Raw genomic sequence first — 57,671 nt, forward strand, 5'->3', positions numbered from 1 at the left:
GAGCGTCGCGCGCAGACACTGTCAAGGATGCCATCGGCACCGGCGCAGCCGGCGCGAAGCGTCCTCGACAGCGGCGAGCACGGCGCTACTCTCGACCATCAAGGACAAACACCCCTTGACCACGGGTAGGAGGTCCTACGACTTGCTAGCTCGCCTCCGCGAGCCTCACCGTCTCGGTGCTGCGGTAGATCGCAAGGTCCCGCGAGCCGACGAAGATCGCGCGCGGCTTCAACCCGTAGAAGCGACGGATCGAATGGCTGAAATGGGTGCTGTCGGGATAGCCGATGTCCTGCGCGAGATGGGCGAGGTTGAGGTCCTGGTTGGCGAAATGCAGCAGATGCCGCGCGCGCTTCCAGGCACGGAAGGAGCGGAACGAGATGCCGGTCTCCTCCTTGAACAGGTGCAGGAAGCGCGAGGCGGAGAGGCCCGCCTCCGTTGCGCAGGTGTCGGCCGTTACGGGCTCGCCCGAGAAGCGCTCGATGCGAGCGACGGCGCGGGTCACGCGCGGGTCGAGCACGCGGCGCGGCAGTGCCTCGCCAAAACACATCTCGTCGAACTCGGCCGTGGTGATGTCGCCATAGCGGCGCTGGCGCAACAGCGCGTAGGCGGCGAGGATCTTGCGGGCATAAAGAGCGCGGTCCGGTCCCATCAGTCGCTGGGCCAGGGCTTCCAGCACGCCATCCGGCATGCTCTCCGGCTCGAGCGTCACGCTGATGGCGGTACGGTAGTCGCTGGCAATGGAATGCCGCTGGTTCGGCAGCGTGACGAACAGCTCGGCCGTGGCGAGGACGTCGTCGATGGTCAGGTGCAGGCTGCCCTTCACCGCCACATAGACATGGCAACAACCCGGGGTCCGCTTGCGGGGCCGTCCGAGCAGGCCGGCATAGAACACCCGCTCCGGCGTGATCAGCATCAGATGGTCGGATTCGCGACCGTTATCTTCCATTGGGATCCTCCTCGCGCGGCTCTCTGGCCGCTGCGGACGGAGGTCACCTTAGCGGAAATTTGGGCGCTGTCACGACGGGATAGCGCTGTCATGACGCGCAAAGCGTTGGCATTCCAGGACGGCGATGTGCCAGTCTGGAACCGTCATGAGACTGCAGTCCCAATCCTCGCAGGTTACGCCCTCACACGCGGCGCAACATTCTGCTCGGCACCGGCCTTCTGCTCCGCAGCAACCGCGCGCTTGAAGCCCTCGCGCTGCTGCAGCCGCGCCCAATAGGCTGCGACATTTGGCCCGAAATCCTTGGCAAGCCCGATGTTGCTGGCGAGCCGGAGCGCGTAGCCGATGACAATGTCAGCGGCGGTGAAGCGACCCGCGCACAATGTTTCGGCATTCGCGGTCGCTGCCTCGACAGCGCGCAGCCGCCCCAGGAACCATTTTGCATAGTCGGTGGCGACCTGCGGATTGCGGCGCTCCTCAGGTTCGAGCTGGGTGTAGCGGAGCACCAGCGTCTGCGGGAAGGTTAACGTGGCATCGCTGAAATACATCCAGTTCAGGAAGGCGCCATAGGCGGGATCGGTGACGTCCACCATCAGCGGCGTCGGGGCGTATTTGGTGCCGAGGTAATGACAGATGCCGGATGATTCCGTCATCTTGGTCTCGCCGTCGACCATGAAGGGAATGGTGCCCAGCGGATTGAGCGCGAGATATTCCTTGGCGAACACCCGCGGCGGGAACGGCAGCATCTTCAGCTCATACGGCAGCCCCATCTCCTCCAGCATCCAGAGCGGGCGGAACGAGCGCGCGGCGTCGCAGTGATAGAGCGTGATCATGATGTCTTCCCTTTGCTGCCGGGCAGCGTGCCCATCATCTTGCACAGGACCATCAGCATGACCTCGTCGGCGCCGCCGCCGATCGAGGTCAGGCGGCTGTCGCGATAGGCGCGGCTGACCGGCGTTTCGTTGGTAAAGCCCATACCGCCCCAATATTGCAAGCAGGCGTCGGTGAGCTCGCGGCCGAGCCGGCCGGCCTTCAGCTTGGCCATGGTCGCAAGTTTTGTGACGTCCTCGCCGGCGACGAGCTGTTCGGCGGCGCGATAGATCAACGCACGCAGCAGCTCGACCTCTGTCTGCATTTCCGCAAGCTTGAAGTGCACGACCTGGTTGTCGAGGATGCTCTGGCCGAAGGCCTTGCGGTTGCGGGTGTATTCGATGGTCTGATCGATGATGTACTCGTGCGCCTTCAGGCAGGCGGCCGCACCCCAGAGCCGTTCCTCCTGGAACTGGATCATCTGGTAGGTAAAACCCTTGCCTTCCTCGCCGATCCGGTTGCGCTTGGGGACGCGGACATTGTCGAAGAAGATCTGCGCAGTATCCGACGAGCGCATGCCCATCTTGTCGAGCTTGCGGGCGACCGTCACGCCCTTGCTCTTCATGGGCACGCAGATCAGCGACTTGTTGCGGTGAACGGGACCATCGCCGGTGTTGGCGAGCAGGCAGATCCAGTCGGCCTGGGTGCCGTTGGTGATCCACATCTTGCCGCCGGTGATGACGTAGTCGTCGCCATCCGAGCGCGCGCTGGTCTTGATCGAGGCGACGTCGGAGCCTGCGCCGGGCTCGGAGACGCCAATGCAGGCGACATAATCGCCCGCAATCGACGGCGCCAGAAATTCGCGCCGCACCTCGTCCGAGCCGAACCGCGCCAGCGCCGGCGTCGCCATATCGGTCTGCACCCCGATCGCCATCGGCACGCCGCCACAGGTGATGGCGCCGAGTTCCTCCGCCATCATCAGCGCGTAGGAATAATCGAGGCCCGAGCCGCCGAACTCGACGGGCTTGTTTAGCCCCAGGAAGCCGAGGCTGCCCATCTTCTTGAACAGTTCGCGCGCCGGGAAGATGTCGGCCTTCTCCCATTCATCGACATGAGGATTGATCTCGTTGGCGATGAACTTTTGCAGGGAGCGGCGGATGTCGTCGTGGTCGGCGGTGAATAGCATTTTGTCCTCTTCGTCATTCCGGGGCGCGCGTAGCGCGAACCCGGAATCCAGAGATGAGTCCTAAGATATCGAGATTCCGGGTTCGACGCTTCGCGTCGCCCCGGAATGACGGTAAGGTCACAGCCCCATCTGCCGGCTGGCCAGATCCTTCATGATCTCCTCGGTGCCGCCGCCGATGGCGTTGACCTTGACCTCGCGGTAGATGCGTTCGGCCTTGATGCCGCGCATGAAGCCGGCGCCGCCAAAGATCTGCACGGCTTCTGAAGCGCAGAACGCCATGGTCTGCGTTGCCTGGTTCTTCATCATGCAGATCTCGGCGACCGGGCTCTCGCCCTGCTCCAGCCGCCAGGCCAGCAGCTCCAGCATCGCTTGCGAGGCCGCGACCTTCTGCGCCATGTCCACGATCTTGTGCCGGATCACCTGATGCTGAGCGAGGGGTTTGCCAAAGGTCTTGCGCTCCTTGGCGTAGGCGATGGCCTCGTCGAGGCAGACGCGGGCAAAGGCCGTGCAGCTCGCCGCCATGCCCATGCGCTCGCTGTTGAAGTTCTGCATGATGATCTTGAAACCCTGGCCTTCCTCGCCGATCAGGTTCTCGGCCGGCACGCGGCATTCGTCGAAATGCAGCGTTGCGGTGTCGGAGGCCCACCAGCCCATCTTCTTCAGTTTTGTGCGCGACAGGCCGGGCGTATCACCCTCGATCAGGAGCAGGCTGACGCCGCCGGCGCCCTCGCCGCCAGTACGCACCGCAACGGTCAGATAGTCGGCGCGCACGCCCGAGGTGATGAAGGTTTTTTCGCCGCTCACGACGTAGTGATTGCCGTCGCGCCGCGCCCGGGTACGGAGCCCCGCGACGTCCGAGCCACCGCCCGGCTCGGTGATCGCGAGCGCGGAAATCTTCCCGCCCGACAGCACCTGCGGCAGCACGCGCGCCTTGACCTCGGGCCGCGCGGCGCGTGCGATCGGCGGCGAGCCGATGGTGTGGCTCATCAGGCTGGCGCTGACGCCGCCGGCCCCGGCGCGCGCCAGTTCCTGGCTCGCGACGATCTTCATGAACTGGTCGGCGGCGATCCCGCCATATTCCTCGGGAAATCCGAGCCCCAGCAGGCCGATCTCGGCCGCCTTGCGATAGAGCGCGCGAGGGAATTCGCCGGCCTCGTCCCATTCATGGGCGAACGGCGCGATCTCCTTGTCCACGAAGCGGCGCATCACGTCGCGGAAGGCGTCATGCTCGGCGGTATAGAACGGGCTCTTCATCTCGGTCTCGCCCTGTTGGCGGATTCGTCGCAGTCACCATGGCTGGAACCCCGGCGGCTCACTTGCGCGGAGTGGCTGACCGCAGACAGCACCCAGCGGCGGTCCGGACCTAGCAACTCAACGCAAGACGATTTTCGCCCCTCGCAGGCCAACTCCCGGTCAAAAAAAGACGTGGTGCACAAACTCCGGCTGGCCCCAGGGCCATGCCGGGCATAGTGCACGGCAAATGGGACGAGAGGCGGCACAAGACCGCCGAGGGAGGGATTTTTGGCCGTTCGTTACTACGACTGGATCGCCCATCATGGCCGCCGCACGCCCGGCAAGGTCGCCGTCATCGACCTCGCGAGCGAGCGCCGCTTCACCTATGCGCAACTCGACGCCCGCGTCGCGCGGCTGGCCGGCTTCCTCCGTGACACGCTGAAAGTCTCGCGCGGCGACCGCGTCGCGGTGCTGGCGCTGAACACGACCGATACGCTGGAGGTGCAGTTCGCCTGCGGCCGGCTAGGTGCGATCTTCGTGCCGCTCAACACCCGCCTCACCATTCCCGAGCTTCAGTTCATCACCGGCGATTGCGCCCCAAAGGTGATGATCCACGACGCCGACCTCGCCGAAACGGCGCTCAGCGTCGCAAAGCTCTGCGGCATCGCAACCAGCCTGCTGCTTGGTCCCGGCGGCGCCTATGAGGCGGGCATCGCCGCGGCAAAACCGCTCGACCGTGCCGAAGAGGTCACGCTCGATGACGTCTCGACCATCATGTACACGTCGGGCACCACGGGTCACCCGAAGGGTGCGACCATCACCCATGGCATGACCTTCTGGAACTGCGTCAATCTCGGCGGCCCCGCCTGCATCGGGCCGGCCTCGGTGCTGCTCACCGTGCTGCCGCTGTTCCACACCGGCGGGCTGAATTGCTACACCAATCCGGTGCTGCACGCCGGCGGCACCGTGATGATCATGCGCGCGTTCGATCCCGGCACGGCGCTCGGCCTGATCAACGATCCCGCCCAGGGCATCAACGTGTTCTTCGGCGTGCCCGCGATCTATCAGTTCATGGCACAGCATCCGGCGTTCGCGACCACCGACCTCACTCGCCTGATCGTCGGCGGTGTCGGCGGTGCGCCGATGCCGGTGCCGCTGCTGAAAGTGTGGGAGGCGCGCGGCGTCGCGCTGCAGCAGGGCTACGGCATGACCGAGACCTCGCCCGCCGTGCTGGTGCTCGACCGCGAGGACGCGGCGCGGAAAGCAGGCTCCGCCGGCAAGCCGGTGCTGCACACGGAGGTGCGCATCGTGCGGCCCGACGGCAGCGATGCCGATACCGGCGAGCTCGGTGAGCTCTGGGTCAAGGGACCGAACATCACGCCCGGCTACTGGAACAGGCCGGAGGCGAACAAGACCTCGTTCACCGACGGCTGGCTGCACACCGGCGATGCCACGCGCATGGACGAAGAGGGCTTCTACTACATCGTCGACCGCTGGAAAGACATGTACATCTCCGGCGGCGAGAACGTCTATCCGGCCGAGGTCGAGAACGTCCTGCACCAGCTCGGCGCGATCGCGGAAGCCGCGGTGATCGGCATTCCCGATCCGCAATGGGGCGAGGTGGGCCTTGCCATCGTCGCGGCCAAGCCAGGCCAGCGGCTGACCGAGGCGGATGTTTTCGCGCACTGTGCGGCCAACCTCGCGCGCTTCAAATGTCCGCGGCAGGTCCGCTTTGTCGATGCGCTGCCACGCAATGCTACCGGCAAGATCCACAAGCCGACCTTGCGGAAAGAATTCTCGGTCGCGTCCGAAGTCGACAAGAAAGCCGCCAACGCCTGATCAAAGCGCCCCTCGCGGGCGCTTTTTGTTTTCGACGTGCCTGCTCCACCCCAGAAGAAACCCAAAAGAAAACCCCAAGGAATTTTCATGAACAGGAAGCTCTCCCTGCTTGCCGCAGCAACAGCAATGGCGCTGCTTGCAACCCAATCCGCTTATGCGCAGAAGGCGTACGACACCGGCGTCACCGACACCGAGATCAAGATCGGCAATGTCGAGGCCTATTCCGGTCCCGCCTCCGCCTACGGCATCATCGGCAAGACCGAGGAAGCCTATTTCAAGATGATCAACGACCAGGGCGGCATCAACGGCCGCAAGATCACCTGGATCTCCTATGACGACGGCTATTCGCCGCCGAAGACGGTGGAGCAGATCCGCAAGCTGATCGAGAGCGACGAGGTCTTCCTGGTCTTCAACGCGCTGGGCACGCCGACCCAGACCGCCGTGCAGAAATATCACAACGCCAAGAAGGTGCCGCAGCTCTTCCTCGCCACCGGCGCCAGCAAGTGGAACGACCCGAAGAACTTCCCGTGGACCATGGGCTTCCAGCCCAGCTACCGGGTCGAGGCCCAGATCTTCGCCAAGTACATCCTGAAGGAGAAGCCGGACGCCAAGGTCGCGATCTTCTATGCCAACGACGATTTCGGCAAAGACTACGTCGCCGGCATCAAGGACATCTTCGGCGACAAGGCCTCGAAGCTGATCGTAGCCGAAGAGAGCTACGAGACCTCGGAGCCGTCGATTGATGCCCATATCGTCAAGCTCAAGGGCACCGGCGCCGATGTCTTCGTCAACATCTCGACTCCTAAATTCGCGGCTCAGGCCATCAAGAAGATCGCGGAACTGGAGTGGAAGCCGATGCACCTGATGACCGACGTCTCGGTGTCGATCGGCGCGGTGATGAAGCCGGCCGGCCTCGAGGCCTCCGAAGGCGTGCTGTCGGCCGGTTACCTGAAGGATGCGTCGGACCCGCAATGGAAGGACGACGAGGGCATGAAGAAGTTCATGACCTTCATCGACAAATACATGCCGGGCGCGAACATCTCGGATGCCAATCTGGTTTACGCCTATGCCGCGGCCCAGACGATGGTGCAGGTGCTGAAGCAGTCGGGCGACAACCTGACCCGTGAGAACGTGATGAAGCAGGCCGCCAGCCTGAAGGACTTCGTCCCCGACACGCTGATCCCGGGGATCAAGATCAACACCTCCGCCACCGACTTCGCACCGATCGAGCAGCTCAAGATGTGGCGGTTCAAGAAGGGCCAATGGGAGCTGTTCGGCGACATCATCAGCGCCGAAACCGGCGGCTAGCCACGCATCGCGGCAACGGGCGGAGACGTGCAGCTGACGTCTTCGCCCGCACTGACGTCGACCAGTGCGCTAACTATCCGGGCAGGAACAGCGCGAAAGGTTCCTCCACCGTGCGGCGCAGGTGACTGCGATACAACGCGTGGTTGGCATCATCCGGACCGACCCGTCCGAGCGACGGCTTCGGAACATTCCTGAGCGGCACATAGGCGATCGGCGCTGCGATCGGCGTCAGTTGCGAGCCGGGGCCCGCGCGGAGCGTCGAGATGATGCCGTACATCTCGCCGCTCACCGTCGGCCGCGACACCGTGATCACGCGATGCTGGCCGTGCTTGATGATGACGAGGTAGATGAAGCCCGACTGGTGCGGCACGGCGACCTCGCCGGTGTGCTCATAGGCCGCATCGGTCCGCTCGCCCTCGCGGAACACCAGTGACGAGACTTTCGGCTCCCAGACGATCTCGGTGCGATAGGCGAAGATCGCGTCCTTGGCGCCGAACGACGGCCGCAGCGTGATGTAGACGTCCTCGAGCCAGGTCACGGCGCGATGCGCATAGGAGCCAAGGCTGTCGGGCGCGACGTCGTTTGCGGCCGGAGGCGCCGCCACGACGACGCTTTTGCGCAAGGAGACGCCCAGCGCCTGCTCCAGCCGGACCGTCGTCGCCAGCGTGAACGGCCGGCGCCCGCCGAGCACCTTCTCCAGCGTCGACAGGCTGAGCTTGGCCTGCTCGGCCAGCGCCTGCCGGGAGATCCGGCGCCTGGCGAGCTCCTCGCGAATGGTCTCCGCGATCTCGCGGCTCTGCTCGTCCGAAAGCTGCTTGTCGCCCTGCGTCTGCATCATCAACCCTGCCTTGGCAGCGCCACTCTAGCAGGGCGGACAAACCAGCACAAAACCGCACATGGCCGCCAAGGAGGCCGCCCGCCCCGGCCGGCTGCGGCGGAACATTGCCGATCATTCTGCTCGCGACATCAGGCCCTCCCGACGGATGCTGAGGGCCAGCAAACATGCTTCGGGAGCAGGCCAAATGGATACCTACGACACAGCCGACAGCGACGAGCACCCCATGCTGGGCCGGCTGATCAAGCTGGGATTGTTTCTTCTGGTGCAGGGCATCGCAGTGATTGTGGTCGCCTTCGTCGCCCTGCTGGTGAGTTTCGAGCCGGGATGGTCGGCCACGACCGAGCAGGCCAGCCTGCTCCAGCCCCGCGATGCCAAATCCGGCAGCCTCCTCCTGAAGGAGGACGGCGCCTATACCGAAGCGATCCGCCTCGCGACCGATGTCGACGTCACGGTCTCGGGCCCGACGCTGCGCGCCCGCGTCACCCAGATTTTCCGCAACCCGACCAACGATTGGGTCGAGGCCACCTATGTCTATCCGCTCGCAACCGATGGCGCCGTCGACACGCTGAAGATGCTGGTCGGCGACCGCGTCATCGTCGGCGACATCAAGGAGCGGCAGCAGGCCCGCGTGATCTACGAGCAGGCGCGCGCCGCCGGCCAGAAGGCCGCGCTCACCGAGCAGGAGCGGCCGAACATCTTCACCAACTCGGTCGCCAATATCGGCCCCGGCGAAACCGTGCTGGTGCAGATCGAATATCAGGAGCCGGTGCACCAGGCCGGCAACGAATATTCGTTGCGCCTGCCGCTGGTGGTCGCTCCGCGCTACAATCCGGCGCCGATCGTGCAGAGCGTCGACTTCCGCAACGACGGCTCCGGCTGGGGCGCGACGACATCGGATCCGGTGCCGGACCGCGACCGCATCTCGCCGCAGGTGCTGGACCCGGCCAAGAACGCGCCGGTCAATCCGGTCAGCATCACAGTGCGTCTGAAGGCCGGCTTTGCACTCGGCGAGGTCAAGAGCCACCATCATAACGTCAAGACGGAAAGCCCTGACAGCACGACGCGCGTCGTCACGCTCGCCGACGGTGCCGTTGCCGCCGACCGCGACTTCGAGCTGACCTGGAAGCCGGTTGCCGAGAAGGCGCCGTCGGTCGGGCTGTTTCGCGAGCGCGTCGGCGATGCCGATTACCTGCTCGCCTTCGTCACTCCGCCCAGCGCCGAGCAGGCGACGCAGAAGCCGCTGGCGCGCGAAGTGGTGTTCGTGATCGACAATTCCGGCTCGATGGGCGGCACCTCCATCGTTCAAGCCAAGGCGAGCCTGCTCTATGCCCTCGGCCGCCTCCAGCCCAATGACCGCTTCAACGTCATCCGTTTCGACGACACCATGGACGTGCTGTTTCCGACCTCCGTGCAGGCCGATGCCGCGCATGTCAGGGACGCAACCGCGTTCGTCGACGCGTTGCAGGCGCGTGGCGGCACCGAGATGGTGCCGGCGATGCGCGCCGCGCTGACCGACAAGCTCGGCGACACCGGCATGGTTCGCCAGGTCGTGTTCCTGACCGACGGTGCGATCGGCAACGAGCAGCAATTGTTCGAAACCATCACGGCGATGCGCGGCCGCTCGCGCGTCTTCATGGTCGGCATCGGTTCCGCGCCCAACACCTATCTGATGACGCGCGCCTCCGAGCTCGGCCGCGGCGCCTTCACTCATATCGGCTCGGTCGAGCAGGTCGAGGAGCGCATGCGCGGCCTGTTCGCCAAGCTGGAGAACCCGGCGGTGACCGGCCTCACCGCAAAATTCTCCGACGCGAAAGCCGACGTGACGCCGGCGATCATCCCCGACGTCTATCGCGATGAACCGCTGGTGCTGGCCGCAAAGCTCGACAAGCTCGCGGGCTCGCTCGAGATCAAGGGCCGCGTCGGCGACCGTCCGTGGTCGGTGACGCTGCCGCTGCAAAACGCAGCCGAAGGCAAGGGCCTGTCCAAGCTCTGGGCCAAGCGCAAGATCGGCGATGCCGAGGTCGCGCGCACCATGCGCGAGATGACGCCGGACGACTCCGACAAGGCGATCCTGGCACTGGCGCTCGACCATCAGATCGTCACGCGGCTGACCAGCCTCGTCGCGGTCGACAAGACGCCGAGCCGTCCCGAGGGCACGCCGCTCAAGCTCAGCGAATTGCCGATCAATCTTCCGGCCGGCTGGGATTTCGAGAAGGTCTTCGGCGACCGGCCGCAGCAGATCCCGACGCAGCTCCGCGAACGTCATGCCGACGCGCGCAACCAGCCGTCCGCAAGGCGGCCGACCCCCGCCGCGCCCGATGCGATCCGCCTGCCCAAGACTGCGACCTCGGCCGAGCTGAAGATGATCGCAGGCCTGATCCTGATCGTGCTCGCCCTGGTCCTGTTCGTGTTCAACCGGCGTCGACCCTTGCTCACCGACGCCGCTTGAGAGAGGAGCCCCCCGAACTCCTCTGTTAGCGCGCGCGGCTGCCCGTCCCACACCAACGGCCGCGCGCGCCTTTTTCTTGCTGTCATTGCGAGGAGCGAAGCGACGAAGCAATCCAGACTGCCCCCGCGGAGACACTCTGGATTGCTTCGCTTCGCTCGCAATGACGATGGTGGAACCAATGCCCCGCCTCATCTCTCCCCTGGTCCTCGCGCTGATCGGCACCATCCTGTTCGGCGACGGTGCCTACATCCACGCCAAGGCCTGGCTGGCGCAACTGCTGCTGGAGCGCGCATTCGACAAGAGCATCGCGACCGGCCAGCCGGTCAAGCCGTGGTCGTGGGCCGACACCTGGCCGGTCGCGCGGATCGAGGTGAAGCGGATCGGCGCCAGCGCAATCGTTCTGGAGGGCACGAGCGGCCAGGCGCTCGCTTTCGGACCCGGCCACATCCACCAAACGGTTGATGCCGGCGAGCGTGGTGTTGCCGTATATGCAGCGCATCGAGACACACATTTCCGCTTCCTGCGGAATGTTGCCATGGGTGACGTAATCGATGTCACACGCAGTGACGGCAAACACTTTCGCTATCGGGCGGATTCCTCCGCTGTCGTTCGTTTCGACGAGTCCGGCATCGATCGCGCAACGCAGGATGCCGAACTCGTGCTCGCGACCTGCTGGCCGTTCGACGCTGTCACGTCCGGCCCCGATCGCTACGTCCTGCATGCCACCTTGACTGAAGCCCATGAATAGCGGCTCGCAATCGCTCCGTTGCGGTCGAGCGATACCGCGCCTGAGGGAACCGCTGAACTGGCGCCCTCGTCCGTAGACCTATAAGAATGACCGATTGATCTTTTGACGCTGCAATTTTCAAGGTAACCGGTGATGGACGATGAGCACACGCAGGCCGTGACCACCGGCGTTTGATCACCCGCTCATTCCATCGCACGGCATACTTCGCAAGGTTGCCACTCCGAAGAACTCGCCATACAACTGCGTGACGCGCCACCAAGAACAACAACAGCTGAGGTCACGCCATGGAAGCCCAGGTACGTGCTGCGTCGGATTCTCCACGCCCCTGGTCTCCAGCGCCTGACGCGAGTAACATCGTCAAAGGCATCCACGCCATGCTGCACCCGCACAACATCGTGCTGGTGGGCGCGACCGACAAGCCCGGCAATTATGCCGAGCGCATCTGGAACAATCTGGTCAAATACGGCTACGAAGGCGGGCTCTATCCGGTCAACGCCAAGCGCGAGACCATCTGGGGCGTTCCCTGCTTCAAGGATTTTGCCAGCCTGCCGGAAAAGCCCGACCACGTGCTGGTGCTGGTGCCGGCCCGCTTCGCGGTGCAGGTGATCCGAGATGCCGCCGCAGCCGGCGCGCGGTCGGCCACCATCGTCACCTCGGGCTTCAGCGAGTTGCAGGACACGGAAAGCCAGCGGCTCGCCGCCGAATTGCAGGCCGCGATCCGCGAGACAGGGCTCGCCGTCACGGGACCGAACTGCCTCGGCAATTTGAGTGCCGGCGAAAAGCTCTTCACCAATATCGACGACCGCATCGTCACCATGGAGCAGGGTCCGGTGGCGATCGCCGGGCAATCCGGCGCCATCGTGATGGCGATCCGCCAGGCGCTGGAGGATCGCGGCGTCGGCGTCGGCTACATGGTGACGATAGGCAACGAGGCCGGACTCGAGACGCCGGACCTGATGCGCTATTTCGCCGAGGATCCGAGCATCAAGGTAATCGTCGTCTACCTCGAAGGCGTCCGTAATACCAAGGCGTTCCGCGATGCCTGCAAGGCCGCGCGCGCGGCGAGCAAGCCGGTGATCGCGCTCAAGCTCGGCGCATCCGAAGGCGGGCGTGCGGCGGCGATGGCGCACACCGGCGCGCTGGCGGGCTCGATCGAGACCTTCGACGCCATTGCGACGCGCGAAGGCGTGATCCGCGTGGCCGGCCTCGACGAACTGATCGAGACCACCGAATGCTTCGTCCACTCGGCCGTCCCCAACGGCGACCGGCTCGCCGCGGTCACGCTGTCCGGCGGCAAGCGCGGCATGCTGATCGACGCCTTTTATGCCGAAGGCCTGAATTTCGCGCCGCTCAGCCCGCATGTGAGCGCGGAGCTGGCAAAGATGCTGGGACCAGGCTCGATCGTCGGCAATCCGCTCGATGCCGGCTTTGCCGCGGTGGTCGATCCCTCCGTCTACATGAAGTCGATCAAGCTGATGATCGACGACCCCGATATCGACATCGTCATCGTCGATGCCGAGTTTCCAAAAGCGCCGCACGAGATGCGCGAGCGCAATCTGCGGATCGTCAACGAGATGGCGAGCCAGGCCGCAAAGCCGGTGATCTACATCAGCGCGATGTCGATCGGCTTCACCGAATTCACCAAGGGCTTGCGCAAGTCGCTGCCGCATCTGGCGGTGATGCAGGGCATGGACCGCGCGGTGACCGCGATCAAGTCGCTGCTCGCCTATGCCAGGCTGCGCAAGGAGGTGCCCGACATCGTCTCCAGTTCGAAACCGGCCGCACGCGCGGTGCTGGAGAAGGCGCTCAAAGCGGCGAACGGCACCGCGCTCGACGAAGTCGCCTCGAAGAAGCTGCTGAAGGCCTATGGCATCCCGATCTCGAAGGAGGCGATCGCGCAGACCGCGGCGGAGGCCGCGAAGATCGCCAAGCAGATCGGCTTTCCGGTCGTGGCAAAAGTCGTCAGCGCCGAGATCCTGCATAAATCCGACATCGGCGGCGTGGTGTTGAACCTCAACAGCGCCACCGAGGTGAAGAAGGCATTTGCCGACATCACCGCGCGGGTGGCAAAGCTGAAAGGCAAGCCGAAGCTCGACGGCATTTTGATCGCGCAGCAAGTCAAGGCCGATCTCGAGCTCGTGGTCGGCGCCTCGCTCGACGCCGAGATGGGGCCGGTCGTGCTGTTCGGCACCGGCGGCATCGACATCGAGCTGATGAAGGACGTCGCGCTCGCGGGCGCACCGCTCGACGAGGCCGAGGCGCAGGCCCTGATCGGCCGCACCAAGGCCGGCATCAAGATGCGCGGCTATCGCGGCAAGCCCGCCTTGCACGAGGCCTCCGCCGTGAAGGCGCTGGTCGGCCTGTCCAATTTGATCGCGGATGCCGGCGACCGGATCGCATCGATCGACATCAACCCGTTCCTGATCAACGCCCGAACGGGCGTGGCGGTCGATGCCCTGATCGTGCTGAACAATGCAGCCGCCAAACGCGCGGCTGGGCATTGACGTCGCGTAGGGCGGATCAGCCGGCGGCTGCGCGCAGCGCAGTCGTCAGCGTAATCCACCGCCTCTCCACCCGGTGAAGCAGGCGTTGGCGGGTTACGCTTCGCTAACCTGCCTTACGTACCATTGCGCTCCTTCCAACTTCCCCGCTTTGGTCGTAAAATCACACTGTATGGCACGCGCGAGCAATCTTGTGATCGGAACGGCGACGCTGGCGGTGATCGCCGTGGCGTTCGGCGGCGTGCTCGGCGTGCAGAAATGGCGCACCATCCAGAGCCGCAGCCAGTTGCGCGTGGTGTTCGAGGGCGGTTCCGCCAGCGGCTTGCGCCGTGGCGGGCCGGTCAATTTCGACGGCGTGCCGGCGGGCCAGATCCTGTCGATCAAGCTGGACAATCCGCGCAAGATCGTGGTGCTGGTGATGCTCGACAACAGCGCGCCGATCCGCAAGGACACCGCCGCAGGCATCGAGTTCCAGGGGCTCACCGGCGTCGCCGCGATCTCGCTGATCGGCGGCGCACCCTCGGCCCCGCCGGTGCCGCTGGACACCGACGGCATCCCCGTGCTGACCGCCGATCTCAGCGACGCCGAATCCATCGTCGACACCCTGCACAACGTCGACCGCACGATCGTGAGCAACGCCCCTGCGATCAAGGAAGGCCTGCGCACCTTCGAGGACTACACCGCCGATCTCAGGACCAAGGGTAGCGAAATCGATTCCGTCATGGCCAAGGTCGACACCGCCTTTGCGGGCTTCGACAAGGCGGTCACCAAGATCGAGAGCGTGGTGCCCGGCTTCGTCGACGGCAAGGCCGACGAGCTGTTCGAGAAGATCAAGGCATTGCACGAGCACGCCGACACCATGAAGAAGAAATCGGCAAGCTTCCTCGAGGACACCCGCCGCAGCCTGCTCGACGTCAGCGAGGCCGCCAACAAGATGGCCGGCACGCCCGCGCCTGCCGCTGCCGCCCCGCGCCCACCGCGCAAGCCTCCGCAGAAGAAGCAGTGATGCGCTTCCTTATCCGCCCCTGAGGCGGAGGGTCGCCCGCCTCACCACGTGTAGCGGACGACGCCCTTGCCAGCGTAGGAGCGGGTGACGTTCGAGAACTCGCCCTCGAAGGTCGCGGAGGCGGACCAGCCGTTCATCCAGTTCACCTGCACCGCCGCCGTCGTCAGCGCGGAATCTCGCGCCTGCGCGGCGCCGTTCACGACGAAAGCCGCGCCCGGCAGCGTCTGGAACACGGCACCGACGGTGCGATCCGGATTGAAGTCATGCGCCCAGGCGAGACGACCTCGCAGGGTCATCAGGCCGCCGGCCGCGGCGAACGACTTGTCCGCACGCAGACCGAGCTCGGTGCGGGTGCTGGTGACGTCCTTGGCGGCATAGTTGAGCGCGAAGGCGTTGCTCCCGACCACCGCGAACTCCGAATAGTTCGGCAGGCTGAACAGCGTGGCCTGGGCCGCGGCATAGGGCGTCAGCCCGATCCATTGCGTCGCATAGCGGTAACCGCCCTCGACGCGGCCCGAGAACGCGTTGGCGTTGAACTGCGCGCGGAGCTGATCGGTCCCGGCAACCGTGACGATGCGGTTGGTGGTGACATCCTGCCAGCCATAGGCGAGCGCAGCCGTGATGTAGGCAGGTCCCGCCGCGTGACGCACGAAGGCGCCGGCCTGGAACAGGTCCGAACGGCCCCAGCCGAGACCGTTGACGTTGAAACCGGTGCCGCCGCCGGCGAGCGCGAAGCCGGCGATCGTCGACGGCGAGAAGCGATAGTCGAGACCCACGGCAGTCCCATAGACGCTGCTGGTGGTGTTGTTCGAGCCGAGCACGGCATTGCCGTCGGTGGCCTGCGAGCCGCCATAGCCGGCGGCCCAGACATCCCAGCGCTGCTCGAATGTCGGTGGCGGCGCCTTGCGATAGATCGAGGCGAAGGCACTGCGCGCGCTTTTGTCCTGCGCGTTCTGGCCCGTTGCGGCATAAGCACTCGCGCCGGCGTCATCGGCATAATGCGTCGCACCGGCCCCGCCGCTCCGCCCCGAGCCGAACACATCGGTCAACATGCTGACGAACAGATTCATCGCGTTGAAGGTCGTTTGTTGCGACCCTGTTCCCGATTCGCCGGAGGCCTGCGTGAGGCCGGCCGGCGAGAGCCCGGCGAAGGTACTGTTGATGCCGCCGTTGGCATTGAAGAAATTGACCAGCGTATTGGCGACGTTCGCCTGGTTGACGTTGAGTGCCGATTTCGCACCATAGTCGAGCGCGAAGTTCAGGTAGGCATTCCCCGCATCATAGCTGAGGCTCGCGGTGTAACTGGACCCGCCGGGCGTAGCGACGCCGCTGAAGCTGCCAATGCGCCCGCCCGCTGCGGTCAGGATGGTATATTGCTTCGCGAGGATAGAGCCGGGTGCCACGCTCACGCCGACGGATCCGGACAGCGTCGCGGTCCCGGTCACGTTGGCAAGGCTCGATGTCGTGCCGTTGACGCTCACGAGATAGAGCGCGCCGGACTGGAAGGTGAGATTACCGGACACTGTCATCGCCGTGCCCGGCGTACCGTTGCCTGGCAGGAAAATGCCGCCATTGGCGATCATGGTATTGCCGACGGTGCCGACGCCCGTCAGCGCACCGCCGGCATTCACCGTGGTCAGGACCGACGACGCGATCGAGCCATCGACCTGCAGGATGCCGCCATTGACGGTCGTGCTGCCGGTATAGGTGTTGACGCCGGACAGGGCCAGCGTGCCCGCTCCGACCTTCTCGAGACTGCCCGGGCCGGGCCCACCGCAACCGCACGGATTGGTATCCGCGACCTCGCCGCTCACCACGGTCGACAGATTGTTGCCGCCGACCACCAGCGTGTTGCCGGCGCCGATGTAATAGGACCCCGAGCCCGCAATCGAGCCCACGGGGATGCGGCCGTCGCCGTTCGGCCCGAGGCTGCCGGAGAAATCGACAAAGCCGGTGCCATTGGTGATGAACTGCGCGCCGCCGCCGGTCGAGTTGTCGAAGAAGTAGACCGCACCGCCGGCATTGGTGGTGATGACTGCGCTGCCCGCGGTGGCGAAGGCGTTGAAGTCGGTTTCGCCGCCATTGTTGTTCATGATGACGGCATTGCCGGCGGTCGGCGCGTCCGTGCCGAACGGCTGGCCGAACGAGGTATTTCCGCCCGTGGCGTTGGTGATTTGCGCGCCCGATGCCGACGATTGGTCGGTGAATATGGTTGCGCCGCCATTACGGTTGGTGATGGTGGCGTCACCGGCATTGGTCGACGCGGCAAAGATCGTGCCCGCCCCATTGTTGTCGATATTGGCATTTCCGGCGGTCGCGGTGTCGGTGCCGCCGCTGCTGCCGAACAGCGTGACGCTGCCGCCCCGGTTCCTGATCGTGGCGTTGCCGGCGCTGCTCGCATCGAAGAACACGACTGCACCGACATTCTTGTTGACGATGGTCATCGCGCTCGCGCTCGTCGTGCCCGTGAACGTCGTGAAGCCGCCATCATTTGTCAGCGTCGTGATGCCCGAATTGTTGGTATTCACGAAGGTCAGAAGTCCTTGATTGGCGATCTGGCCGATGATCGAGGCGGTGTGGGTGGCATCGCCGAGCACCAGGCTGGCGCAGAAGCAAATGTCCGTGCCGCCGGTGTAGGTGTTGTTGCCGAGCAGCTTGACGACGCCAATGCCAAAGCTGCTGTCAAGAATCGTCAGCTTGCCGGGACCGTTGCCGTCGCTGATGTTGCCGGCGATCGTCAGCGCGACGCCGTTGGCGTCGATCGCGCCGCCGGCCAGCGTGTTGTTGATCTTGAAATGGTTGGCGATGGTCAGGTCGGTGGTACCGTCGGCCTGAAACAAGCCGCCGTCCAGCGTCACCGCACCGGTGCCGACGGCGCTGTTATTGCCAACCTGCAAGATGCCGTCGGAGATCGTGGTGCCGCCCGCATAGGTGTTGGCGGCGGTCAGCGTCAGCGTGCCCGTGCCGATCTTGACCAGCGAGCCGCCGGTAGCATAGGTGCCGTCGGAAATGATGCCGTCAACCGTCGTCGAAAGGTTGTTGCTGCCGACGGTCAGCTGATTCTGGCCGAGCGTGAATGTGCCGCTGCCGGCGATCGAGCCCACGGTCAGCTTGTGATCATGGCCGGGCCCGGACGTGAACTCGAAATGGACGTTCGCAAGCGGCGCTACATTCGTGATCGCGGCATTGGCAGGGGAGCTGTTGTTGAAGAATTCAACCGAGCCGTTATTGGTTATGTCGGCACTTCCGGCGTTGCTCGTGTTGTAGAACAAGACTGAAAAATTGTTGGTGATGCTGGCCGCACCCGCGGTGCTCGCGTTATTGAACTGCAGGCCCCCGCCGTTGATGATGGTGGCGCTGCCGCCGTCGACCGTGATGCCCGCGCCATTGAAAAAGAGCGCGCCGACGATATTCGACGTAAAAGTATAGTTTGACGCCCCCGCGCTGAAGGTCCAGCCATCGAGGCTGGCGACCGTCGAGAGTGAAATATTGGTATTCGCGGACGCGCCAAAGGTTGCGGTGCCGGTCGGCACCGTACCCGGGGTCCAGTTGGACGCCGCAGAATAGTTGCTGTTCGCCGCGCTGGGTGTGCCGCCGACCCAGGTGGCGTCCTGCGCCGACACTGGCCGGACCGCGATCACCAGGAGCGCCGCCGATACGGCCGCCGCAGATATCGTGCCCAGCCGAACCCGGCCAGGTCTGGTCAATCGGAAACGCACGCCCCAACCCCATTCCCATGAGCGCTCTGCGGCGCTACCGGGCGATGGTTACCACGTCGTGTTCCGTAGCTTTGCGGTTATGTTTCCGAATCTTGCAGCGCTGCCCGGAAAACGGGAACTTTCAGGCGTGGTGTTGTACCCGCGCAACGCTTCCTCGGCCGTCGCCCGCAACCAGAGCACGATTCCACCCGCCCGGGGCGGGACGGATGTCGCCGTGCGATCCGTGCCTCAGTAATTGCTGGCCGCCGCCTCGTTCGGGATGCCGTCGATCGGGCACTCGTCGGTCCCCGGCGTCGAACGGGTCATGGCCTCGACCATGTCGCGCGTGCCCTCGGGGTCCTTGATCCAGTTCTTGTAGAAATCATAGGGGCACGCGGCGACGCCGCGCGGGCTGTCGCCGGAATTGATCATGCCGGTGTAGCCGCGGTGGACCAGCTTGTAGAGGTGGTTCTGCGACTGGCCGTTGCGGCGGGCATCGCGGATCAGATGCTTCGAGAGCTGGGCGTATTGGATGCCGTAATCCTCCTCGCCGCACTCGCCGAGCGTGCGGCCATCGAAGCCGATGATCGCGGAGTGGCCGAAATAAGAGTAGACGCCGTCGAAGCCGGCAGCATTGGCGACCGCGACATAGACGTTGTTGGCCCAAGCCATGGCCTTGGAGATCATGACCTGCTGCTCCTTGGCCGGATACATGTAGCCCTGGCAGCGCACGATCAATTCCGCGCCCTTCATGGCGCAATCACGCCAGATCTCGGGATAGTTGCCGTCGTCGCAGATGATCAGGCTGACCTTGAGGCCCTTCGGGCCCTCGGAGACATAGGTGCAATTGCCGGGATACCAGCCTTCGATCGGCACCCAGGGCATGATCTTGCGATATTTCTGGACGATCTCGCCCTTGTCGTTCATCAGGATCAGGGTGTTGTAGGGCGCCTTGTGCGGATGCTCCTCGTGGCGCTCACCGGTCAGCGAGAACACGCCCCAGACCTTGGCCTTGCGGCATGCCTCGGCGAAGATCGCGGTTTCTTCGCCCGGCACCATGGATGCGGTCTCGTACATCTCCTTGGAGTCGTACATGATCCCTTGCGTCGAATATTCGGGGAAGATCACGAGGTCCATGCCGGGCAGGCCGATCTTCATGCCGACGATCATGTCCGCGATCTTGCGGGCGTTCTCGAGCACCTCGGCCTTGGTGTGCAGGCGGGGCATCTTGTAGTTCACCACCGCGACGCCGACCGTATCGTTGCTGCTGGAAATGTCACCGTGAAGCATGTTGAGCGCTCCTGTCGTTTATTCGTTTGAGGTCATCGCGTGCGTTATTCGCGCATGATCTTGCCGGAAACCCGCTGCGCACTTTTCCGGATCATGCGTCAGTGACTGATCATCCAGGGGCGCGCGGTGGGAAAGCCCTTGGCGCCGCTGTTGGTCTTGGTCATCAGCCGCGCCGGCTTTTTCTTGTCCGTCGCGCTCTTGTCCTTCGCGGTCTTGCCAGATGAGCAGCAGCCGCAACCGGGGCCGTGCGAAGCCTTGTATTGTGCGAGCGTCTGCGGCGCGTGTGAGCTGCGCTCATTGACGGCGTGCGCCTTGCGCTTGTCCGCCGGCATGCAGAAGAAATTCGGCGCGGTCAGGATGACGCGCGGCGCCATCGTCTCGCAGTGCGGGCAGCTTTGCGGATCGTCGCATTCCGCCATCGGGCGCAGGTCCTTGAACGGACCGCAATCGTCACAGAGATATTCATAGACCGGCATCGTTGATCCCTACGCATTTGGTAACCGCGTGTGCGGAGACAGCCCCTCACCCCGACCCTCTCCCCGTCAGGACGGGGAGAGGGAGCGCGGCCTCATTTGTCCGGCGAGATCGGCATCTGGATATCGCCGGTGATGTGCTTGATGGGCCCGGCCGCCGACGGCATCACGTCGAAGTCGAAGATCTCCGTCGGCAACCACAGCGTGGCGCAGGCGTTGGGCACGTCGACCACGCCCGAGATATGGCCCTGGCACGGCGCCGTGCCGAGGATCGAATAGGCCTGGGCGCCGGAATAGCCGAACTTCTTCAGGTACTCGATCGCGTTCAAACACGCCTGGCGATAGGCGATGTGGACGTCGAGATAATGCTGCTTGCCGGCCTCATCGACCGAGATGCCCTCGAAGATCAGGTAGTCCTTGTAGTTCGGCGTGATCGGCGACGGCTTGAAGATTGGGTTCTTGATGCCGTATTTCGACATGCCGTCCTTGATCACCTCGACCTTCAGATGCAGCCAGCCGGCCATCTCGATCGCGCCGCAGAAGGTGATCTCGCCATCGCCCTGGCTGAAGTGCAGATCGCCCATCGAGAGACCGGCGCCGGGCACATAGACCGGGAAGTAGATCTTCGAGCCGCGCGAGAGATCCTTGATGTCGCAATTGCCGCCATGCTCGCGCGGCGGCACGGTGCGCGCGCCCTCGGCGCCGATCTTGGCCTTGACGTCGCCCTTGGCGCGGCCGCCATGGGCGGTCGCCGCGAACGGCGGATTGGCGAGGCCAGGCACGCGAGTCGGGTTGGTCGAGATCAGCTCGGCCTCGCGCTTGTTCCAGGTCTCCAGCATCTTCGGATCGGGCAGACAGCCGATCAGGCCGGGATGGATCAAGCCAGCGAAGTTGACGCCGGGCACGTGGCGCGACGAGGTATAGAGACCCTTGATGTCCCAGATCGACTTCTGCGCCAACGGAAAATGGTCGGTGAGGAAGCCGCCGCCATTCTGCTTGGAGAAGAAGCCGTTGAAGCCCCAGAGGCTTTCCTTCATTGGGCCGACGTCGAGCAGATCGACCACGAGGAGGTCGCCGGGCTCCGCCCCCTTGACGCCGATCGGGCCGGACAGGAAGTGCACGATCGACAGATCGATGTCGCGCACGTCGTCGGCGGAATCGTTGTTCTTGATGAAGCCGCCGGTCCAGTCATAGGTCTCGATGATGAAATCGTCGCCGGGATTGACCCAGGCCACGATCGGGATGTCGGGGTGCCAGCGGTTATGCACCATGTCATTTTCGTAAGCCGACTTGGTGAGATCGACCTTGATCAGTGTCTCTGGCATCGAGATGCTCCCCTTTTACTACGGTTGGTTAGACGGACAGATATTTCGAGACCTGCGCGGCATCGACGGCGTCGCGCGGATCGTCGCGCACGATCTCGCCGTTCTCGATCACCAGCACGCGGTCGGCGATGTCGAGCGCGAAGCTCAGGACCTGCTCCGAGACGACGATCGAGAGACCCTTTTCATCGCGGATGCGCTTCAGCGTGCGCGCCATCTCCTTGATGATCGACGGCTGGATGCCTTCGGTCGGCTCGTCCAGGAGCAGCACCTTCGGCTTGGTCGCGAGCGCGCGGGCGATCGCCAATTGTTGTTGTTGCCCGCCGGAGAGATTGCCGCCACGGCGGCCCTTCATCTCCAGCAGCACGGGAAAGAGCTCATAGATATCGCCGGGCACCTCGGCGCCGCCGGAGACGACGAGACCGGTCTCGATGTTCTCCTTCACCGTCATGGTGGAGAAGATCATGCGGCCCTGCGGCACATAGGCGAGGCCCTTGGCGACGCGCTCATAGCTCTTGAGGCTGCCGAGCTCGGCGCCGTCCATGGTCACCGAACCGCTCTTCGCCGGCAGGATGCCCATCAGCGACTTCATCAGCGTGGTCTTGCCCATGCCGTTGCGGCCCATGATCGCAACGATCTCGTTGGGCGCGACCTTGACGTTGAGCCCGTGCAGCACCTCGCTCTGGCCGTAGGCGACGTGGAGATCCGAAATAGCCAGCATCGTCACGTTCCTTATTTCTTGCGCATGATCTTGTCCGGAAACCGGACGCCACTTTCCGGGATCATGCGCTAATGGCCCAGATAGACTTCAACGACCTTGGGGTCGTTCTTGACCTTCTCCATGGTGCCCTCCGAGAGGATTTGGCCCTGGTGAAGCACGGTGACCTTGTGCGCGATGTCCTCGACGAATTTCATGTCGTGCTCGATCACCAGCACAGACCGGTTCTTGATGATGCGGTTGAGCAGCTCGGCGGTCTTGGCGCGCTCGGACACGCTCATGCCGGCGACGGGCTCATCGAGCATCAGGAGGTCGGGGTCCTGGATCAGCAGCATGCCGATCTCGAGCCACTGCTTCTGGCCGTGGCTGAGCAGATCGGCGTTCATGTTCAGCCGGTCTTTCAGGAAGATCATTTCGGCGACCTCGTGCACCCGGTCGCGCACAGCGGCGTCGCGGGTGAAGGTCAGCGCGCCGAACACGGAGCGGCCGCGCGGATACGAGATCTCCAGATTCTCGAACACGGTGAGATCGTCGTAGATCGACGGATTCTGGAATTTGCGCCCCACCCCGGTCTTGACGATCTCGTTCTCCCGCATCCGCGTCAGCTCCTTGCCGCGGAACTGGATCGAGCCTGATGTGGCTTTGGTCTTGCCGCAGATCAGGTCGAGCACGGTGGTCTTGCCGGCACCGTTGGGACCGATGATGACGCGGATCTCATTCTCGTCGACGTAGAAGGAGAGATCATTGACGGCCTTGAACCCGTCGAACGAGACGGTCAGCGCTTCGACCGCGAGCAGGAATTCCTTGGGCTGATGACCGACGAGCATGACCTATCTCCTCACTGCCAGCGTGGCATCGGCATCGTGATGACCGACGAGCATGATCTATCTCCTCACTCCGCAGGGGCGCCGTCGGCGACCGAGTTGTCGGTCCAGCCTTCGGGCTTCGGTTTGCGCGACGAGATCAGGCGATCGATGCGCGGCTGCACATAATCGCCCCAGATCCCGGCAAGGCCGTTCGGGAAGGCCAGGACCACGGCGATGAAGAGGCCGCCGAGGCCGAACAGCCACAATTCGGGAAAGGTCTCCGAGAGGCTGGTCTTGGCGAAATTGACCAGCAGCGTGCCGTAGATCGCGCCGAGGATGGACAAGCGTCCGCCGACCGCGGTGTAGATCACCATCTCGATCGACGGCACGATGCCGACGAAGGACGGCGACATGAAGCCGACGTTGAGCGCGAACATGGCGCCGCCGATCGCAGCGAAGACGGCGGCGATGCAGAAGGCGAAGATCTTGAAATTCGCGACGCTGTAGCCGGAGAAGCGGACCCGGTCCTCCTTCTCCCGCATCGCGACCAGGATGCGTCCGAGCTTGGAGTGCCGGACGAACTGCGCGATCATGATGCAGACGAACAGGCAGCCGACCTCGAAGAAGTACAGCACGACCTTGGCGTGGTCGGGCCTGATGTCCCATCCCTTCAGGGTGCGCAGGTCGGTCATGCCGTTGATGCCGCCGGTGTAGCCCTGCTGGCCCACGATCAGGATGGTCAGGATGGCGGCGACGGCCTGGGTGATGATGGCGAAGTAGGTGCCGCCGACCCGGCGCTTGAACATCGCGGTGCCGATGATGAGAGCGAAGATGCCGGGGACGAGAATGATGGCGGCAATGGTGAAGGTGAGGCTGTTGAACGGCTTCCAGAAGAACGGCAGCGCCGTGATCTGATTCCAGTCCATGAAATCCGGAATGCCGGGCGTGGACTGGATCTTGGTGTTCTCGACGCTCGATGCCTCGAGCTTGAGGAACATCGCCATGCAGTAGCCGCCGAGGCCGAAGAACACGCCCTGGCCGAGGCTCAGGATGCCGCCATAGCCCCAGCAGATCACCAGTCCCAGCGCGACGAAGGCATAGGTCAGATATTTTGCGACCAGGTTGAGCCTGAAGACATCCAGCGTGAGCGGCAGCACCACCACGAGGAAGACCGCGAGCACCAGAATTCCGATCAGTTCCGATCGATTGAAGAACCGGTTGTCGGTCATAACATCAGCCCCACTTTCTCACTTGCGGACCTTGAGGGCGAACAGCCCCTGCGGCCGCAGCATCAGGATTCCGACAACGGCGAGCAGCGTCAGCACCTTGGCCATCGAGCCCGACATGAAGAACTCGAGGGTCGATTGCGTCTGCGAGATCGAGAAGGCCGAGGCGATGGTGCCGAGCAGGCTCGCGGCGCCGCCGAACACGACCACCAGGAAGGTGTCGACGATGTAGAGCTGGCCCGAGGTCGGCCCGGTCGAGCCGATCATTGTGAAGGCGCTGCCGGCGACACCGGCGATGCCGCAGCCGAGGCCGAAGGTGTATCGATCGACCTTCTCGGTGTTGATGCCGACGGCGCCGGCCATGATGCGGTTCTGCACGACGGCGCGGACCTGGCGGCCCCAGCGCGACTTGTACATCACATAGGCGACCGAGATCGTGATCAGCACGGTGAGGCACATCACGAAGACGCCGTTGATCGGGACTTCGATGCTGTCGGTGACATGCAGCGATCCGAGCATCCATTGCGGCAGGTCGACGCCGACCTCGCGCGCGCCGAACACGGAGCGATAGGCCTGCTGGAGCATCAGGCTGAGGCCCCATGTCGCGAGCAGCGTATCGAGCGGGCGCTTGTAGAGGTGCCGGATCAGCGCCCATTCCACCAGCATTCCGAGCGCACCTGAGGCGACGAAGGCCAATATCATCGCGAGGAAGAAATAGCCGCCGAACAGGCTCGGCATGTGGGTCTGGAACAGATTGGAGGTCATCCAGGTGACGTAGGCACCGAGGATCATGAACTCGCCGTGGGCCATGTTGATGACGCCCATCTGGCCGAAGATGATGGCAAGCCCGAGCGCCATCAGGACGTAGACCGAGAACAGGATCAGTCCTGCAAAACCCTGCATGACGAAGATCGAGCCAAGATCACCAAGCGAGTAGTCGCCGAACATCGATGTCCTCCGTCGGGGAAAGGGTCCCGCGTCGCGATGCAGACTCGCGACGCGGGGGTCTTGGGCGTGGATTTGCGGTCCACGCCAGGGAGAGGCTGAGCTTTTGAGGGAAGCCGCGACTGACGCGACGTCTCTTACTGGTAGCCCTTGGGGAACGGATCGGGCTCGACGAGATCGGCGGTCTCGTAGATCAGCTCGAACTGGCCATCGAGCTTGGCGCGGCCCACCCGGGTCTTCGACCAGAGGTGATGGTTCTCGTGGATGCGCACATAGCCTTCCGGCGCGCCCTTGAACTCGACGCCGGGCGAGGCCGCCGCGATCTTGTCGACGTCGAAGGAGCCGGCCTTCTCGACCGTCAACTTCCACAGCCACGGGCCGAGATAGGCAGCCTGGGTGACGTCTCCGATCACGGTCTTCTCGCCCCAGGCCTTCTTGAACGCCGGCACGAACGTCTTGTTGTTGGGATTGTCGAGCGATTGGAAGTACTTCATGCAGGCATAGGCGCCCGCGATGTTCTCGCCGCCGATACCGTCGATTTCGTCCTCGGTCACCGAGATCGTCAACAGCGGCTGCTTGGCGAGGTCGATGCCGGCGGCCTTGAGCTGCTTGTAGAACGCGACGTTCGAGCCGCCGACGACGTCGGTGAAGATCACGTCGGGCTTGGTCAGCTTGATCTTGTTGATGACCGAGTTGAACTGGGTCGAGCCGAGCGCGTAGTACTCTTCGCCGACGACCTTGCCCTTCAGCACGTTCTCGACGTGCTTGCGCGCGATCTTGTTCGAGGTGCGCGGCCAGATGTAGTCGGAGCCGATGAAGAAGAACGATTTTGCGCCCTTCTCCTTGGCGATCCAGTTCAGGCCGGCGAGGATCTGCTGGGTCGCTTCCTGGCCGGTGTAGATGACGTTCTTGGACTGCTCGAGGCCTTCGTAGAAGGTCGGATAATAGAGCATGCCGTTATACTGCTCGACGACCGGGAGCACCGCCTTGCGCGAGGCCGAGGTCCAGCAGCCCATGATCGCCGCGACCTTGTCGTTGACCAGCAGCTTCTTGGCCTTCTCGGCGAAGGTCGGCCAATCGCTGGCGCCGTCTTCCTGGATGAACTTGATCTTGCGGCCAAGGACGCCGCCGGCGGCGTTGATCTGCTCGATGGCGAGCTTTTCGGCCTCGATCGAGCCGGTTTCGGAGATGGCCATGGTGCCGGTCGCCGAGTGCAGGATGCCGACCGTGACCTCGGTGTCGGTGACCGCAAGGCCCGTGGTGTTGACCGCCGAGGTCGCAGGGGCCTGCGCAAAAGATGCGCGCGGCAGCATCGTCATGGCCGGCACGGCGGCCATTCCCATCAATAGTTTACGCCGGAGCGGCGACAACAGGCCCTTGTTTGCTTCGTCTGACATGAGCACCCCACTGTTTGTTCGAGGACACGCGATTGGTGCCGTGAGGATGGCTCGAATTTGTGCAGCGCAAGCATACGCAAGATCGCGTATACTGCACCGCAAAATACCGACGTAGGCTTTTGGTACGGGATTTGCGAGGGCTCCGGGTCCGTATCGGGAGTGGGGTAAAGCGTGGCAGGGCGGCAGCGAATAGACCGCGTCAGGCGCCAGTACAACCAATGGGTCGCCAACCAGACGCTGGAAGACTACGCGCTGCGCTTCACCGCCAAGAGCGCGCGACGCTGGTCCGCCGCCCGCGTCGCCAATACCGCGCTCGGCGCCATCTCCTTCCTGGTGCTGGAGGCGATCGGCGGCACCATCACCCTCAATTACGGCGTCACCAACGCCACCGCGGCGATCCTCGTCGTCTCCACCATCATCTTCTGCTGCGGCGTGCCGATTGCCTATTATGCCGCGAAATGCGGCATCGACATCGACCTGCTGACCCGCGGCGCCGGCTTCGGCTATATCGGCTCGACCGTGACGTCGCTGATCTACGCCTCCTTCACCTTCATCTTCTTCGCGGTCGAGGCGGTGATCCTGGCGACCGCGCTGGAGATGTGCCTGGGGATTCCGCGCCCGATCGGCTATCTCATCAGCGCGGTGGCGATCATCCCGCTCGTGACCTACGGCATCACGCTGATCAGCCGCTTCCAGCTCTGGACGCAGCCGCTCTGGGTCGTCCTGCACATCCTGCCCTTCATCGCGATCGCCTGGGCCAGCCCGCACTCCTTCACGGAATGGCACAAATTCTCCGGCGAGCACGGCGACCTCAACGGCCATTTCGATCTCTTGCTGTTCGGTGTGGCCTCGTCGGTGGTGTTCTCGCTGGTGGCCCAGATCGGCGAGCAGGTCGACTTCCTCAGGTTTCTGCCGCGCGACCGCCGCGCCTCGAAGGCGTCGTGGTGGATCGCGCTGATGAGCGCGGGACCAGGCTGGATCGTGCTTGGCGCGCTGAAGCTGCTGGCCGGCTCGTTCCTCGCCTTCTTTGCGCTGAGCCATGGCGTTCCGCCCGAGGAGGCGGCCGAGCCCGCGCATATGTATCTCGTGGCATTTCGCTACGTGCTGTCGGAGCCGGACCTCGCGCTGGCGCTGACCGGCATCTTCGTGGTCCTGTCGCAGCTCAAGATCAACGTCACCAACGCCTATGCCGGCTCGATCGCCTGGTCGAATTTCTTCTCGCGCCTGACCCATAGCCATCCCGGACGCGTCGTCTGGCTGGTGTTCAACGTCATGGTGGCGCTGCTGCTGATGGAGATCGGCGTCTACAAGGCGCTTGAACAGACGCTCGCGCTCTATTCCAACGTTGCGATTGCCTGGGTCGGCGCGCTGGTCTCCGACCTCGTGATCAACAAGCCGCTCGGCCTGCGTCCGCCGCAAATGGAGTTCAAGCGCGCGCATCTCTACGACATCAACCCGGTCGGCGTCGGCGCGATGACACTGGCGATCATCGTCTCGATCGCGGCATTCTACGGCCTGTTCGGCCCGACCATGAAGGCGCTCGCCGCCTTCGTCGCGCTGACGGTCGCCTTCGTCACGGCGCCTGTCATCGCCTGGCTGACGGACGGAAAATTCTACATCGCCCGCAAGCCTAAGAAGAGCTGGGCCAATATCGAGGCGATCCAGTGCTGTATCTGCGAGCACAGTTTCGAGCCCGAGGACACCACATCATGCCCGGCCTATGCCGGCCCGATCTGCTCGCTGTGCTGCTCGCTCGATGCCCGCTGCCACGACCTCTGCAAGCCGCACGGGCGCGCGCAGGTGCAATTCTCCGAGGCGCTCAGCAGGATCCTGCCGCAGCCGATCTATCAGCGGATCAACTCGCAGTTCGGCCATTACGTCGGCGTGTTCGTGGTCTCCGCAGGCCTCGTCGCGCTGGTGTTGGGGCTGATCTACCTCCAGACCTCGGCGAGCGTGCATGGCGAGAACATGCTGGTCTCCAACGTGCTGTGGAAGGTGTTCTTCTCGCTCAGCATCATCATCGGCGTGGTGGCCTGGCTGTTCGTGCTGGCGCAGCAAAGCCGCCGCGCCGCCGAGGCGGAGACCCGGCGGCAGACCGCGCTGCTGATCCAGGAGATCGACGCGCACAAGCGCACCGACGCCGAGCTCCAGCGCGCCAAGGAGGTCGCCGAATCCGCCAACCTCGCCAAGAGCCGCTATGTCGTGGGCCTCAGCCATGAGCTGCGCTCGCCGCTGAACGCCATCAGCGGCTATGCGCAGCTACTGGAGCAGGATTCGACGCTTCTCACCAAGCCGCGCGACCAGGTCCGCGTCGTGCGCCGCAGCGCCGACCACCTCTCCGGCCTGATCGACGGCATCCTCGATATTTCCAAGATCGAGGCAGGACGACTGTATCTGTCGCGCGACGAGGTGCGCCTCATCGACTTCCTCGACCAGCTCGTCGGCATGTTCCGCCTGCAGGCCGCCGCCAAGGGCATCGATTTCGTGTTCAGACGGCCACCGCATTTGCCGCTCGTGGTCTATGCCGACGAGAAACGGCTGCGCCAGGTGCTGATCAACCTGCTCTCCAACGCGATCAAGTTCACCCAGACCGGCAGCGTGCAGTTCGTCGTGCACTATCGCAGCCCCGTTGCCGAGTTCGAGGTGACCGACACCGGCCCCGGCATCCAGGGCGACGATCTCGAGCGCATCTTCGCGCCGTTCGAGCGCGGCGCGCTCGGCGTCTCGCAGCCGCAGACCGGCACCGGGCTCGGCCTCACCATCAGCCGGCTGCTCGCCGGCGTCATGGGCGGCGACATCAAGGTGACGAGCAGGGTCGGTACCGGCAGCACGTTCAAGGTCAAGATCCTGCTGTCGGAGGTCATCAACCCGCAGCGCATCGCGCCGGTGGAGGCGCCGGTGTCCGGCTATCACGGCGCGCGCAAGACCATCCTCATCACCGACGACGATCCCGTGCATCGCGATCTCTTGCGCGAGGTGCTGGCGCCGCTGGGCTTCATCCTGCTCAGCGCCCCCGACGGCGCGGGCTGCCTCGCGCTGGCGCAGCATTGCCGGCCCGACCTGTTCCTGCTCGATATCTCCATGCCCGCCATGGACGGCTGGGCGGTCGCAGAGGCCTTGCGCGCGAGCGGCCACCACCAGGCCCGGATCCTGATGGTGTCGGCGAGCGCACTGGAGGCTCACGGCACGCCGCTGGCGCAGCCCTTCCACGACGGCTATCTGATGAAGCCGATCGACATCCCGCGGCTGCTGGAAACGATCCGGCAGCTCCTCAAGCTCGAATGGCAATACGGCTCGGACGAGATCGCGGTGCCGTTCTGGCGGCCGGAGAGCGGATCGAAGCCGCCGCTGCGCCATATCGAGGCGCTGATCGGGCTCGGCCAGATCGGCTACGTCAAGGGCATCCAGCTGAAGCTCGACGAGATCGGCAGCGAGCATCCCGAACACGCCGATTTCGTCGCGCAGATGCGCTCCCTCGTCGATCGCTTCGATCTCGACCAGTACATGGCCACATTGAAGACGTTGCATGCTTATGAGCATTGAGCCGAAAAAGCGCGACGTCGCGCTCGTTGTCGATGACTCTCCCGAGACGCTGCGGCTGCTCACCGACGCGCTCGACGGCGCCGGCATGACGGTGATGGTGGCGCTCGACGGCGCGGCTGCGATGCGCATCGTCGACCAGATCACGCCCGACATCGTGCTGCTGGATGCCGTGATGCCCGGGATGGACGGGTTCGAGACCTGCCGCCGCCTCAAGCGCGACGCGGGGCTTGCCAATGTCCCCGTGATCTTCATGACGGGCCTTGCCGAAACCGAGCACATCGTCCGCGGGCTGGACGCCGGCGGCGTCGACTACGTGACCAAGCCGATCGTGATCGAGGAGATGCTGGCGCGCATCCGCGTCCATCTCGGCAATGCCCGCCTGACCCAGAGCGCCCGCACCGCGCTCGACGTCTCCGGCCGCTTCCTGTTCGCGGTCAACCGGCAAGGCAACATCCTCTGGGCGACCCCGCAGGCCCAGAAATTACTCTCCGATCATCATGGTGCGCAGGCCGACGACTTCGTGCTGCCGCCGCCGCTGCTGCAATGGCTGGAGCAGGCGAAGGACAAAGGGAGCTCGAAGTCGCAAGCCGCCTTCCTGCCGGACAATCCGCAGCTCCGGTTCTATTACATGGGAGAAACCGCGCCGAACGAATTCCTGCTACGGCTGTCCAAGGAAGCCGGCACGGCGCTGCCGCCGGAGTTCACCAGCGAGCTCGGCCTCACCACCCGCGAGGGCGAGGTGCTGGCCTGGCTCAGCAAGGGCAAGACCAATCGCGACATCGCCCAGATCCTGGGATTGAGCCCGCGCACGGTCGACAAGCATCTGGAGCAGATCTACGCCAAGCTCGGCGTGGAGAACCGGACCGCGGCCGCGGCAATTGCCACCAATGCGACGCGGAGGAATTCTTAAGCCCGCGGGCCGGAGGCCTTACGCCTCGCGGACGACGGTCTTCAGATAATTATACGCCTTGATGATCTCGATCAGGCGATCTTCGGTCGAACGGTCACCGCCATTGGCGTCGGGGTGGTGTTGCTTCACCAGCGCCTTGTACTTGGATTTGACGTCGGCGAGCGTGGCGTCCGGGCCAAGGCCCATGACCTGAAGGGCCTTGCGCTCGGCGTTCATCACCTTGCGCGTCTCGGCCTTGGGCTGGGCATCCGGGCCCTTCCGCCAATTGGCGCGGCCGTTGATCTCACTGAACATGCTGAACGGATCGGACGCCATATCGATCTCGGCTTCCGCACCCTTCTTGCCGCCATTGGCGCCCATCTTCCAGGTCGGGCGGTGGCCGGTCAGCGCATCCTTCTGGTAGCGCGCGACAGCGTCAGCATTCATGCCGGAGAAGAAATTGTAGTTCTGGTTGTACTCGCGCACGTGGTCGAGGCAGAAGTGCCAGTATTCGCGCTGGTTCTCACGCCCCTTCGGTGCGCGGTGCGCGCCCTTGTTCTGGCATCCGGCCCACTCGCAACCCACCACGGTGTCGCGCGGCTTTACTTCCGGCTGCTTGCCTCGCGGCTTCACGCGGATGGAGTCGAAGAACTTTGATGAATCGATCGGCATGGCAGACTTTGACTACGCAATGCAAAAACCTTCAAGTCTTGACATTGCAATTAGCGTGACACCCCGGGGATTGACGGGGTGCGATGACGCGCCTTAATGGCAATCATGGTTATGAAAGACACTATCAGCAACAAGTTGCAGGAAGCTTTCACGCCGGAAAGCCTGCAGGTCGTCGACGAGTCACATTTGCATGAGGGCCATACCGGCCATCGGCCGAGCGGCGAGACGCACTTCCGGGTTTATATCGTGTCTCAAGCCTTCAAAGGGAAGACCCGGGTCGACCGCCATCGCATGATAAATTCGGCGCTGGCCGCGGAACTTTCCGGCAGCGTGCACGCGCTCGCGATCCATGCGCAGGCGCCGGGGGAAGGCTGAGGCGCGACAAGTCGTCTCGTCATGCCCCGCCTGGTGCGCAATTGCGCATGGGGGGCGGGGAATCCAGTAAACACTGCTGTCGAGATTCAATCGATGGGCCGCGGCGTACCGGATCGCCGCCCCAGCGCGCACAAGGCGGGCCGATGACAGCGGTGGAGGTCGCTAGAACGACGTCCCGGCCCGTCTCGGCTTCGCCTCTTCCATCTCCGCCTCGCGCGGCACCGGCGAAATACGGAGCGCGGTGATACGGTTGCGTTCGCGGCGGAGGACGCGGAAGCGGAAGCCGTGGAACGTAAAACTCTGGCCGCGATCGGGGATCGAGCGGGCCTCGTGAATGACGAGGCCGGCCACCGTGGTCGCCTCCTCGTCGGGCAGATGCCAGTCCATGGCACGGTTGAGATCGCGGATCGGCACCGAGCCGTCGACCACCACCGAGCCGTCCGGCTGGGCGCGTACGCCCGCGACCACGACGTCGTGCTCGTCGGAGATGTCGCCGACGATCTCCTCCAGAATGTCTTCCAGCGTCACAAGACCTTCAACTTCGCCATACTCGTCGACGACGAGCGCGAAATGGGTTTTTCGCCGACGGAATGCCTTGAGCTGCTCGGAAACCGGGCGCATCTCCGGCACGAACCAGGGCGGCAGTGCGATGGTGGAGACGTCAATGCGCGAAGTGTCGCCGTCGGAGGCGCGGATCGCGCGCAAGAGGTCCTTGGCGTGAAGCACGCCGATGATGTTTTCCGGCTTCTCGCGCCAGAGCGGGATGCGGGTATATTCGGTCGCCAGCACCTCGCGCACCAGCTCCTCCGCCGGCAGATCGGCGTTGATCATCATCATCTCGGTGCGATGGATCATGACGTCGGAGACCTGGAGCTCGCGCAGGTCCAGAAGGCCGCCGAGCATGTCGCGATCCTGCTTCTCGACCTTGCCCTCGTGATGCAGCAGGTCGACCGCGCCGCGCAGGCGCTCGGTCGGCGACAGGATCGCCTGGTGCTCGCCGGCGAGGCCGAACAGGCGCATCAGCAGGCGGACGATGACCTCGACGATCCGCAGCAGCGGCCCCAGGACGTACATCGTCAGCCGCATCGGGCGCGCGACCGCGAGCGCCATGCGGTCGGGCGCGTTGATCGCGATGGTCTTGGGCAGCACCTCGGCGAAGATCACGACCAGGGCGGTCATCACACCGGTGGCGTAAAGCACGCCGACGTCGCCGAACCAGGACGTGAAGATGGCGGTCGCGAGCGCGGAGGCGCCGATATTGGCGATGTTGTTGCCGAGCAGCAGCGCGCCGATCAGGCGCTCGCGCATGTCGAGCAGGTCCGAGACGACGTCGGCGTCGCGATTACCCTGCTTGGAGAGCCGCAGCATGCTGGCGCGCGAGGCGCCGGTCAGCGCGGTCTCGCTCGCGGCGAAGAACGCCGAGACCAAAAGGCAGAGGACGACGATGGTGAATCCGAGCCAGTCCATGCACCACTCAACAGAGCCGCGTATCACGCCTTGAGGGCGAGCTTGTCCTTCAGGAAATCGCGCACCGGGGTCGGCTCGACGTCCTTGGCGATGACGGCGCGCCCGACCGCTTCCAGCAGGATGAAGGTGAGCTTGCCGCGCTTGACCTTCTTGTCCTGCGCCATCAGCGCCATCAGCACGTCGGCATCGGCAAGGCCTTCCTGTGCAAAGCCCGCGATATCCTGCAAGCGCGTCGGCAGGCCAGCCTCGATCAGATGCCGCTCGACGCGCGCCGCCTCGGCCTCACCGATCATGCCGAGCTGCGCGGAAAACTGCGCCGCCAAGGTCATGCCGATCGACACGCCCTCGCCGTGGAACAGACGGTCGGAGAAGCCGGTCGCCGCTTCCAGCGCGTGACCGAAGGTGTGGCCGAGGTTGAGCAGCGCGCGCTCGCCGGTCTCGCGCTCATCGCGCGAGACGACGCCGGCCTTGGCGCGACAGGAGGTCGCGATCGCGTGCTCGCGCGCCGAGCCGCCCTTGAAGATGTCGGAATGGTTCTTTTCCAGCCAGGTGAAGAAGGCCTCGTCGCCGAGCACGCCGTATTTGGCGACCTCGGCATAGCCGGCGCGGAACTGCCGCGGCGACAGCGTGTCGAGCACGGCGGTGTCGGCAATGACGAGCACCGGCTGGTGGAAGGCGCCGAGCAAATTCTTGCCCTGCGGCGAGTTGATGCCGGTCTTGCCGCCGACGCTGGAATCGACCTGCGCCAGCAGCGAGGTCGGTACCTGCACGAAATCGACGCCGCGGCGCAGGATCGCGGCCGCAAAGCCGGCGAGGTCGCCGACAACGCCGCCGCCGAGCGCGACGACGAGATCGTTGCGTTCGATCTTCGCGGCAATCAGGGCCTCGCTGACCTTTTCCAGGCCCGCATAGGTTTTCGAGATCTCGCCTTCCTCGACGACGATGCGCGAGGTCGGAATGCCGCTGGCTGCAAGCGCCGCTTCCGTCGGCTCGAGCCAGTATTTTGCGACGGTGCGATCCGTCACGATCGCGGTGCGCACGCCGGGGCGCAGAGCGGCGACCCGTTCGCCGAGCGAAGCCAGCACGCCGCGGCCGATGACGATGTCATAGGCGCGATCGCCGAGCGCGACATCGACGTTGACGGGATCGGAATGTTTCAGGGGCGCAGTCATCGTACGGCACTCGCGGCGTCGGCAGGTGGTTGGGGTGCGGCCTGCTCGCCGCAGAGATGGGCGTGCAGCGTCTCGATGCACTCCTCGACGATCTTGTCATGCGGCACGTCGCGTGAGGCGATGGTGAGGTCAGCCTTGCCATAGACCGGCTCGCGCTCGGTCAGCAGGCGCGTCACGGTTCCCTCGGGATCTGGCGTCTGGAGCAGCGGACGGTCGGCACGGCGGCGGACGCGGCGCATGATGACGTCGTGATCCGCCCTCAGCCAGATCGAGATCGCCTTGGCGGCGATGCGGGTCCGCGTTTCCTCGCGCATGAACGCGCCGCCGCCGGTCGCCAGCACCACCGGGCCACCGTCGAGCAGGCGCGCGATCACGCGGGCCTCGCCGTCGCGGAAATGCGCCTCGCCATGGCGTTCGAAAATCTCCGGTATGGTCATGCCGGCCGCCGCCTCGATCTCGGTGTCGGCGTCGACGAAGGGCAGCTTGAGGCGGGCGGCCAGGCGGCGGCCGATGGTGGATTTGCCCACCCCCATCATGCCGACGAGCACGATCGAGCGCGCCCCGAGCGCCGACAGGATGTCGGCCTCAGGGGAAGCTGGTATCGGCAAGGCGGCGTCGGACATTATTTCGCTCGATTGGATCTCGCTCAATCTGCCGCCAAAGGCGGCATCCGGGCCACCTATACGACCCCGCAGGGGGCCTCGCCAGAGGACTCTTGCCACGAAACGGCGAACATGTTGGATGATTTCATTGGTTAATTTGGACGCCTGAGACCCTTCCCGATGCCCAGCCTGTTCCGCTTCCTGACGGTCGTCGCCGTGATCGCCGGCATCGTCTATGGTGTGGTGTTCGCGCTGGCGAATTTCGTGAGCCCCAAGTCACGGGAAATGACGGTGACGATCCCGCCGGATAAGTTTCTCAAGAAATAGGAGCTAGCCTCAGGGGCATGCGCGCAAAGCCCTCAGATGCCAAGCTCACCGGCCTGTTCCTCGACATGCTCGCGGCGGAACAGGGCGCCGGCCCCAACACGCTCGATGCCTACCGCCGCGACCTCACCGATTTCTCGGAATTTTTGGGCCGCGTCGGCCATACGTTTGCGGACGCCGAGACGCAGACGCTGCGCGACTATCTTGCCGATCTCGATACCCGCGGCTTCAAATCCACCAGCGTCGCGCGGCGGCTGTCGGCGATGCGCCATCTCTACCGCTTCCTCCTGAACGAGCGCATCCGGGGCGATGATCCCGCGGCGATCCTGTCCGGCCCCAAGCGCGGCCGCGGCCTGCCGAAGGTGCTGTCGATCGCGGACGTCGACCGCATGCTCCGCCGCGCCAAGGAATTGAGCGATGCGGAAGACGCCTCAACCTCGAAGCGGCTGCGCGCCTTGCGGCTCTATTGCCTGCTCGAGGTGCTCTACGCCACGGGCCTGCGCGTCTCCGAGCTGGTGGCCTTGCCGCGCTCGGCGGCCAAGCGCGACGCCCGCATGATCGTGGTGCGCGGCAAGGGCAACAAGGAACGGCTGGTGCCGCTGAACGAAGCCTCGCGGCAGGCGATGGCGGATTATCTCAGCGCGACGGAAGCCGCGAAGACGGAGAAGAAGAAGAAAGACAGTCTCGCCGCCGGGAAGTGGCTGTTTCCCTCCTTCGGTGAGAGCGGACATCTGACGCGGCAGCATTTTGCCCGCGATCTGAAGGAGCTCGCGGTCGCCTCGGGGCTGCAGGCCCGGCTCGTCTCCCCGCACGTGCTGCGCCATGCCTTCGCCAGCCACCTCCTGCACAATGGTGCGGATTTGCGTATCGTGCAGACCCTGCTCGGCCATACCGATATCTCGACCACCCAGATCTACACTCATGTGGTCGAGGAGCGGCTGAAGAGCCTGGTGCGCGACCTGCACCCGCTGGCGGAGAAATAGTTGCCTGCGGGTAGCCCGGATGGAGCGCAGCGTAATCCGGGGGTCTCACCTCGTGGATGGACCTTCCCGGATTGCGCTTCGCTCCATCCGGGCTACGGGTAACGGTTGAAACCGCCTTGACTTCGGCCACATCTCCGCAGAAAGAGCCGTGGCCTTTCGAATGATTTGGCGGGCTCCCGGGAGCGCACAGGCCAACTCATTGAAGACGCTAGACTTCTTTCCGCGACCTCAACCTCGCTTCGCTCTCTCGCCCCGTCCCCCTATATTGAGTTGATGCCAGATCAGATGCGCAGCTATCTCGACTTCGAAAAGCCCGTCGCCGAGCTCGACTCCAAGGTCGACGAGCTCAGGACGCTCGCGGCCTCCGGCACCGACATCGCCGAGGAGATCGGACGGATCGAGGACAAGGCGGCGCAGGCGCTGGCCGACCTCTATCTGAACCTGACGCCGTGGCAGAAGACGCTGGTCGCGCGGCATCCGCAGCGGCCGCATTTCAACGACTTCATCAAGGGCCTGATCACCGAATTCACCCCGCTCGCCGGCGACCGCAAATTCGGTGAGGACGAGGCGCTGGTCGCAGGCTTCGGCCGCTTCCGCGGCGAGCCGATCTGCGTGATGGGCCAGGAGAAGGGCGATTCCACCGAAAGCCGCATCCGGCACAATTTCGGCATGGCGCGGCCCGAGGGCTATCGCAAATGCGTGCGGCTGATGGAAATGGCCGAGCGGTTCGGCCTGCCGGTGCTGTCGCTCGCCGATTCCGCCGGCGCCTATCCCGGCATCGGCGCCGAGGAGCGCGGCCAGGCCGAGGCGATCGCGCGCTCGACCGATGCCTGCATGGCGCTGACCGTGCCGAACGTCGCCATCATCACCGGCGAGGGCATGTCGGGCGGCGCCATCGCCATCACCACCGCCAACAAAGTGCTGATGCTGGAGCACGCGATCTACAGCGTGATCTCGCCGGAAGCCGCCTCCTCGATCCTCTGGCGCGACGGCTCCAAGGCGCAGGAAGCCGCCAACAACATGAAGATCACCGCCCAGGACATGCTCCGCTTCGGGGTGATCGACCAGATCCTCAAGGAGCCGGTCGGTGGCGCCCACCGCGACCCCGCCGCCATGATCGCCACCACGGGCGACGCCATCGCCAAGGCCTTTGACGAGCTCAGGGGCCTCGACGGCGAGGCCATCCGCAAGCAGCGGCGGCAGAAATTCCTCGATATCGGCCGGAAGCTGGGCTGATTCGCCTTGGTTTCGGTGTCCCGGACGCGCTGCGGCACGCAGTGACGCTCCGCAGAGCCGGGACCCATCTCCGAGACTGGGCCCCGGCTCTGCGTCGCACCGCTGACGCGCTGCGCCGCGTCCGGGGCACGAGGGACCGGCTCAAACCTCCCCAGTAACCCCCCGTTAACCCTTTTTTTGCCCAAATCAGCGATCTGAGTCCCGTTCGGGCCGAAAAGCCCAAGTAAGGCCCAAAGTCGCGTCCATTTAGTGTCTGTTGACCATGCCACTGGGCCAACGGGCTCGTGATCCCCGCTCGGGTTGCGACCACATGACCCAGAGGTTAGAATTTTAATCAATGGCTTCAGGGCATAAGCGCTGGAGCATGGTTGCGAAAAACCCGCCATGGCGGGCCCGGTTGTCCGGTCGGATCATGCTCTAACGAATTGGGGTTCGCGCTCTCTGCCCGGCACGATGTGGGGTCCATCTTGATTTCTCGTTCGCTTGCTCGCGCGCTCTTGGCTTCGGTTGCGCTGATGACGGCCGGCGTCCTGCTGACCGGCTGCGACACCGATCAGGTTTCGCTCGCGACCAACGCCAAGGCCAACCAGCCGGTGCCGCCAAAGCTTCTCGCCGCGATGGTCGAGAAGGACATGGATCTGCAATCGCCGATCCTGGTCCGCCTGTTCAAGCAGGAGGCCGAGCTCGAGGTCTGGAAGCAGGCCCGCAACGGCCAGTTCGCGCTGCTCAAGACCTATCCGATCTGCCGCTGGTCCGGCGACCTCGGCCCGAAGGTGCGCGAAGGCGATCGCCAGGCGCCGGAAGGATTCTACTCGATCAATCCGAGCCAGATGAATCCGCAGTCGGCCTATTACCTGTCCTTCAACACAGGCTATCCGAACGCGTTCGACAAAGCGCTCGGCCGTACCGGTTCGCAGCTGATGGTGCATGGCGATTGCTCCTCGCGCGGCTGCTACGCGATGACGGACGAGCAGATCGCCGAGATCTATTCGCTCGGCCGCGAGTCTTTCTTCGGCGGCCAGAAGGCGTTCCAGCTGCAGGCCTATCCGTTCAAGATGACGCCGGTGAACATGGCCAAGCACCGGAACAATCCGAACATGGCGTTCTGGAAGATGATCAAGGAAGGCTATGATCATTTCGAAGTAACGCGGCAGGAGCCGAAGGTCGATTTCTGCGAAAAGAAGTACGTCTTCGACGCGGCGAAGACGCCCGACGCCAAGCGCGATCCGGTGTTCGACGCCTCGGCCAAGTGCCCGGCCTATGTGATCCCCGAGGACATCGCCAGCGCCGTGCGCGAGAGGCAGCAGCAGGACGATGCCGCCTACGCCAAGCTCGTCGCCAAGGGCACGCCGATGGCGCGCATGAACACCGGCATCGACGGCGGCATGAACAAGATCTTCGCCTCCAAGATTCCTGAGGGATCGACCGGCCTGTCCGAGAGTGCCGAGGGCTCGACCCTTGAGATGCTGGCGATGGCGAAGGCACCGGGTACGATCCCCGGCCACGTCAATCCGCCCAAGCCGAATCTCGAGGCGGTCGCGGCCGCACCGACCCAGGAGCCGGTCGTCGCCGTCAGCGCGCCCGCCGCCAACACCCGTGTCGCCGCAGCCGCGCCCGCCGAGAAGTCCCAAGGTGGCGGCTTCTTCTCCAATATCGGCCGCAAGATGGGCCTCGGCACCGCCGACACCACGGCGACCACGCCTCCGCCGCAAGCGGCCGCGTCCGCAGCACCGGCTACGACGACCGCAGCGCCGCCGACCGCGGCGTCCAGATTGAAGGCCGCCGTGACGCGGTTCGTGCCGGGCCACGACAAGTCCAAGGACGCCGCAAAGGACGCGCCGAAGCCGGCCGTTGCCGCCGCAAGGCCCGCCGAGCCGCCGAAGCCGCAGCAGCCCGACACCCGCCTCGCCGCGACGCGTCCGGCGCTGAAGCCGTCAATGAGCGACGGCGCCGGTGACAGCGGCCAGATGGCGGGCGCAGCACCGGTGGTCTCGTCGAACTCGTTCGACAGCCGGTTTGGCGCGGTGAAGTAAACACTGCGACTTTCGCTCTCTCCTTACACTCAACTGTCATCGCCCGACTTGCCGCCTTCGCTGAAGCTTCGACGTGCCGAGCGCCCGTGTGAGCCTCGGCGTAGCCGGGATCGGCCGCCCAGTATTCCAGAGACAGCAGTAATTGAACCGTGACGCCGCGGCATACTGGATGCCCCGCCTTCGCGGGGCATGACAGTTGAGTTCGGAGTGAGAGCGCCGCGCTTCACCTGCTCGGCGTTCCTACGGCGCCAGATACCGCATCAGTTCCGGATTGCTCCTCACCTCGCCCGCCTGCCCTTGCAGCGCGACCCGGCCGCGATCGAGCACATAAGCATAGTCGGCAACGCGCAGCGCGAGGTCGAGGTGCTGCTCGACGATGATCACGGCGATGTCTTTCGCGAGTTCGATCAGGCGCTCGGTGATCTCCTCGATGACGCCGATCCAGACGCCTTCGGTCGGCTCGTCGAGCAGCAGCAATTTTGGATCGCCCAGCATTGCGCGGCCGATCGCGAGCATCTTGCGCTCGCCGCCGGAGAGCGTGCCGGCGGGCTGGTCGAGGCGTTGGCCGAGTTTTGGAAAGATCGTCAGCACGCGGTCGACGGCGGAGGCATCCTTGGCTGCGAGCGATCCGACCGCGAGATTGTCGCGCACCGACAGGCGCGCGAACACCGAATGCTCCTGCGGGACATAGCCGATGCCGGCGCGCACGCGCTCTTGGGTAGCGCGCCGGCTGATGTCGCGGCCGTCGAAGGCAACCTCGCCCTTCCACGCCGGCAGCTCCCCGACGATGGTCTTCATCAGCGTGGTCTTGCCGGCGCCGTTGCGGCCGAGCACGGCGACGCCGCCACGCCAGGGGATGCCGAGGGTAACGTCGAACAAGACCTGGCTGCGGCCATAGCCGGTGTCGAGATGCTTGATGTCCAAAAATTCAGGCACGGCGCAGATAGATCTCCTGGACGGATTTGTTGGCCTGGATCTCGGACACGGTGCCTGACGCCAGCACCTTGCCCTGGTCGAGCACGGTCAACCGATCGCAGATGTCGCGGATGAAATCGAGGTCGTGCTCGACGATGACGAGCGAACAGTGTTGCTTGATCGGCTGGAGCAGCTCGCCGGTCACGCGGCGCTCCTCCAGGCTCATGCCGCCGGTCGGCTCGTCGAGCAGCAGCAGCTTCGGCTTGCCCGCCAGCGCCATCGCGATCTCCAGCCATTGCTGCTGGCCGTGTGACAGCGCGGCCGCAGCGTCGAAAGCGCGATCGGCGAGGCGAAACTGCGTCAGCATGGTCATGACCTGATCGTGCAGCGCACCGCGGGTGCGCGAGAACACGAGATCGAACAGCGGGGATTGCGCCTGCAGCGCGAGCAGGATGTTATCGTAAAGCGTCAGCGAGGGCAGCACGCTCGTGATCTGGAATTTCAGGCTCATGCCCGCACGGGCGCGCTCGGTCGGCGTGAACGCGGTGATATCGGTGTTGATGAAGGAGACTTTTCCCTGCGTCGGCACTTCGGCGCCAGCGATGCACTTCATCAGCGTGCTCTTGCCGGAACCGTTCGGGCCAATCAGGCCGTGAAACTCGTTCTCCCCGACGGTGAGTGCGGCACCGTCGAGCGCGGTGAGCTTGCCAAAGACCTTTTTGATGCCGGCGGCTTCAAGGAGCATTGCGCTTCCCCTTTACGCTCGCCTTGGGCTTGGCGCCGAAGCTGCCGACCCGCTCGCGCTCACCGAGCACGAAACTGATGAGACCGAGCGGCCGGAACAGGATCACGAGCAGCAGCAGAAGCCCCAAGATGATCGGCCAGATGTCGCGATAATTGTCCGACAGCCAGAAGCTGACGCCCTCGACGATGACCGTGCCGATGACGGCGCCGATCAGCGTGCCGGAGCCGCCGAACAGGACGTAGAGCACCACTTGCGTCGAGACGACGACGCCGACCATGTTGGGCCAGACAAACCCTTCGTGGAAGGCATAGAGGCTGCCGGCGAGGCCTGCGATGGCGCCGCCGATCGCAAATATGATGGCCTTCAGGTGTTGCGCCTTGTAGCCGAAGAAAGCGATGCGCTGCTCGTTCTCGCGCAGGCCGGCGAGCGCGAGACCAAACTGCGAGCGCACCAGGAAGCGGCAGAGCAGGTAGACCACGACGAGGATGCCGAGCACGAGATAATAGAAGGCCGGCCCTTCCGTGAACTCGTAGCCACCGAGCGACATCGGCGCGATCGAAGGGATGCCGTTCTGGCCGCCGAGATAGTACCAGCCGCGCGCGAGGCGATCGGCGGCATAGGAGCCGGTAAGCGTACCCAGCGAAACGAAGATCACGCTGGAGGGATGCCGTCCCAGCAGCAGGAAGCCGCCGAGCAGCAGCGCGGCGGTGAGGCCGATCAACGTGCCCGCCGGCAACACCAGAAAGATGTTGGTGATGTCGAGGTCGCGCGCGAGCAGCGCCACGCCATAGCCCGCCGAGCCGAAGAACAGGGCCTGGCCAAAGCTCATGATGCCGGCATAGCCCCAGACCAGGTCGAACGACAGCGCGAACAGCGCGAGGATGATCACACGCGTCGCGAACACGGTGAGATAATCCTGCAGCACCAGCGGCGCGAGCAGCGCCGCGACAAGCACGACGCCCTCCACGATCGGCAGGATCTTTCGTCCCGCAGCGGCTTTCGCCGCCGTTCCACCGCCAGCCATGGCGTCCGCCTCCCCGCCGATCTCGGCGGGGATCGCCTGCTTCACTGCGCCCATCGACTTCGGCATTCTACCTTAGCATTCCTTGGGATCGACGAGCCCGTTGCTGCGCGCAACGATCTCATAGTTCCCGCCCTTGGCGACCGCCGTGTACATCTTCATCTTGCAGTGCCGCTTGCCCGGCACCATCTCGGCCGGTCCGCCCGGACCTTCCGCGATCTTGGCATGATCGAGCGCCGCGGCGACCGAGTCACGGTCGACCTTGCCGGCTTCCTTGACCGCCGCTTCCCACAGCTTGAGGCCGCGATAGGTGCCGGTGGCCGCGCTACCGGCCGCGAACAGGAAGTTACCCGGGAAATCCTTCTCGTAGGCTGCCTGGATCTTGGCGTCGAACGGGTTCTCCTTGGTCAAGACCTTGAAGTAATCGAGGCAGCTCGCAAGCCCCTCGATCTCGGCGGCCTGATTGATGTTGAGCGTATTCTCGTCATAGTAGACGCAGGCGAGACGCCCACCATTCTTGAGGAAGCCGGCTTCATAGAGCTGCTTGAAGAAGGGACCGACACCCGGCGGAATGACGGTGTTGAAGACGACATCGACCTTGTTGGAGATGATGCGGTTGACGGTCGCGGAGAAGTCAACCTGGTCGAGCGGATAATACTCCTCGAACACGACCTCGCCGCCGTTCGATTCGATCACCTTGCGGGCATAGACGTTGAGCGTGTGCGGCCAGACGTAATTGGCGCTCGGCAGCGCGAACTTCTTGCCGCCGTTCTTGATCAGCCAGGGGATGAACTCGTCGCATTGCTGCGCCGGCGTCGGGCCGGTGCAGAACAGATAAGGCGTGCACTCCTTGCCTTCGTAGAGCTGCGGATAGATGTAGAGCGTCTTGCCGCGCGCCACGATCGGATCCTTGATCGCGTTGCGCATCGACGAGGTGATGCCGCCCAGCACCATGTCGACCTTGTCGCGCTGGATCAGTTTGCGGACGTTGCCGACGGCGACGGATTCGTTCGACGCCGTGTCTTCAATGTAGAGCTCGAGCGGGCGGCCGAGCAGGCCGCCGGCGGCGTTGATCTCCTTGATCACCATCTTTGCGACGTTGGCGTCGGCATTGCCCGCGTAGGCGATCGGGCCGGTGAGATCGGTCGCGATGCCGACCTTGATCGGGGTTTCGGCGGCATTGGCCCAGGGCGCCGGGATCACCCAGCTGCCGACACCGGTTGCGACCGCGCCGGATGCAAACGCGAAATTGGAGAGAAAGCGGCGGCGTGAAAGCTGAGTGCGATCGAACATGTGACTAAACCCCTTTTCCAGCGATGAGGCCCTGTGGCCGGAATTTGATGAAGACAATGGCGAGAACGAAGACGAGGACGTCGGCGACGACGGGCGCCATGATCCATGGCAGGGCGGCACTGAGCGTGCCGATGACGCCGGCACCCGCGACCGGCCCGATGAAGGAGCCGACGCCGCCGACCATCACCGCGACAAAACCCTGGATCAGGAAGCGCAGGCCGAGATCGGCATAGAGACTGAACACCGGCACGATCAGCGCACCGGCAAGGCCGGCGAGCGCGGAGCCGAAGGCAAACGTGGCGCCGTACATCAGCGGCGTGGAAATGCCGGAGGCCCGCGCCAGCGCCGGATTTTCCAGCGTGGCGCGCATGCGCAGGCCAAAACTGGTGCGCGACAGCAGCAGATAGCAGCCCGCCATCACCAGCAGCGTGATGACGATGATGGTGAAGCGCCAGGCCGAGATGTGAATCGTGCCGAAATCGATGGAGCCGCCGATCGGCTCGGGCACGGTGAGATAGAAGCCGCCGATCAGGCCGCGCACGGCCTCGCGGATGATGAGACCGAGGGCGTAGGTGCCGAGCATCGCCACGATCGGCGCGGCGTAGAAGCGGCGGATGATCAGCGCCTCCAGCACGAAGCCGAGAGCCCCGACCACGAACGGCGCCGCGACCATGCCGGCCCAGATCGGCATGCCCTTGGCGTAGGCGAGATAGGTGATGTAGGCCCCGAGCAGGACGAACTCGCCCTGCGCGAAGTTGAAAATACCCATCATGCTGGCGATGATCCCGAGCCCCAGCACGATCAGGACGATGATCGCACCAAAGCTCAGGATTTCGAACGCCGCGACGAACGCGTTAGCCATGCGACAGATTCTTGTTTTGACGCGTTTTCTTGACGCGAACCGGTGTCCACTTCGCTCGAAAACGCTTCGGTGCTCCGTCCGTCTGCATGAGTTCCCCTCTCACATCTTCTTCCAGTCGCCGATCTGCTCGAAGGCGTGCGCGGCGCGGTAGATGGTGGATTCTTCGAACATGCGACCAACCAGCATCAGACCGACGGGCAGGCCGTCGACCATGCCGCAGGGCAGCGACATCGCGGGATGATGAGTGATGTCGAACGGCGCGGTGTTGGCGATCATCTCCAGCGCGCGGGCAACGTAATCCTCGCGGCTCGCGGTCGGCTCCGGCAGCTTCGTCGCCTTCATCGGCGTGGTCGGCAGCAGGAGGAGATCGTAGTCTTTGAACGCCTTGTCGTAGGCCGCGGTGAGGCGCCGCGAGATGTTGAGCGCCTTGCCGTAGTAGCGCGGGCCAAAGGTGTTGTTGATGTAGGTGCCGAGCAACAGGAACAGCTTCGTCGTCTCGGACAGCGAGTCCGCCTGCCGGCGCCAGCCGCGATGGAAGTCCATCAGCGAGGTCGAGTAGAGATCGGCACGGCTAAGGCCATAGCCGTCGCCATACATCATGGTCTGGGTCATGCCCTCGGTGCCGATCGGGGTCCAGATCGCGGGGCCGACGAGATGCATCGGGATCGAGACGGTCTCGACGGTCGCGCCGAGGTCCTTGAAGCGCTTTGCGGCCTCGCGAACGCTCTCGTTGACGGCGGCTTCCGCGGTCGGCTGCTCAAAGCCTTCCTTCAGAATGCCGATCTTCATGCCCTTGACGCCCTGGCCGAGCGCCTTGGTGTAGTCCTCGACCTTCGGAGCCTTGATGCGCGGATCGTAGCCGTCGTCGCCGGCGAGCACTTCGAGCAGCAGCGCGTTGTCGGCGACCGTCGCCGTCATCGGGCCGGTGTGATCGACGAAGATCTCGATCGGCATGATACCGGTGTAGGGCACGAGGCCCCAGGTCGGCTTCATGCCGTAGGTGCCGCAGAACGAGGACGGCATGCGGATCGAGCCGCCCTGGTCACCGCCGATCGCCATGTCGACCTCGCCAAGCGAAACGACGACGCCGCTGCCCGAGGACGAGCCGCCGGCCGAATAGCCCATCTTATGCGGATTATGCACCGGACCGACCGCGCCGGTGTGGCTGCCGCCCGACATGCAGAAAGATTCGCAGTGCACCTTGCCGGCGATCTCCGCGCCGGCATCGAGCATGCGCGTGACGATGGTGGCGTCGAAGTCTGGGACATAACCTTCCAGCGTGGCCGAGCCGTTCATCATGGGAACGCCGGCGAGCATGATGTTGTCCTTCAGCGCGACGGTCTTGCCCTTGAGCTTGCCGCTGGCGGCGCCCTTCACTGTGGACTTGCGATACCAGGCATTGCGCGGGTTCTCCTCCGGCGAGGGGCGATAGCCCGGCGTGCGCGGATATTTCACTTCCGGCACCTCGTCCGGCATCGCGCCGACGAGGTTATAGGCTTCGATCGAGCCCTGCATCAGGCCGCGAAATGAGGCGACGTCGTCGTCGGTGAGCGAAAGGCCGCACTGCTCGGCGACACTGCGAAGCTGGGCTGGCGTGGGAAGGACAACTGTCACGGCGCTCTCCTGAAGTTTCTTGGGACCATTGGGCGTGGCCGCCCCGGTGCGACGCACGCACCACCGGCCTCGCTGAAACATTCAAATCGGAAATATTTTCCTTTTCAAGTATTATTTTGCGACGACGCGTGCACGGATTGCCGCGCCTCTCAGACCGGCTTGATCAGCTTGAAGTCGAGACCGTCGGCCTCGGCGAGATACATCTGCATCCGGGCGTGCCCATTGCGAACGGTGACCGGCCCCCGCGCGCCGCCATAGACGATGTTGCGGCCGGCCGCGAGCATCGGCGCCATCGCCAGCGAACCAGCCTTGTTCGCGACGGCTTCAAGGAAGCGCAGGCCCTCATAGCTGGACTGGCCGAGCGAGCCGATCGGCGGAGCATTCGGTCCGAACATCGCGCGATAACGGATCTGGAAGTCGTCATTGGCGCGCGAGCCGATCCAGGAGAAATAGCCGGAGGCGCAGAACATGTTCTCGCTGTTGTCAGCGCCGATGCCGAGCAGCACGGTCTCATCCATCGCGCCGGCGAGCCGCAGCGTCGTGGCGCCGAGGCCGCATTCACCGAAAGCGCGATTGAAGGTGACGCTGTCGGTGCCGATCAGGGAGATCAGCACCACGTCGGGCCGCGCGGCGCGGATGCGCGCCAGATGCGGCTCGTGATTGTCCTCGCCGAGGGGCACGAACTCCTCGCCGACGACATGGCCGCCGGTTTCCTTGATGTAGTTCTTCACCGCGCGATGCGATTGCCAGGGCCAGACATAGTCGCTGCCGATCAGATACCAGCGCGACGCTTTCTTGACGTCGGCAAGCCAGTGGATCGACGGCCGGCTCTGCCAGCGCGGCGTCTCGCCAATCGCCATCACGCCGGGCGTGCGCTCGCCGCCCTCGTAAACCGGGGTGTAGATGTAGGGGATGCGATGACGCGTGGTGACGTCGCGAAGGCCAACGCGGACCGCACTGGTGTGCAAGCCCACGATCAGATCGACCTCGTCGAACGCGATCGCCTGCTCGGCCCGGTTCAGAACCTCGTCGAGCGGCCCGCCGGCGTCATAGATCGACAACTCAAGCTCGCGGCCGAGGATGCCGCCGCGCTTGTTGATTTCGGCGACGGCGAGCTGCGCGCTGTTGGTCGCGCAGGGCCCCCAGACTCCGGGCGAGCCGGTGCAGCAGATGAAGCCGCCGATGCGCAGCTTGTTGGCGCCGCGCCGCCTGAAGAGTGCATGATCGCTCGGCGACAACGCACCATCAGCCGCCGATGACGACAGATTCCTGAACAGCAAGGACGGCGGCAACGCCGGACCGCCGTGAGCCGGGAAGTTTACCGTCGCGCGCACGCCAACTCCTGTCTGGTGCCAGACTTGAAAGCCTCTTGAGCAGGCGGCCGCGGCTTCCGCCCTTTTGTTGGGCAATCATCCTATTTTGAAAATATTGAATATTCAACAATTGAAGTGCATATAGAAGCAGCATTGATTGCAAGACATTCACTCATTTGGGTCAAGACGAAGTCTTAGCCGTGGCAAAATCGAACGCTCCAATCACCGAACACCTCGCTTATCTGCTCGCGCAAGCCAATCGGGAGATCAACCGGCAGCTGGAACTGCGGTTGAGCAAGGAGGGTGTTCCCGTCGAGCAGTGGCGCATCCTGAAAGTGCTGTCGGACGGCGACGGCCATTCGATGGGTGAACTCGCGGATGCGGTGCTGCTCAATCATCCGACGCTGACCAAGATGATCGATCGCATGGTCTCCGACACGCTGGTCTATCGCGTGCAGGATCCGAACGACCGCCGCAAGGTTTTGATGTTCATCTCCGACCGCGGCAAGGTGCTGTGCAAGAAGCTCAACTCGCTCGCGGTGGACCAGGAGGAGCACATCCTGGAGAGCTACGGCGACAAGTCGACGAGCGAACTCAAGCGGCTGCTGGAGAGCTTGATCGACAGCTCGAATTGAGAGGATGTGCTGTCGCGCGCCTCGCTCCACATAGTCAACTGTCATCGCCCGATTTAATCGGGCGATCCAGTATTCCAGAGACTGATGTGATTGAGCCGAGAGGCTGCGGCGTACTGGGTCGCCCGGTCAAGCCGGGCGACGACAGTCGAGATTGAGGCGCCGACGTCGCGGCCTCACGCGGACGCAACTAGCTGCTACGCGTACCGTCCGTGGCAGTGCTTGTACTTCTTGCCCGAGCCGCACGGGCAGTCCTCGTTGCGGCCGACCTTGCCCCAGCTTGCCGGGTTCTTCGGGTCGCGCAGCGCTGCGTCGGTCGCCTGCGGGGCCAGGGTGACGCTGGCCAGGGCCATTTCGTCTTCGCCGGTGTTCGGGTCGAATTTGTGCGCTTCCATCTGCGGCAGGACGGGCGCTTCCTGCTCCGGCGGGACGATCTCGACGCGCATCAGCTGCGCCGTGACGGCCTCGCGCAGATGCGCGCTCATCTCCTGGAAGAGATTGAAGGCTTCGGTCTTGTACTCCTGCAGCGGATCGCGCTGGCCGTAACCGCGCAGGCCGATGACCTGGCGCAGATGGTCGAGCATGATCAGGTGCTCGCGCCAGAGATGGTCGAGCGTCTGGAGCAGAATGGTCTTCTCGACGTAACGCATCACGTCGGGACCCCATTGCCCGACCTTGGCCGCCATGTGCTCGTCGGCCTTGGTCTCGATGCGGTTGAGCAGCTCCTCGTCGGCGATGCCCTCTTCCTTGGCCCAGTCGTCGACCGGCAGGTCGAGATCGAGCACGCGCTTGAGCTCGTCCTTCAGGCCGGCGACGTCCCACTGCTCGGCATAGGCATGCTCGGGCACGTGCTTGGCGACGAGGTCGTCGATGAAGGCGTGGCGCATGTCGGTGACGGTCTCGGCGACGCTGTCGTCCTTCATCAGGTCGACGCGCTGGTCGAAGATCACCTTGCGCTGGTCGTTCTGGACGTTGTCGAACTTGAGCAGGTTCTTGCGGATGTCGAAGTTGCGCGCCTCGACCTTCTGCTGCGCCTTCTCGAGCGCCTTGTTGATCCAGGGATGGATGATCGCCTCGCCCTCCTGCAGGCCGAGACGCTGCAGCATGCTGTCGAGACGATCCGAGCCGAAGATGCGCATCAGATCGTCTTCCAGCGACAGGAAGAACTTCGAGCGGCCAGGATCGCCCTGACGGCCGGAACGGCCGCGCAGCTGGTTGTCGATGCGGCGGGATTCGTGACGCTCGGAGCCGATGATGTAGAGGCCGCCGGGCTTCTTCACGGTCTTGGCGGGCTTACTGCCCTTCGCCGGCTCGATCTCGACGGTCTCCTCGGCCTTCAGCACGATATCGCGGAAGTGCTCGATATCGGCCTTGATCTGCTCGATCTTCCTGGCCTTCTCGGCCTCGTCCTCGATGCCCGCAGTCTCCTGCTGGATGCGCATTTCGAGCGAGCCGCCGAGCTTGATGTCGGTACCACGGCCGGCCATGTTGGTCGCGATCGTGATCGCGCCGGGAACGCCTGCCTCGGCGACGATGTAGGCTTCCTGCTCGTGGAAGCGCGCGTTCAGCACCGCAAACAGCTTTGCCGGCTTGCCGGCGCGCGCCGCGGCGTACAACTTCTGCATCGAATTCTCGTTGCCGAAATCGATCTGCCGGTAGCCGTGCTTCTTGAGATATTCGGCAATCACTTCCGACTTTTCGATCGAAGCGGTGCCGACCAGCACCGGCTGCAGCCGTGCATTGGCGCGCTCGATCTCGGCCAGGATCGCGGCGTACTTCTCGTTCTGGGTGCGATAGACCTCGTCGTCCTCGTCCAGGCGGGCGACCGACAGATTGGTCGGGATCTCCACGACCTCGAGCTTGTAGATGTCGAACAACTCGTCGGCTTCCGTCAGCGCCGTGCCGGTCATGCCGGCGAGTTTTTCGTACATCCGGAAATAGTTCTGGAAGGTGATCGAGGCGAGCGTCTGGTTCTCGGGCTGGACCTGAACGTGCTCCTTGGCTTCCAGCGCCTGGTGCAGACCTTCGGAATAGCGGCGGCCCTGCATCATGCGGCCGGTGAACTCGTCGATGATCACGACCTCGTCGTCGCGGACGATGTAATCCTTGTCGCGGGTGAACAGCGTGTGGGCGCGCAGGGCCTGGTTGATGTGGTGCACGACCGAGACGTTCTCGACGTCGTAGAGCGACTCGCCCTTGAGCTGCCCGGCGTCGCGCAGCAGCCCCTCGATCTTCTCCATGCCGCCTTCGGTGAGCGTCACCGTGCGCTGCTTCTCGTCGACGTCGTAGTCGCTCTTGTCGAGCTTGGGCAGGAACGAGTCGATGGTGTTGTAGAAGTCGGAACGGTCGTCGAGCGGGCCGGAGATGATCAGCGGCGTGCGCGCCTCGTCGATCAGGATCGAGTCGACCTCGTCGACGATGGCGTAGAAGTGCGGCCGCTGGACCATGTCCTCGAGCCGGTACTTCATGTTGTCGCGCAGATAGTCGAAGCCGTATTCGTTGTTGGTGCCGTAGGTGATGTCGCAGGCATAGGCCGCCTTGCGCTCGGCATCGTCCAGGCCATGGACGATGACGCCGGTGGTCAGACCGAGGAAGCCGTAGATCTGGCCCATCCAGCCGGAGTCGCGGCGGGCGAGGTAGTCGTTGACGGTGACGACGTGGACGCCTTTGCCGGCGAGCGCGTTGAGGTAGACCGCGAGCGTCGCGACCAGCGTCTTGCCTTCGCCGGTCTTCATCTCGGCGATGTCGCCCTCGTGCAGCACTATGCCGCCGATCAGTTGGACGTCGAAATGGCGTTGACCGAGCGTCCGCTTGGCGGCCTCACGCACGGTGGCGAAGGCGGGGACCAGCAGGTCGTCCAGCGTCTTGCCCTCGGCAAGCTGCTTCTTGAACTCGGCCGTGCGGGCCTTGAGCGCCTCGTCGGAGAGTTTCGAGACCTCGGGCTCCAGCGCGTTGATCGCGTTGACTCGGGACTGATATCCCTTCACCCGCCGGTCGTTGGCGGAGCCGAAAAACTTGCGGGCGAGCGCGCCGATCATGCCTAGTTCCTGTGTTCGCGATTCAACCGCGTTGCAGCCAAGAAGTTGTCGCCCGCCTGCCTATCAACTCACCGTGACGCCTGATGGCGCCAGAGCCCGGACTGCGGGGGTCTTCCGCCATATGGGTGGGAATTGGGCAAGCCTGGGTTCAACGGCCAAAAACGCAGCAAAATAAACGCCATCGCCATGGACGCGACCGGGCAGAGATATGGCCCGGTCAGGGCCTTGTCAACGGCGCCCGCATTGCGGCTAATTCATCAAATTGACAAGCTTTTCGCGTTGCCAAGCCCCCCTGAATTGGGCGAGTGTCCGCCCCGCTCGAGCAGCCCCCTGCTTCAACAAAAGGATTTTCCATGACCACCTCGTTCCCGGTAACCACCGGCCAGCGTTTCCGCCACGCGTCGGCCCTGGCTGGCAGCCTCGCCCTGGCGCTGACCCTGGCGTTCGCGGGCCCGCTCCGGGCCGCCGACGATCCGGTGCTGGCGAAGGTCAATGGCGCGGAAATCAAGAAGAGCGACGTCGCCATGGCCGAGGAGGAACTCGGACCGAGCCTCGCCCAGATGGACCCGGCGACCAAGGACGAGAACGTCCTGTCCTTCCTGATCGACATGAAGATCGTCAGCAAGGCTGCCGAAGACAAGAAGGTCGCCGACAGCGAGGAGTTCAAGAAGCGCCTGGCTTTCGCCCGCAACCGCCTTCTGATGGACAGCCTGCTCGCCCAGGAGGGGAAGGCCGCCACCACCCCCGACTCCATGAAGAAGGTCTACGAGGAAGCCTCCAAGCAGATCACCGGCGAGCAGGAAGTGCGCGCCCGCCACATCCTGGTCGAGACCGAGGACGAGGCCAAGGCGGTGAAGGCCGAGCTCGACAAGGGCGCCGATTTCGCCGAGCTGGCCAAGAAGAAGTCCAAGGACCCCGGCTCGGCCGATGGCGGCGATCTCGGCTTCTTCACCAAGGAGCAGATGGTTCCGGAATTCTCGGCCGTGGCATTCGCGATGGAGCCCGGCAAGATCTCCGACCCCGTGAAGTCTCAGTTCGGCTGGCACATCATCAAGGTCGAGGAAAAGCGCAACCGCAAGGCGCCGGACTTCGAGCAGGTCAAGGCGCAGATCGAGAACTACGTCACTCGCAAGGCCCAGGCCGACTACGTCGCCAAGCTGCGCACGGAAGCCAAGGTCGAGCGGCTGGACCAGCCGGCGGCGGACGCCAAGCCGGCCGATGCGGCGAAGCCCTCCGACAGCAAGATGGCTCCGCCCGCAAAGAAGTAAGACCGCGAAGACGTAAGAATTCGCTGTCACTTCACGGACGCCAATAGTATCTAACGTCGCAATGGCCGGGCAGAAAGTGCGAAGTACGTCTTCGCGCTGGATGTCCCGGCCATCTGCATATCCAGACCTCATCAAGGCGCGCCCAACGATGTCCTCAGCCGTCTCTCCCCTCGCCCCGAAGAACGTTCCTGACATGCCCACCATCGCGGGCGTCCGTCTCGCGACGGCCGAGGCCGGCATCCGCTACAAGAACCGCACCGACGTGCTGCTGGCGATCATGGACAAGGGCACTGCGGTGGCCGGCGTGTTCACCAAGTCGAAATGCCCGTCGGCACCGGTCGAATGGTGCCGCGCAAAGCTGAAGGGTGGCAAAGCCCGCGCGCTGGTCGTCAATTCCGGCAACGCCAATGCCTTCACCGGCAAGACCGGCCGTGGCTCCACGGCGCTGACCGCGAAGATCGCGGCCAAGGCCGTCGGGTGCAGCGAAGGTGAAATCTTCCTGGCCTCGACCGGCGTGATCGGCGAGCCGCTGGACGCCACCAAGTTCGACGGCGTGCTCGGCCGTCTCGCCGAGACCGCCGAGCCAGGCGACTATCTCGCCGCGGCCAAGGCAATCATGACCACCGACACCTTCCCGAAGGTCGCGACCGCAACCGTCAAGCTCGGCAAGGCCAAGGTCACCATCAATGGTATGGCCAAGGGCGCCGGCATGATCGCGCCCGACATGGCGACGATGCTGTCCTTCATCTTCACCGACGCCCCGATCGCGCCTGCCGCGCTGCAGGCCCTGCTCAAGGCTGGCGTCGAGGATACCTTCAACGCGGTGACGATCGACGGCGACACCTCGACCTCGGACACGCTGCTCGCGTTCGCGACCGGCGCTGCCGCCGAGCACGGCGCACCGAAGATCAGCCGCGCCAGCGATCCGCGCCTGAAGGCCTTCGTCAAGGCTTTCAATCAGATCCTCGCCAACCTCTCCGAACAGGTTGCCCGCGACGGCGAAGGTGCGCGCAAGCTGGTCGAGATCACCGTCGAGGGCGCCAAGACCAAAACCTCCGCACGCAAGATCGCGATGTCGATTGCCAACTCGCCGCTGGTCAAGACTGCGATCGCCGGCGAGGACGCCAATTGGGGCCGCGTGGTGATGGCCGTCGGCAAGGCCGGCGAGCCGGCCGATCGCGACAAGCTGTCGATTTCCTTCAACGGCATCCGCGTCGCCAAGAGCGGCGCGCGCGATCCGTCCTATGACGAGGCCCAGGTGTCGGAAGCGATGAAGGCACCGGAGATCGCGATCAAGGTCTCGCTCGGTCTCGGCAAGGGCCGCGACCGTGTCCTGACCTGCGACCTCACGAAGGAATATGTGGCGATCAACGGGGATTACAGGTCGTAAGGCCTCAAGCCTCACCCCGAGATCCGCGCGTCCGCGACTGCCTTCCTGAACAGCGCGGCCATCGCATCCGAAATGCCTTGCGTCGGGCTCACCTCGAAATAGAGGCCCGGCGAAGCGCAGCTCTGCATGTTCTTGGCGATCTCGCTGTTGGGCGACGGGCCGAACGGTCCCTTGTTGAAGGGATCGATGTACGTCATGTACCAGGTGTTGGTCGGCAACTGCAGATAGGTGGTGTAGAGAACCGCGATCTTGATGCCCCGGTTCTTGATGGTGGTGCAGAGTGAGACGTCGATCGGCGACTGGCAGCGTCCGCCACTCACGGTCGGCTTGGAGCAGCCTGTATTGTATTCATCGGCGACGCCGTCCGAGACGAAGAACAGATATTTCATCGGCGACGCCGACGTACCGGTGCCTGGCGCTGTGATCACGTTGTTGATCGCGGGAAGGACCGTGCTGAACTGCGTATCCTTGTCGGCGGTGTAGGAATCGTTGTTGCCGTAGACACCCATCAGGTCGATGCCGCCGGCGGCGGTCTTGGCGCTCGACAGGCTGGCCGACAGCGAATACAGCGCGCGCAGGCCGATCGTCTTCGACGACGCTCCGAAATCGTAGATCGCCATGCGGAACTGGTTCGAATAGGTTTCGGTGGTGCCGGCCGTGTCCATCAGCGACTGGGTCGCGCTGCGCAGCACGTCGATCCGCGTCGTCACGCCGAGCGTCTTGGCGAGGTTGTAATAGTTGTTGGCGTCATTGTAGTCGTGGCAGGCGAAGGCGCATTTGTCGGGCGTATTGTTGACCATCTTGGTGACGTCCGCCGGCGTTGCGGCAACGCCCATCGACGGCGAATTGTCCAGCAGCAGGTAGAAGTCGACATAGAGCGGCATGGTGGCCGTCGCCGTCGACGTCCCGCTCATGCCCAGCGCGGTCTTGCCGATCACGCTAAGGAACATGGTGTTGATGGTGGCGCTGAACGTCACGGTCGAAGTGACGGTCGACCCGCTCTTGACCACGGTCGGCGTGATGCTGCTCAGCGTGTAGCCGGTCAGATTGGAGACGTTGGCATTGAAGATGTTGGTGGCGTCAGTGACGCCGGCAGGGATCGCACCGTCCGAGGTCATCGAGCCGGCGGCAGCAAAGGCCGGCGACGCCTTGGCGACCGAGCCGACGCTCGCCGCATCGGCCGCAGCCTGGAGCTTGGACCGGAGCTGGGTCGCGCGGGCGTAATCGACCGCGCAGCCCACCATCGTGATCAGGGGGACGCAGCAGAGCGCGAAGATCACTGCAATATTGCCGCGCTGGTCGCAGGCAAATCGGCGCGAGAAGATGCTAAGCGCGGCACGCATTGGGATTGGAACCTGGGGTGGTGATGCGGTTCCACTCTAGGAACCGTCGATTAAATATGACTTATGGAGACCGTAGAAACGCGGGCCGCAACAGGGTTAACGAACCGTTGCGGTTCAACTTCAGCGAGCGACATCACTTATGGCCGATCTCAAACTGACACTGGTGGTGGCCTGCGCGCTGGTCGACGCCGACAAACGCGTCCTGATCGCGCAGCGCCCGGCAGGCAAGACGCTCGCCGGCCTCTGGGAATTTCCGGGAGGCAAGCTCGAGCCCGGCGAACGGCCGGAGCAAAGCCTGATCCGCGAACTCCACGAGGAGCTCGGCATCACCGTCGCCGAACCGTGCCTGGCGCCGCTGACGTTTGCGAGCTACGGCTACGAGACGTTTCACCTCCTGATGCCGCTTTACATCTGCCGGCGCTGGGAAGGACAGGTCGCGCCACGCGAAGGCCAGACCCTGGCCTGGGTCCGCGCCAACAAGCTGCGCGACTATCCGATGCCGCCCGCGGACATCCCGCTGATCCCGCATTTGATCGACTTGCTGATGTGAGGCCGGACCTCATCCTGAGGAGACCGCGAAGCGGTCGTCTCGAAGGATGGCCACAGGGTGAGAGCGGGGGCCTGCATGGTTCGAGACGGCGCTAAAGCGCCTCCTCACCATGAGGATCACTCCTTTCCCGCCTTCTTCACCGCCTCCGCAAGGCTCGCTTTCGCCGAGCCCGGTTTCAGCGGCTGCTGCTGGCTTGCATGCGGGGCCCAGCCGGACAGCCAGATGATGTCGAAGGTCGCGCGGATGCGGCCGTCGGCATCGGCAAAGCGCTCGGCATAGATCTCGGCCATGCGCAGCAGCGTCGCGCGCCGGCTCGGTGTGCGGCGCCGCTCGATCAGCACATTGGCCCCGCCCATACATCGCAGGTCCTGCATCAGGGCAAACGCATTGGCGTAGCGCACCACGACCCGGTCAACATCGGTGACCGGAAGCGCGAAGCCCGCGCGCTGCAACAGTGCGCCGATGTCGCGCAGATCGGCGAACGGCGCCACCCGCGGCGACACGCCGCCCTCGCATTCGGCCTCCGCCGCGGCAAAGGCCTGGCGCAGCTCGGTCAGGCTGTCGCCGCCGATCATCGCGGCAAGCAGCAGGCCGTCCGGCTTCAGCGCCCGGCGAATTTGCGCGAAAACACCCGGCAGATCGTTCACGAACTGCAGTGCCAGAGCCGAGACGACGAGATCGAGGCTCTCCGGCGCGAACGGCAATTTTTCCGCGCCCGCCGCGTCGAGCGCAACCCGTTCGATCGAGGGCAACCGCGCGCGCAGCGCCGCTAGCCCCTCACCGGGCGTCCAGAGATCGGCCGGCGCGTGAAATTCGCGCATCACCGCCGCCAGCCGGTCGGACATATCCTCGGCGACCCGGTCGAGCAGAAAGGTCACCTCGCCCTGCGCCCGAGCACGCCGTTGCCGCGCATGCAGCAAGGCGCGGTCGAACAGAGCGGGCGGGGTTTGCGGGGGCTGGGCCATGGCGGCTGGTTAAGCCGAACGCGATGGCTCTGGCAATGTCTCCTCGCGTGTCCCGGACGCGGTGCGGCACGCAGTGACGCTCCGCAGAGCCGGGACCCAAGCAACTGCGGGCACGGCTCCTGGACCCCGGCTCTGCGTCGCACCGCTTCGCGCTGCGCCGCGTCCGGGGCACGAGACCGGTAGAGCCGCTTGAGACCTCGCGAGCGGAACGCTACCCTCCCCGCATGGACGCCGACACCGCCCCCTCCCGCTCCATCGCTGCACCCTTTCGTGCCGCATGGGCGGCCGGCCGACATGTCCTGACGCGGGCGGCGCGGCTTGCGCTCGACATTGCACTGCCGACGCTGTGCGTGTCCTGCCGCGAGCCGGTCGATGGTGAGGGCGTTTGCGCGTCCTGCTGGGCGCGGCTGTCGTTCATCGAACGGCCCTATTGCCCGCGGCTCGGCATCCCCTTCGTTTATGACCCCGGCCCCGACATGCTGTCGATGGAGGCGATCGCGAGCCCGCCGGCTTACCAGCGGGCGCGCGCAGCGGTGCGCTATGACGACGTCGCCCGCAGCCTGGTGCATGCGCTGAAGTACCAGGACCGCACTGATCTGGCGCCCACCATGGGCCGCTGGATGGCCCGCGCCGGCGGCGAGCTGCTGGCGGGCGCCGACATGCTGATTCCCGTTCCCCTGCATTGGCGGC

46 protein-coding genes (1 of these 46 running past the window's edge) are annotated in these 57,671 nt (G+C 64.5%); 18 read left to right on the forward strand and 28 right to left on the reverse strand.

Translation table 11 applies throughout. The features are described 5' to 3' along the window. Positions 1-145: 145 nt before the first annotated feature. From VGR99_RS00950 to VGR99_RS00965, 4 genes are all read right to left on the reverse strand, one after another. On the reverse strand, positions 146-946 hold the full coding sequence (locus tag VGR99_RS00950; RefSeq protein WP_326896423.1) for an AraC family transcriptional regulator: 801 nt from the start codon (positions 944-946) through the stop codon (positions 146-148). Between the two features lie 173 nt (positions 947-1,119). After that, positions 1,120-1,776 (reverse strand): glutathione S-transferase family protein, encoded by a 657-nt coding sequence (locus tag VGR99_RS00955; protein WP_326896424.1) that lies wholly within the window; start codon positions 1,774-1,776, stop codon positions 1,120-1,122. Next, entirely contained in the window at positions 1,773-2,939 is a 1,167-nt protein-coding gene (locus VGR99_RS00960) for an acyl-CoA dehydrogenase family protein (RefSeq protein ID WP_326896425.1), read from the reverse strand. The genes VGR99_RS00955 and VGR99_RS00960 overlap by 4 nt, the downstream gene beginning before the upstream one ends. A gap of 117 nt (positions 2,940-3,056) precedes the next feature. Beyond that, entirely contained in the window at positions 3,057-4,193 is a 1,137-nt protein-coding gene (locus VGR99_RS00965; RefSeq protein WP_326896426.1) for an acyl-CoA dehydrogenase family protein, read from the reverse strand. A gap of 267 nt (positions 4,194-4,460) precedes the next feature. Between VGR99_RS00965 and VGR99_RS00970 the strand changes: the two genes are divergently transcribed. Both VGR99_RS00970 and VGR99_RS00975 read left to right on the forward strand, forming a co-directional pair. Then, positions 4,461-6,011 carry a long-chain fatty acid--CoA ligase gene (locus tag VGR99_RS00970; protein WP_326896428.1) on the forward strand — a complete coding sequence of 517 codons (1,551 nt, stop codon included), beginning with the start codon at positions 4,461-4,463 and terminating at the stop codon, positions 6,009-6,011. 87 nt (positions 6,012-6,098) lie between these two features. Beyond that, complete coding sequence (locus tag VGR99_RS00975; protein WP_326896429.1) at positions 6,099-7,319, forward strand: ABC transporter substrate-binding protein; 1,221 nt, start codon at positions 6,099-6,101, stop codon at positions 7,317-7,319. Positions 7,320-7,392: 73 nt separating this feature from the next. Here VGR99_RS00975 and VGR99_RS00980 read toward each other — a convergent pair whose 3' ends face one another. Beyond that, complete coding sequence (locus tag VGR99_RS00980; protein ID WP_326896595.1) at positions 7,393-8,154, reverse strand: helix-turn-helix transcriptional regulator; 762 nt, start codon at positions 8,152-8,154, stop codon at positions 7,393-7,395. A gap of 187 nt (positions 8,155-8,341) precedes the next feature. Between VGR99_RS00980 and VGR99_RS00985 the strand changes: the two genes are divergently transcribed. The 4 genes from VGR99_RS00985 to VGR99_RS01000 all read left to right on the forward strand — a co-directional run bounded on the left by VGR99_RS00985 (position 8,342) and on the right by VGR99_RS01000 (position 14,861). Continuing rightward, complete coding sequence (locus VGR99_RS00985) at positions 8,342-10,606, forward strand: marine proteobacterial sortase target protein (RefSeq protein WP_326896430.1); 2,265 nt, start codon at positions 8,342-8,344, stop codon at positions 10,604-10,606. A gap of 178 nt (positions 10,607-10,784) precedes the next feature. Then, on the forward strand, positions 10,785-11,354 hold the full coding sequence (locus tag VGR99_RS00990; protein ID WP_326896596.1) for a class GN sortase: 570 nt from the start codon (positions 10,785-10,787) through the stop codon (positions 11,352-11,354). Positions 11,355-11,638: 284 nt separating this feature from the next. After that, the gene (locus VGR99_RS00995; protein ID WP_326896431.1) at positions 11,639-13,858 is read left to right on the forward strand and encodes an acetate--CoA ligase family protein; all 2,220 of its coding nucleotides are present in this window, start codon (positions 11,639-11,641) and stop codon (positions 13,856-13,858) included. 169 nt (positions 13,859-14,027) lie between these two features. Continuing rightward, the gene (locus tag VGR99_RS01000; RefSeq protein WP_326896432.1) at positions 14,028-14,861 is read left to right on the forward strand and encodes an MlaD family protein; all 834 of its coding nucleotides are present in this window, start codon (positions 14,028-14,030) and stop codon (positions 14,859-14,861) included. A 41-nt stretch (positions 14,862-14,902) separates the two neighbouring features. Here the strand turns inward: VGR99_RS01000 and VGR99_RS01005 are convergent, their stop codons facing one another. From VGR99_RS01005 to urtA, 9 genes are all read right to left on the reverse strand, one after another. Beyond that, positions 14,903-18,580, reverse strand: coding sequence for an autotransporter domain-containing protein (locus VGR99_RS01005; RefSeq protein WP_326896433.1), 3,678 nt, complete (start codon positions 18,578-18,580; stop codon positions 14,903-14,905). 228 nt (positions 18,581-18,808) lie between these two features. Then, the gene (locus VGR99_RS01010; RefSeq protein WP_326896434.1) at positions 18,809-19,849 is read right to left on the reverse strand and encodes an aliphatic amidase; all 1,041 of its coding nucleotides are present in this window, start codon (positions 19,847-19,849) and stop codon (positions 18,809-18,811) included. 98 nt (positions 19,850-19,947) lie between these two features. Then, positions 19,948-20,325, reverse strand: coding sequence for a zinc ribbon domain-containing protein (locus VGR99_RS01015; RefSeq protein ID WP_326896435.1), 378 nt, complete (start codon positions 20,323-20,325; stop codon positions 19,948-19,950). Positions 20,326-20,417: 92 nt separating this feature from the next. Beyond that, positions 20,418-21,647 carry a formamidase gene (fmdA, locus tag VGR99_RS01020; protein WP_018316778.1) on the reverse strand — a complete coding sequence of 410 codons (1,230 nt, stop codon included), beginning with the start codon at positions 21,645-21,647 and terminating at the stop codon, positions 20,418-20,420. A 28-nt stretch (positions 21,648-21,675) separates the two neighbouring features. Then, positions 21,676-22,365: an urea ABC transporter ATP-binding subunit UrtE gene (urtE, locus tag VGR99_RS01025; RefSeq protein ID WP_326896436.1), complete on the reverse strand. Its 690-nt coding sequence runs from the start codon at positions 22,363-22,365 to the stop codon at positions 21,676-21,678. 68 nt (positions 22,366-22,433) lie between these two features. After that, complete coding sequence (gene urtD / locus VGR99_RS01030) at positions 22,434-23,189, reverse strand: urea ABC transporter ATP-binding protein UrtD (protein ID WP_100235890.1); 756 nt, start codon at positions 23,187-23,189, stop codon at positions 22,434-22,436. Between the two features lie 65 nt (positions 23,190-23,254). Further along, positions 23,255-24,397 (reverse strand): urea ABC transporter permease subunit UrtC, encoded by a 1,143-nt coding sequence (gene urtC, locus VGR99_RS01035; protein ID WP_326896437.1) that lies wholly within the window; start codon positions 24,395-24,397, stop codon positions 23,255-23,257. 18 nt (positions 24,398-24,415) lie between these two features. Then, positions 24,416-25,342: an urea ABC transporter permease subunit UrtB gene (gene urtB / locus VGR99_RS01040; protein ID WP_326896438.1), complete on the reverse strand. Its 927-nt coding sequence runs from the start codon at positions 25,340-25,342 to the stop codon at positions 24,416-24,418. 134 nt (positions 25,343-25,476) lie between these two features. Next, a complete protein-coding gene (gene urtA, locus VGR99_RS01045; RefSeq protein WP_326896439.1) occupies positions 25,477-26,736 on the reverse strand; it encodes an urea ABC transporter substrate-binding protein in 1,260 nt (419 codons plus the stop codon). Positions 26,737-26,907: 171 nt separating this feature from the next. Between urtA and VGR99_RS01050 the strand changes: the two genes are divergently transcribed. Beyond that, positions 26,908-30,279 (forward strand): hybrid sensor histidine kinase/response regulator, encoded by a 3,372-nt coding sequence (locus VGR99_RS01050; protein ID WP_326896440.1) that lies wholly within the window; start codon positions 26,908-26,910, stop codon positions 30,277-30,279. Continuing rightward, complete coding sequence (locus tag VGR99_RS01055) at positions 30,263-31,189, forward strand: response regulator transcription factor (RefSeq protein WP_326896441.1); 927 nt, start codon at positions 30,263-30,265, stop codon at positions 31,187-31,189. Before VGR99_RS01050 ends, VGR99_RS01055 begins: the two co-directional genes overlap by 17 nt. Before the next feature lie 18 nt (positions 31,190-31,207). Here the strand turns inward: VGR99_RS01055 and VGR99_RS01060 are convergent, their stop codons facing one another. Further along, positions 31,208-31,840, reverse strand: a complete 633-nt coding sequence (locus VGR99_RS01060; RefSeq protein WP_326896442.1) for a J domain-containing protein — start codon at positions 31,838-31,840, stop codon at positions 31,208-31,210. Positions 31,841-31,945: 105 nt separating this feature from the next. Between VGR99_RS01060 and VGR99_RS01065 the strand changes: the two genes are divergently transcribed. Beyond that, positions 31,946-32,215, forward strand: coding sequence for a BolA family protein (locus tag VGR99_RS01065; protein WP_414645080.1), 270 nt, complete (start codon positions 31,946-31,948; stop codon positions 32,213-32,215). Between the two features lie 162 nt (positions 32,216-32,377). On the opposite strand, the gene VGR99_RS01070 is transcribed toward VGR99_RS01065, so the two are convergent. Genes VGR99_RS01070 through VGR99_RS01080 form a run of 3 tightly spaced genes read right to left on the reverse strand, consistent with a single transcriptional unit; the run spans position 32,378 to position 35,477 of the window. Then, on the reverse strand, positions 32,378-33,682 hold the full coding sequence (locus VGR99_RS01070; RefSeq protein ID WP_326896444.1) for an HlyC/CorC family transporter: 1,305 nt from the start codon (positions 33,680-33,682) through the stop codon (positions 32,378-32,380). Positions 33,683-33,705: 23 nt separating this feature from the next. Then, the gene (gene aroB / locus VGR99_RS01075) at positions 33,706-34,854 is read right to left on the reverse strand and encodes a 3-dehydroquinate synthase (protein ID WP_326896445.1); all 1,149 of its coding nucleotides are present in this window, start codon (positions 34,852-34,854) and stop codon (positions 33,706-33,708) included. Further along, positions 34,851-35,477, reverse strand: a complete 627-nt coding sequence (locus tag VGR99_RS01080; protein ID WP_326896446.1) for a shikimate kinase — start codon at positions 35,475-35,477, stop codon at positions 34,851-34,853. The genes aroB and VGR99_RS01080 overlap by 4 nt, the downstream gene beginning before the upstream one ends. A gap of 159 nt (positions 35,478-35,636) precedes the next feature. On the opposite strand from VGR99_RS01080, the gene VGR99_RS01085 reads away from it, so the two are divergent. The 4 genes from VGR99_RS01085 (at position 35,637) to VGR99_RS01100 (ending at position 40,032) form a co-directional block, all read left to right on the forward strand. Further along, positions 35,637-35,783 carry a hypothetical protein gene (locus VGR99_RS01085; protein WP_014439243.1) on the forward strand — a complete coding sequence of 49 codons (147 nt, stop codon included), beginning with the start codon at positions 35,637-35,639 and terminating at the stop codon, positions 35,781-35,783. A 17-nt stretch (positions 35,784-35,800) separates the two neighbouring features. Next, the gene (xerD, locus tag VGR99_RS01090; RefSeq protein WP_326896448.1) at positions 35,801-36,763 is read left to right on the forward strand and encodes a site-specific tyrosine recombinase XerD; all 963 of its coding nucleotides are present in this window, start codon (positions 35,801-35,803) and stop codon (positions 36,761-36,763) included. A 273-nt stretch (positions 36,764-37,036) separates the two neighbouring features. Next, positions 37,037-37,999: an acetyl-CoA carboxylase carboxyltransferase subunit alpha gene (locus tag VGR99_RS01095; RefSeq protein WP_326896449.1), complete on the forward strand. Its 963-nt coding sequence runs from the start codon at positions 37,037-37,039 to the stop codon at positions 37,997-37,999. 515 nt (positions 38,000-38,514) lie between these two features. Further along, entirely contained in the window at positions 38,515-40,032 is a 1,518-nt protein-coding gene (locus VGR99_RS01100) for a murein L,D-transpeptidase family protein (RefSeq protein WP_326896450.1), read from the forward strand. 240 nt (positions 40,033-40,272) lie between these two features. Here the strand turns inward: VGR99_RS01100 and VGR99_RS01105 are convergent, their stop codons facing one another. From VGR99_RS01105 to VGR99_RS01135, 7 genes are all read right to left on the reverse strand, one after another. Continuing rightward, a complete protein-coding gene (locus VGR99_RS01105; RefSeq protein ID WP_326896451.1) occupies positions 40,273-40,968 on the reverse strand; it encodes an ABC transporter ATP-binding protein in 696 nt (231 codons plus the stop codon). Further along, on the reverse strand, positions 40,961-41,692 hold the full coding sequence (locus tag VGR99_RS01110) for an ABC transporter ATP-binding protein (RefSeq protein WP_326896452.1): 732 nt from the start codon (positions 41,690-41,692) through the stop codon (positions 40,961-40,963). Before VGR99_RS01110 ends, VGR99_RS01105 begins: the two co-directional genes overlap by 8 nt. After that, positions 41,682-42,782, reverse strand: coding sequence for a branched-chain amino acid ABC transporter permease (locus tag VGR99_RS01115; RefSeq protein ID WP_326896453.1), 1,101 nt, complete (start codon positions 42,780-42,782; stop codon positions 41,682-41,684). Before VGR99_RS01115 ends, VGR99_RS01110 begins: the two co-directional genes overlap by 11 nt. Before the next feature lie 6 nt (positions 42,783-42,788). Then, on the reverse strand, positions 42,789-44,006 hold the full coding sequence (locus tag VGR99_RS01120; protein ID WP_326896454.1) for a substrate-binding protein: 1,218 nt from the start codon (positions 44,004-44,006) through the stop codon (positions 42,789-42,791). Positions 44,007-44,010: 4 nt separating this feature from the next. Beyond that, positions 44,011-44,868 carry a branched-chain amino acid ABC transporter permease gene (locus tag VGR99_RS01125; RefSeq protein WP_326896455.1) on the reverse strand — a complete coding sequence of 286 codons (858 nt, stop codon included), beginning with the start codon at positions 44,866-44,868 and terminating at the stop codon, positions 44,011-44,013. Positions 44,869-44,967: 99 nt separating this feature from the next. Next, the gene (locus tag VGR99_RS01130) at positions 44,968-46,482 is read right to left on the reverse strand and encodes an amidase (RefSeq protein WP_326896456.1); all 1,515 of its coding nucleotides are present in this window, start codon (positions 46,480-46,482) and stop codon (positions 44,968-44,970) included. Between the two features lie 149 nt (positions 46,483-46,631). Next, the gene (locus tag VGR99_RS01135; protein WP_326896457.1) at positions 46,632-47,816 is read right to left on the reverse strand and encodes a substrate-binding domain-containing protein; all 1,185 of its coding nucleotides are present in this window, start codon (positions 47,814-47,816) and stop codon (positions 46,632-46,634) included. Positions 47,817-47,995: 179 nt separating this feature from the next. Between VGR99_RS01135 and VGR99_RS01140 the strand changes: the two genes are divergently transcribed. Then, entirely contained in the window at positions 47,996-48,430 is a 435-nt protein-coding gene (locus VGR99_RS01140; RefSeq protein WP_057747431.1) for a MarR family winged helix-turn-helix transcriptional regulator, read from the forward strand. Between the two features lie 194 nt (positions 48,431-48,624). On the opposite strand, the gene secA is transcribed toward VGR99_RS01140, so the two are convergent. Beyond that, on the reverse strand, positions 48,625-51,465 hold the full coding sequence (secA, locus tag VGR99_RS01145) for a preprotein translocase subunit SecA (protein WP_326896458.1): 2,841 nt from the start codon (positions 51,463-51,465) through the stop codon (positions 48,625-48,627). Positions 51,466-51,818: 353 nt separating this feature from the next. On the opposite strand from secA, the gene VGR99_RS01150 reads away from it, so the two are divergent. Together VGR99_RS01150 and argJ are read left to right on the forward strand one after the other, a co-directional pair. Then, entirely contained in the window at positions 51,819-52,733 is a 915-nt protein-coding gene (locus VGR99_RS01150; RefSeq protein WP_326896459.1) for a peptidylprolyl isomerase, read from the forward strand. A 148-nt stretch (positions 52,734-52,881) separates the two neighbouring features. Continuing rightward, a complete protein-coding gene (argJ, locus tag VGR99_RS01155) occupies positions 52,882-54,123 on the forward strand; it encodes a bifunctional glutamate N-acetyltransferase/amino-acid acetyltransferase ArgJ (RefSeq protein ID WP_326896460.1) in 1,242 nt (413 codons plus the stop codon). 11 nt (positions 54,124-54,134) lie between these two features. Here argJ and VGR99_RS01160 read toward each other — a convergent pair whose 3' ends face one another. Next, the gene (locus VGR99_RS01160) at positions 54,135-55,466 is read right to left on the reverse strand and encodes a TadE/TadG family type IV pilus assembly protein (protein ID WP_326896461.1); all 1,332 of its coding nucleotides are present in this window, start codon (positions 55,464-55,466) and stop codon (positions 54,135-54,137) included. Between the two features lie 139 nt (positions 55,467-55,605). Here VGR99_RS01160 and mutT point away from each other — a divergent pair, with 139 nt between their 5' ends. Continuing rightward, the gene (gene mutT / locus VGR99_RS01165) at positions 55,606-56,016 is read left to right on the forward strand and encodes an 8-oxo-dGTP diphosphatase MutT (protein ID WP_326896462.1); all 411 of its coding nucleotides are present in this window, start codon (positions 55,606-55,608) and stop codon (positions 56,014-56,016) included. 116 nt (positions 56,017-56,132) lie between these two features. Here the strand turns inward: mutT and VGR99_RS01170 are convergent, their stop codons facing one another. Next, positions 56,133-56,981, reverse strand: coding sequence for a methyltransferase domain-containing protein (locus VGR99_RS01170; RefSeq protein WP_326896463.1), 849 nt, complete (start codon positions 56,979-56,981; stop codon positions 56,133-56,135). A gap of 224 nt (positions 56,982-57,205) precedes the next feature. Here VGR99_RS01170 and VGR99_RS01175 point away from each other — a divergent pair, with 224 nt between their 5' ends. Beyond that, positions 57,206-57,671, forward strand: the 5' portion of a protein-coding gene (locus VGR99_RS01175) for a ComF family protein (RefSeq protein WP_326896464.1). The gene runs 332 nt beyond the window's last position; the window shows 466 of its 798 coding nt (coding positions 1-466); it begins with the start codon at positions 57,206-57,208; the stop codon falls past the right edge of the window.

Source organism: Bradyrhizobium sp., from assembly GCF_035935975.1.
GTDB lineage: Bacteria > Pseudomonadota > Alphaproteobacteria > Rhizobiales > Xanthobacteraceae > Bradyrhizobium.

Bases quoted from the DNA above. Each gene is read 5' to 3' on its own strand.
- VGR99_RS00950 (WP_326896423.1), bottom strand. From the start codon at position 946: ATGGAAGATAACGGTCGCGAATCCGACCATCTGATGCTGATCACGCCG.
- VGR99_RS00955 (WP_326896424.1), bottom strand. From the start codon at position 1,776: ATGATCACGCTCTATCACTGCGACGCCGCGCGCTCGTTCCGCCCGCTC.
- VGR99_RS00960 (WP_326896425.1), bottom strand. From the start codon at position 2,939: ATGCTATTCACCGCCGACCACGACGACATCCGCCGCTCCCTGCAAAAG.
- VGR99_RS00965 (WP_326896426.1), bottom strand. From the start codon at position 4,193: ATGAAGAGCCCGTTCTATACCGCCGAGCATGACGCCTTCCGCGACGTG.
- VGR99_RS00975 (WP_326896429.1), top strand. From the start codon at position 6,099: ATGAACAGGAAGCTCTCCCTGCTTGCCGCAGCAACAGCAATGGCGCTG.
- VGR99_RS00980 (WP_326896595.1), bottom strand. From the start codon at position 8,154: ATGCAGACGCAGGGCGACAAGCAGCTTTCGGACGAGCAGAGCCGCGAG.
- VGR99_RS00985 (WP_326896430.1), top strand. From the start codon at position 8,342: ATGGATACCTACGACACAGCCGACAGCGACGAGCACCCCATGCTGGGC.
- VGR99_RS00990 (WP_326896596.1), top strand. From the start codon at position 10,785: ATGCCCCGCCTCATCTCTCCCCTGGTCCTCGCGCTGATCGGCACCATC.
- VGR99_RS00995 (WP_326896431.1), top strand. From the start codon at position 11,639: ATGGAAGCCCAGGTACGTGCTGCGTCGGATTCTCCACGCCCCTGGTCT.
- VGR99_RS01000 (WP_326896432.1), top strand. From the start codon at position 14,028: ATGGCACGCGCGAGCAATCTTGTGATCGGAACGGCGACGCTGGCGGTG.
- VGR99_RS01010 (WP_326896434.1), bottom strand. From the start codon at position 19,849: ATGCTTCACGGTGACATTTCCAGCAGCAACGATACGGTCGGCGTCGCG.
- VGR99_RS01015 (WP_326896435.1), bottom strand. From the start codon at position 20,325: ATGCCGGTCTATGAATATCTCTGTGACGATTGCGGTCCGTTCAAGGAC.
- fmdA (WP_018316778.1), bottom strand. From the start codon at position 21,647: ATGCCAGAGACACTGATCAAGGTCGATCTCACCAAGTCGGCTTACGAA.
- urtE (WP_326896436.1), bottom strand. From the start codon at position 22,365: ATGCTGGCTATTTCGGATCTCCACGTCGCCTACGGCCAGAGCGAGGTG.
- urtD (WP_100235890.1), bottom strand. From the start codon at position 23,189: ATGCTCGTCGGTCATCAGCCCAAGGAATTCCTGCTCGCGGTCGAAGCG.
- urtC (WP_326896437.1), bottom strand. From the start codon at position 24,397: ATGACCGACAACCGGTTCTTCAATCGATCGGAACTGATCGGAATTCTG.
- urtB (WP_326896438.1), bottom strand. From the start codon at position 25,342: ATGTTCGGCGACTACTCGCTTGGTGATCTTGGCTCGATCTTCGTCATG.
- urtA (WP_326896439.1), bottom strand. From the start codon at position 26,736: ATGTCAGACGAAGCAAACAAGGGCCTGTTGTCGCCGCTCCGGCGTAAA.
- VGR99_RS01055 (WP_326896441.1), top strand. From the start codon at position 30,263: ATGCTTATGAGCATTGAGCCGAAAAAGCGCGACGTCGCGCTCGTTGTC.
- VGR99_RS01060 (WP_326896442.1), bottom strand. From the start codon at position 31,840: ATGCCGATCGATTCATCAAAGTTCTTCGACTCCATCCGCGTGAAGCCG.
- VGR99_RS01065 (WP_414645080.1), top strand. From the start codon at position 31,946: ATGGTTATGAAAGACACTATCAGCAACAAGTTGCAGGAAGCTTTCACG.
- VGR99_RS01070 (WP_326896444.1), bottom strand. From the start codon at position 33,682: ATGGACTGGCTCGGATTCACCATCGTCGTCCTCTGCCTTTTGGTCTCG.
- aroB (WP_326896445.1), bottom strand. From the start codon at position 34,854: ATGACTGCGCCCCTGAAACATTCCGATCCCGTCAACGTCGATGTCGCG.
- VGR99_RS01080 (WP_326896446.1), bottom strand. From the start codon at position 35,477: ATGTCCGACGCCGCCTTGCCGATACCAGCTTCCCCTGAGGCCGACATC.
- VGR99_RS01085 (WP_014439243.1), top strand. From the start codon at position 35,637: ATGCCCAGCCTGTTCCGCTTCCTGACGGTCGTCGCCGTGATCGCCGGC.
- xerD (WP_326896448.1), top strand. From the start codon at position 35,801: ATGCGCGCAAAGCCCTCAGATGCCAAGCTCACCGGCCTGTTCCTCGAC.
- VGR99_RS01095 (WP_326896449.1), top strand. From the start codon at position 37,037: ATGCCAGATCAGATGCGCAGCTATCTCGACTTCGAAAAGCCCGTCGCC.
- VGR99_RS01100 (WP_326896450.1), top strand. From the start codon at position 38,515: ATGACGGCCGGCGTCCTGCTGACCGGCTGCGACACCGATCAGGTTTCG.
- VGR99_RS01110 (WP_326896452.1), bottom strand. From the start codon at position 41,692: ATGCTCCTTGAAGCCGCCGGCATCAAAAAGGTCTTTGGCAAGCTCACC.
- VGR99_RS01115 (WP_326896453.1), bottom strand. From the start codon at position 42,782: ATGCCGAAGTCGATGGGCGCAGTGAAGCAGGCGATCCCCGCCGAGATC.
- VGR99_RS01120 (WP_326896454.1), bottom strand. From the start codon at position 44,006: ATGTTCGATCGCACTCAGCTTTCACGCCGCCGCTTTCTCTCCAATTTC.
- VGR99_RS01125 (WP_326896455.1), bottom strand. From the start codon at position 44,868: ATGGCTAACGCGTTCGTCGCGGCGTTCGAAATCCTGAGCTTTGGTGCG.
- secA (WP_326896458.1), bottom strand. From the start codon at position 51,465: ATGATCGGCGCGCTCGCCCGCAAGTTTTTCGGCTCCGCCAACGACCGG.
- VGR99_RS01150 (WP_326896459.1), top strand. From the start codon at position 51,819: ATGACCACCTCGTTCCCGGTAACCACCGGCCAGCGTTTCCGCCACGCG.
- argJ (WP_326896460.1), top strand. From the start codon at position 52,882: ATGTCCTCAGCCGTCTCTCCCCTCGCCCCGAAGAACGTTCCTGACATG.
- VGR99_RS01160 (WP_326896461.1), bottom strand. From the start codon at position 55,466: ATGCGTGCCGCGCTTAGCATCTTCTCGCGCCGATTTGCCTGCGACCAG.
- mutT (WP_326896462.1), top strand. From the start codon at position 55,606: ATGGCCGATCTCAAACTGACACTGGTGGTGGCCTGCGCGCTGGTCGAC.
- VGR99_RS01170 (WP_326896463.1), bottom strand. From the start codon at position 56,981: ATGGCCCAGCCCCCGCAAACCCCGCCCGCTCTGTTCGACCGCGCCTTG.